The organism is Clostridium sp. AM46-21 (assembly GCF_003480025.1).
In the GTDB taxonomy this organism is placed as follows: Bacteria; Bacillota; Clostridia; order Lachnospirales; family Lachnospiraceae; genus Coprococcus; species Coprococcus ammoniilyticus.
In genome coordinates this window covers 1-57,671 of sequence record NZ_QUIB01000003.1, presented here as the reverse complement: position 1 = coordinate 57,671, position 57,671 = coordinate 1, and the positions used below count along the sequence as shown (strand labels likewise).

The 57,671-nt window shown below is 39.2% G+C and carries 65 protein-coding genes; 59 read left to right on the top strand and 6 right to left on the bottom strand.

All coding sequences use genetic code 11. The features are described 5' to 3' along the window. The first annotated feature begins 254 nt into the window (after positions 1 to 254). From DW959_RS02445 to DW959_RS02405, 9 genes are all read left to right on the top strand, one after another. Positions 255 to 917: a response regulator transcription factor gene (locus tag DW959_RS02445; RefSeq protein ID WP_117808253.1), complete on the top strand. Its 663-nt coding sequence runs from the start codon at positions 255 to 257 to the stop codon at positions 915 to 917. Then, the gene (locus tag DW959_RS02440) at positions 914 to 1,933 is read left to right on the top strand and encodes a sensor histidine kinase (protein WP_118615286.1); all 1,020 of its coding nucleotides are present in this window, start codon (positions 914 to 916) and stop codon (positions 1,931 to 1,933) included. Before DW959_RS02445 ends, DW959_RS02440 begins: the two co-directional genes overlap by 4 nt. A gap of 398 nt (positions 1,934 to 2,331) precedes the next feature. Then, positions 2,332 to 3,099 (top strand): ABC transporter ATP-binding protein, encoded by a 768-nt coding sequence (locus DW959_RS02435; RefSeq protein WP_021943424.1) that lies wholly within the window; start codon positions 2,332 to 2,334, stop codon positions 3,097 to 3,099. After that, on the top strand, positions 3,086 to 5,152 hold the full coding sequence (locus DW959_RS02430) for an ABC transporter permease (protein WP_118615284.1): 2,067 nt from the start codon (positions 3,086 to 3,088) through the stop codon (positions 5,150 to 5,152). Before DW959_RS02435 ends, DW959_RS02430 begins: the two co-directional genes overlap by 14 nt. 81 nt (positions 5,153 to 5,233) lie before the next feature. Beyond that, the gene (gene trpS, locus DW959_RS02425) at positions 5,234 to 6,304 is read left to right on the top strand and encodes a tryptophan--tRNA ligase (RefSeq protein ID WP_118615282.1); all 1,071 of its coding nucleotides are present in this window, start codon (positions 5,234 to 5,236) and stop codon (positions 6,302 to 6,304) included. Between the two features lie 131 nt (positions 6,305 to 6,435). Then, the gene (locus DW959_RS02420) at positions 6,436 to 7,176 is read left to right on the top strand and encodes a hypothetical protein (protein WP_118615280.1); all 741 of its coding nucleotides are present in this window, start codon (positions 6,436 to 6,438) and stop codon (positions 7,174 to 7,176) included. A 147-nt stretch (positions 7,177 to 7,323) separates the two neighbouring features. Further along, a complete protein-coding gene (locus DW959_RS02415) occupies positions 7,324 to 7,647 on the top strand; it encodes a cupin domain-containing protein (RefSeq protein ID WP_117808258.1) in 324 nt (107 codons plus the stop codon). A gap of 29 nt (positions 7,648 to 7,676) precedes the next feature. Then, positions 7,677 to 7,826, top strand: coding sequence for a hypothetical protein (locus DW959_RS02410; protein WP_347475304.1), 150 nt, complete (start codon positions 7,677 to 7,679; stop codon positions 7,824 to 7,826). 39 nt (positions 7,827 to 7,865) lie between these two features. Next, a complete protein-coding gene (locus tag DW959_RS02405) occupies positions 7,866 to 8,450 on the top strand; it encodes a restriction endonuclease subunit S (protein WP_118615276.1) in 585 nt (194 codons plus the stop codon). Positions 8,451 to 8,541: 91 nt separating this feature from the next. On the opposite strand, the gene DW959_RS02400 is transcribed toward DW959_RS02405, so the two are convergent. Continuing rightward, entirely contained in the window at positions 8,542 to 8,949 is a 408-nt protein-coding gene (locus tag DW959_RS02400) for a cupin domain-containing protein (protein WP_118615274.1), read from the bottom strand. 322 nt (positions 8,950 to 9,271) lie between these two features. Here DW959_RS02400 and DW959_RS02395 point away from each other — a divergent pair, with 322 nt between their 5' ends. Further along, positions 9,272 to 9,862: a zinc dependent phospholipase C family protein gene (locus DW959_RS02395; RefSeq protein ID WP_118615272.1), complete on the top strand. Its 591-nt coding sequence runs from the start codon at positions 9,272 to 9,274 to the stop codon at positions 9,860 to 9,862. 90 nt (positions 9,863 to 9,952) lie between these two features. Here DW959_RS02395 and DW959_RS02390 read toward each other — a convergent pair whose 3' ends face one another. Continuing rightward, the gene (locus tag DW959_RS02390; RefSeq protein ID WP_118615270.1) at positions 9,953 to 10,534 is read right to left on the bottom strand and encodes a chromate transporter; all 582 of its coding nucleotides are present in this window, start codon (positions 10,532 to 10,534) and stop codon (positions 9,953 to 9,955) included. Then, the gene (locus tag DW959_RS02385) at positions 10,531 to 11,097 is read right to left on the bottom strand and encodes a chromate transporter (RefSeq protein ID WP_118615268.1); all 567 of its coding nucleotides are present in this window, start codon (positions 11,095 to 11,097) and stop codon (positions 10,531 to 10,533) included. The genes DW959_RS02390 and DW959_RS02385 overlap by 4 nt, the downstream gene beginning before the upstream one ends. Before the next feature lie 178 nt (positions 11,098 to 11,275). Between DW959_RS02385 and trkA the strand changes: the two genes are divergently transcribed. Both trkA and DW959_RS02375 read left to right on the top strand, forming a co-directional pair. Continuing rightward, a complete protein-coding gene (trkA, locus tag DW959_RS02380; RefSeq protein ID WP_117808263.1) occupies positions 11,276 to 12,685 on the top strand; it encodes a Trk system potassium transporter TrkA in 1,410 nt (469 codons plus the stop codon). A 37-nt stretch (positions 12,686 to 12,722) separates the two neighbouring features. Beyond that, positions 12,723 to 14,183, top strand: a complete 1,461-nt coding sequence (locus tag DW959_RS02375; RefSeq protein ID WP_117808264.1) for a TrkH family potassium uptake protein — start codon at positions 12,723 to 12,725, stop codon at positions 14,181 to 14,183. Between the two features lie 59 nt (positions 14,184 to 14,242). On the opposite strand, the gene DW959_RS02370 is transcribed toward DW959_RS02375, so the two are convergent. Then, entirely contained in the window at positions 14,243 to 15,499 is a 1,257-nt protein-coding gene (locus DW959_RS02370) for a PucR family transcriptional regulator (protein ID WP_118615266.1), read from the bottom strand. A gap of 418 nt (positions 15,500 to 15,917) precedes the next feature. On the opposite strand from DW959_RS02370, the gene gabT reads away from it, so the two are divergent. The 33 genes from gabT (at position 15,918) to DW959_RS02205 (ending at position 44,201) form a co-directional block, all read left to right on the top strand. Then, complete coding sequence (gene gabT, locus DW959_RS02365) at positions 15,918 to 17,276, top strand: 4-aminobutyrate--2-oxoglutarate transaminase (protein WP_118615264.1); 1,359 nt, start codon at positions 15,918 to 15,920, stop codon at positions 17,274 to 17,276. Positions 17,277 to 17,565: 289 nt separating this feature from the next. Further along, the gene (locus DW959_RS02360; RefSeq protein ID WP_117808266.1) at positions 17,566 to 18,345 is read left to right on the top strand and encodes a YdcF family protein; all 780 of its coding nucleotides are present in this window, start codon (positions 17,566 to 17,568) and stop codon (positions 18,343 to 18,345) included. A 192-nt stretch (positions 18,346 to 18,537) separates the two neighbouring features. Continuing rightward, positions 18,538 to 19,293, top strand: coding sequence for a response regulator transcription factor (locus DW959_RS02355; protein ID WP_242996095.1), 756 nt, complete (start codon positions 18,538 to 18,540; stop codon positions 19,291 to 19,293). A gap of 21 nt (positions 19,294 to 19,314) precedes the next feature. Then, positions 19,315 to 20,898 (top strand): HAMP domain-containing sensor histidine kinase, encoded by a 1,584-nt coding sequence (locus DW959_RS02350; protein ID WP_117822237.1) that lies wholly within the window; start codon positions 19,315 to 19,317, stop codon positions 20,896 to 20,898. Positions 20,899 to 20,931: 33 nt separating this feature from the next. Further along, positions 20,932 to 22,491, top strand: a complete 1,560-nt coding sequence (locus DW959_RS02345) for an AMP-binding protein (protein WP_117822236.1) — start codon at positions 20,932 to 20,934, stop codon at positions 22,489 to 22,491. Between the two features lie 17 nt (positions 22,492 to 22,508). Continuing rightward, positions 22,509 to 22,736, top strand: coding sequence for an acyl carrier protein (locus DW959_RS02340; protein ID WP_021943190.1), 228 nt, complete (start codon positions 22,509 to 22,511; stop codon positions 22,734 to 22,736). A gap of 116 nt (positions 22,737 to 22,852) precedes the next feature. Next, complete coding sequence (locus tag DW959_RS02335; RefSeq protein WP_117822235.1) at positions 22,853 to 24,442, top strand: MBOAT family O-acyltransferase; 1,590 nt, start codon at positions 22,853 to 22,855, stop codon at positions 24,440 to 24,442. A gap of 17 nt (positions 24,443 to 24,459) precedes the next feature. Then, positions 24,460 to 25,596, top strand: a complete 1,137-nt coding sequence (locus tag DW959_RS02330) for an SGNH/GDSL hydrolase family protein (protein WP_242996097.1) — start codon at positions 24,460 to 24,462, stop codon at positions 25,594 to 25,596. 324 nt (positions 25,597 to 25,920) lie between these two features. Then, positions 25,921 to 26,907: a 2-hydroxyacid dehydrogenase gene (locus tag DW959_RS02325; protein WP_117822234.1), complete on the top strand. Its 987-nt coding sequence runs from the start codon at positions 25,921 to 25,923 to the stop codon at positions 26,905 to 26,907. A gap of 14 nt (positions 26,908 to 26,921) precedes the next feature. After that, positions 26,922 to 27,671, top strand: coding sequence for a tRNA pseudouridine(38-40) synthase TruA (truA, locus tag DW959_RS02320; RefSeq protein ID WP_118615262.1), 750 nt, complete (start codon positions 26,922 to 26,924; stop codon positions 27,669 to 27,671). A gap of 19 nt (positions 27,672 to 27,690) precedes the next feature. Next, positions 27,691 to 28,392 carry an AzlC family ABC transporter permease gene (locus DW959_RS02315; protein WP_118615261.1) on the top strand — a complete coding sequence of 234 codons (702 nt, stop codon included), beginning with the start codon at positions 27,691 to 27,693 and terminating at the stop codon, positions 28,390 to 28,392. Positions 28,393 to 28,394: 2 nt separating this feature from the next. Then, positions 28,395 to 28,703: an AzlD domain-containing protein gene (locus tag DW959_RS02310; protein ID WP_021943195.1), complete on the top strand. Its 309-nt coding sequence runs from the start codon at positions 28,395 to 28,397 to the stop codon at positions 28,701 to 28,703. 132 nt (positions 28,704 to 28,835) lie between these two features. Next, positions 28,836 to 28,997 carry a helix-turn-helix transcriptional regulator gene (locus DW959_RS15005; RefSeq protein WP_347475303.1) on the top strand — a complete coding sequence of 54 codons (162 nt, stop codon included), beginning with the start codon at positions 28,836 to 28,838 and terminating at the stop codon, positions 28,995 to 28,997. Then, the gene (locus DW959_RS02305; RefSeq protein ID WP_347465154.1) at positions 28,936 to 29,316 is read left to right on the top strand and encodes a hypothetical protein; all 381 of its coding nucleotides are present in this window, start codon (positions 28,936 to 28,938) and stop codon (positions 29,314 to 29,316) included. The genes DW959_RS15005 and DW959_RS02305 overlap by 62 nt, the downstream gene beginning before the upstream one ends. 647 nt (positions 29,317 to 29,963) lie before the next feature. Further along, a complete protein-coding gene (locus DW959_RS02295) occupies positions 29,964 to 30,269 on the top strand; it encodes a DUF6442 family protein (protein ID WP_147340238.1) in 306 nt (101 codons plus the stop codon). A gap of 2 nt (positions 30,270 to 30,271) precedes the next feature. Continuing rightward, the gene (locus DW959_RS02290; RefSeq protein WP_117808274.1) at positions 30,272 to 30,478 is read left to right on the top strand and encodes a helix-turn-helix transcriptional regulator; all 207 of its coding nucleotides are present in this window, start codon (positions 30,272 to 30,274) and stop codon (positions 30,476 to 30,478) included. An 81-nt stretch (positions 30,479 to 30,559) separates the two neighbouring features. Next, positions 30,560 to 30,964 carry a GNAT family N-acetyltransferase gene (locus DW959_RS02285; protein WP_118483279.1) on the top strand — a complete coding sequence of 135 codons (405 nt, stop codon included), beginning with the start codon at positions 30,560 to 30,562 and terminating at the stop codon, positions 30,962 to 30,964. After that, positions 30,942 to 31,631, top strand: a complete 690-nt coding sequence (locus DW959_RS02280; RefSeq protein WP_117914274.1) for a response regulator transcription factor — start codon at positions 30,942 to 30,944, stop codon at positions 31,629 to 31,631. Before DW959_RS02285 ends, DW959_RS02280 begins: the two co-directional genes overlap by 23 nt. After that, positions 31,607 to 32,872, top strand: a complete 1,266-nt coding sequence (locus tag DW959_RS02275; RefSeq protein ID WP_118483281.1) for a HAMP domain-containing sensor histidine kinase — start codon at positions 31,607 to 31,609, stop codon at positions 32,870 to 32,872. Before DW959_RS02280 ends, DW959_RS02275 begins: the two co-directional genes overlap by 25 nt. Positions 32,873 to 33,049: 177 nt before the next feature. Then, positions 33,050 to 33,724, top strand: a complete 675-nt coding sequence (locus DW959_RS02270; protein WP_006426335.1) for an ABC transporter ATP-binding protein — start codon at positions 33,050 to 33,052, stop codon at positions 33,722 to 33,724. Further along, a complete protein-coding gene (locus DW959_RS02265; protein WP_118615259.1) occupies positions 33,721 to 36,165 on the top strand; it encodes an FtsX-like permease family protein in 2,445 nt (814 codons plus the stop codon). The genes DW959_RS02270 and DW959_RS02265 overlap by 4 nt, the downstream gene beginning before the upstream one ends. A gap of 43 nt (positions 36,166 to 36,208) precedes the next feature. Continuing rightward, on the top strand, positions 36,209 to 36,364 hold the full coding sequence (locus DW959_RS15000) for a DUF296 domain-containing protein (protein ID WP_347475302.1): 156 nt from the start codon (positions 36,209 to 36,211) through the stop codon (positions 36,362 to 36,364). Between the two features lie 229 nt (positions 36,365 to 36,593). Next, positions 36,594 to 37,922, top strand: a complete 1,329-nt coding sequence (locus DW959_RS02260; RefSeq protein ID WP_118483287.1) for an AAA family ATPase — start codon at positions 36,594 to 36,596, stop codon at positions 37,920 to 37,922. A 99-nt stretch (positions 37,923 to 38,021) separates the two neighbouring features. Next, positions 38,022 to 38,495, top strand: coding sequence for a GNAT family N-acetyltransferase (locus DW959_RS02255; RefSeq protein ID WP_117785783.1), 474 nt, complete (start codon positions 38,022 to 38,024; stop codon positions 38,493 to 38,495). A 144-nt stretch (positions 38,496 to 38,639) separates the two neighbouring features. Then, a complete protein-coding gene (locus tag DW959_RS02245; protein WP_117785784.1) occupies positions 38,640 to 39,233 on the top strand; it encodes a DUF3267 domain-containing protein in 594 nt (197 codons plus the stop codon). Between the two features lie 141 nt (positions 39,234 to 39,374). Next, the gene (locus DW959_RS02240; RefSeq protein WP_118615257.1) at positions 39,375 to 39,800 is read left to right on the top strand and encodes an N-acetyltransferase; all 426 of its coding nucleotides are present in this window, start codon (positions 39,375 to 39,377) and stop codon (positions 39,798 to 39,800) included. A 37-nt stretch (positions 39,801 to 39,837) separates the two neighbouring features. Further along, positions 39,838 to 40,116, top strand: coding sequence for a PPC domain-containing DNA-binding protein (locus tag DW959_RS02235; RefSeq protein WP_330584435.1), 279 nt, complete (start codon positions 39,838 to 39,840; stop codon positions 40,114 to 40,116). A gap of 62 nt (positions 40,117 to 40,178) precedes the next feature. Then, the gene (locus DW959_RS02230) at positions 40,179 to 40,559 is read left to right on the top strand and encodes a VOC family protein (RefSeq protein ID WP_008402179.1); all 381 of its coding nucleotides are present in this window, start codon (positions 40,179 to 40,181) and stop codon (positions 40,557 to 40,559) included. A gap of 166 nt (positions 40,560 to 40,725) precedes the next feature. Continuing rightward, on the top strand, positions 40,726 to 41,328 hold the full coding sequence (locus DW959_RS02225) for a Type 1 glutamine amidotransferase-like domain-containing protein (protein ID WP_015534087.1): 603 nt from the start codon (positions 40,726 to 40,728) through the stop codon (positions 41,326 to 41,328). A 60-nt stretch (positions 41,329 to 41,388) separates the two neighbouring features. Beyond that, entirely contained in the window at positions 41,389 to 41,952 is a 564-nt protein-coding gene (locus tag DW959_RS02220; protein ID WP_015534086.1) for a GNAT family N-acetyltransferase, read from the top strand. A gap of 130 nt (positions 41,953 to 42,082) precedes the next feature. After that, the gene (locus DW959_RS02215) at positions 42,083 to 43,018 is read left to right on the top strand and encodes a hypothetical protein (RefSeq protein ID WP_055145659.1); all 936 of its coding nucleotides are present in this window, start codon (positions 42,083 to 42,085) and stop codon (positions 43,016 to 43,018) included. A gap of 203 nt (positions 43,019 to 43,221) precedes the next feature. Further along, on the top strand, positions 43,222 to 43,626 hold the full coding sequence (locus tag DW959_RS02210) for a hypothetical protein (protein WP_015534085.1): 405 nt from the start codon (positions 43,222 to 43,224) through the stop codon (positions 43,624 to 43,626). A gap of 257 nt (positions 43,627 to 43,883) precedes the next feature. Next, entirely contained in the window at positions 43,884 to 44,201 is a 318-nt protein-coding gene (locus DW959_RS02205; RefSeq protein WP_243013861.1) for a hypothetical protein, read from the top strand. A 285-nt stretch (positions 44,202 to 44,486) separates the two neighbouring features. Here DW959_RS02205 and DW959_RS02200 read toward each other — a convergent pair whose 3' ends face one another. Continuing rightward, a complete protein-coding gene (locus DW959_RS02200; RefSeq protein ID WP_117347818.1) occupies positions 44,487 to 45,782 on the bottom strand; it encodes a tyrosine-type recombinase/integrase in 1,296 nt (431 codons plus the stop codon). Between the two features lie 86 nt (positions 45,783 to 45,868). Next, positions 45,869 to 46,498, bottom strand: a complete 630-nt coding sequence (locus tag DW959_RS02195) for a helix-turn-helix transcriptional regulator (protein ID WP_117347817.1) — start codon at positions 46,496 to 46,498, stop codon at positions 45,869 to 45,871. Between the two features lie 174 nt (positions 46,499 to 46,672). Here DW959_RS02195 and DW959_RS02190 point away from each other — a divergent pair, with 174 nt between their 5' ends. From DW959_RS02190 to DW959_RS02125, 14 genes are all read left to right on the top strand, one after another. After that, positions 46,673 to 46,903 (top strand): helix-turn-helix domain-containing protein, encoded by a 231-nt coding sequence (locus DW959_RS02190; protein ID WP_002578307.1) that lies wholly within the window; start codon positions 46,673 to 46,675, stop codon positions 46,901 to 46,903. Positions 46,904 to 47,048: 145 nt separating this feature from the next. After that, positions 47,049 to 47,363, top strand: a complete 315-nt coding sequence (locus tag DW959_RS02185; protein WP_002578306.1) for a DUF3847 domain-containing protein — start codon at positions 47,049 to 47,051, stop codon at positions 47,361 to 47,363. Beyond that, a complete protein-coding gene (locus DW959_RS14995) occupies positions 47,363 to 47,716 on the top strand; it encodes a hypothetical protein (protein WP_009243740.1) in 354 nt (117 codons plus the stop codon). The genes DW959_RS02185 and DW959_RS14995 overlap by 1 nt, the downstream gene beginning before the upstream one ends. After that, the gene (locus tag DW959_RS02175; protein ID WP_009243741.1) at positions 47,692 to 49,413 is read left to right on the top strand and encodes a MobA/MobL family protein; all 1,722 of its coding nucleotides are present in this window, start codon (positions 47,692 to 47,694) and stop codon (positions 49,411 to 49,413) included. Before DW959_RS14995 ends, DW959_RS02175 begins: the two co-directional genes overlap by 25 nt. Further along, positions 49,397 to 50,101 carry a DUF6040 family protein gene (locus DW959_RS02170; RefSeq protein WP_021369328.1) on the top strand — a complete coding sequence of 235 codons (705 nt, stop codon included), beginning with the start codon at positions 49,397 to 49,399 and terminating at the stop codon, positions 50,099 to 50,101. Before DW959_RS02175 ends, DW959_RS02170 begins: the two co-directional genes overlap by 17 nt. A 155-nt stretch (positions 50,102 to 50,256) precedes the next feature. Continuing rightward, positions 50,257 to 50,715: a MarR family transcriptional regulator gene (locus DW959_RS02165; RefSeq protein ID WP_108817235.1), complete on the top strand. Its 459-nt coding sequence runs from the start codon at positions 50,257 to 50,259 to the stop codon at positions 50,713 to 50,715. Further along, complete coding sequence (locus tag DW959_RS02160) at positions 50,705 to 52,024, top strand: MATE family efflux transporter (protein WP_109214827.1); 1,320 nt, start codon at positions 50,705 to 50,707, stop codon at positions 52,022 to 52,024. Before DW959_RS02165 ends, DW959_RS02160 begins: the two co-directional genes overlap by 11 nt. Positions 52,025 to 52,578: 554 nt before the next feature. Then, the gene (locus DW959_RS14380) at positions 52,579 to 52,926 is read left to right on the top strand and encodes a transposase (protein ID WP_004615306.1); all 348 of its coding nucleotides are present in this window, start codon (positions 52,579 to 52,581) and stop codon (positions 52,924 to 52,926) included. Continuing rightward, on the top strand, positions 52,877 to 53,737 hold the full coding sequence (locus tag DW959_RS02155; RefSeq protein ID WP_070116894.1) for an IS3 family transposase: 861 nt from the start codon (positions 52,877 to 52,879) through the stop codon (positions 53,735 to 53,737). The genes DW959_RS14380 and DW959_RS02155 overlap by 50 nt, the downstream gene beginning before the upstream one ends. Positions 53,738 to 53,888: 151 nt before the next feature. After that, complete coding sequence (locus DW959_RS02150; RefSeq protein ID WP_001814874.1) at positions 53,889 to 53,972, top strand: 23S rRNA methyltransferase attenuation leader peptide; 84 nt, start codon at positions 53,889 to 53,891, stop codon at positions 53,970 to 53,972. A 124-nt stretch (positions 53,973 to 54,096) separates the two neighbouring features. Continuing rightward, positions 54,097 to 54,834: a 23S rRNA (adenine(2058)-N(6))-methyltransferase Erm(B) gene (erm(B), locus tag DW959_RS02145; protein WP_001038790.1), complete on the top strand. Its 738-nt coding sequence runs from the start codon at positions 54,097 to 54,099 to the stop codon at positions 54,832 to 54,834. A 361-nt stretch (positions 54,835 to 55,195) separates the two neighbouring features. After that, on the top strand, positions 55,196 to 55,435 hold the full coding sequence (locus DW959_RS02135) for a helix-turn-helix domain-containing protein (protein ID WP_002380754.1): 240 nt from the start codon (positions 55,196 to 55,198) through the stop codon (positions 55,433 to 55,435). A 391-nt stretch (positions 55,436 to 55,826) separates the two neighbouring features. Beyond that, positions 55,827 to 57,317, top strand: a complete 1,491-nt coding sequence (locus tag DW959_RS02130) for a primase C-terminal domain-containing protein (RefSeq protein ID WP_002380753.1) — start codon at positions 55,827 to 55,829, stop codon at positions 57,315 to 57,317. Between the two features lie 4 nt (positions 57,318 to 57,321). Then, positions 57,322 to 57,671, top strand: a 350-nt coding sequence (locus tag DW959_RS02125) for a GNAT family N-acetyltransferase (RefSeq protein WP_095319715.1), incomplete at its 3' end; no start/stop codon positions are given.

The following is a 57,671-nucleotide window of genomic DNA, read 5'->3' as shown; positions in this document are numbered from 1 at the left end:
AGAAGAAAAATGTTCATAGTATTTTGTAATGAATTTTTCTCTTATTGCTCTAATGGCTTTTTATAGTTTGGATTGTTAATAGTAATTATTCCTCGCAAAAAAGACCAACGGGCTAGCATCTTGTAATAAAATACCCTGAAACAAATATGGTGAAAAATTTTGGGGGTATGCTATAATGATGCCGACAGGCAGCTGGGTAGTGTGGCTGCCTGTTGGGTAAATATAGGCGATAAAAGGAGCCGGTAGAGAGCGTTATGAAAAAGATTTTTATTGTGGAAGATGATAAGAGCATATGCATGGAGCTTGTTGAGATTTTGGAGAACGAAGGCTATGCAGCATCCTATCTGACTGATTTTGAACATTCAAAAGAGAAGATTCTGGCAGCGAGGGCAGATCTGATTTTGATGGATATTAATATTCCGGGCATAAATGGCAGAAATCTGTTAAAGGAGATTCGGAAGGAATCGGATATCCCGGTTATCATGGTGACTAGTCGTACATCAGAGATGGACGAGGTTCTGTCGATGAGCTATGGGGCAGATGATTTTATCACGAAGCCGTATAATCCGACGATCCTGTTGCTGCGGATCGCAGCAGTGCTGAAACGGATGGAGGGAAGCCAGAATGCAGCATCCTATCGTGGAGCAGAGGTGAATTTCAGCAAAGGGACAATCCGGCTTGGTGAGAAAGAACAGGTTCTGACGAAGAATGAGATGATCATTTTCCAACGGCTGTTAAGCAGTAAGGACAAGATCGTATCCAGAGATGAGATCATGACAGATCTCTGGGATAATGAAGAATATGTAAATGATAATGCACTTACGGTTAATATCAGCAGGCTTCGGACAAAGCTTGCGGAGCTTGGACTGCCGGATGCGATCGAGACAAGAAAGAAACAGGGGTATCGTCTGATATGAGAATTTGGGAATATATAAAAGATAAAGCGGGTATTCTGATCGGTTATCTGTTATTTATAGCGATCATGTTAATTGCTTTTCGTGCGATGCGGACACCAGGGGAGCTGACGGTGATCTTTCTTGTGCTGACAGTTTTGCTTCTGGTAACTGTCATATTAACAGACTATATAAAACGCAGACATTTCTATAATTCCCTTTATGCACATATGGAGCAGTTGGATCAGAAATATCTGGTCATGGATACGTTAGAGGAGCCGGGTTTCTATGAGGGAAAGCTGGTCTATGAGGCGTTATATGAGATCAACAAATCCATGACAGAGCATGTGAAGGAGTACCGGCAGAGTGTAGATGATTTCAAGGATTTTATCGAAATATGGGTGCATGAGATCAAACTGCCGATTGCAAGTCTGGTATTGATGTGCCACAATAATCAGGATAAGATACCGAAGAAATACGAAGATCAGGTGAACCGTCTGGATGCATATGCCGATCAGGTGCTGTATTATGTCCGGGCAGAGCATGCGAGCAAAGATTATCGGTTTGATTCAGTACGAATCAAGTCGGTTGTGAATAAAGTGGCGTTGAAGAATAAAGATATGTTGCTGGAGAGTGACATTTGTCTGGATGTGCATGACGTTGGTGTCAGCGTTACGACAGATGCCAAATGGCTGGAATTCATGATAAACCAGATCATGAGCAACAGCATCAAATATATGAAGCCGGGTGAGGATCGGCAGATCCGGATCTGGACGACAAAAGCAGGTGATGATATCACACTCCATATCAGAGATAATGGAATCGGAATTTCCGAAGCAGACCTTCCTCGCGTTTGCGAAAAATCGTTCACCGGTGAGAACGGACGTCGTTTTGCCAAGTCAACAGGTATGGGCTTATATATCGTAAAAGGTCTGTGCGACCAGCTAGGACATCATCTTACGATCACTTCCAAAGAAAATATCGGAACAGACGTCGCTGTAACCTTTGGCGGAAACGACTATTATCTGGTGGATGAATAAAACTATACTTTACCATGTGCCCCTTATCTGACAGACAGATAAAAAATGCCCAATGTCTTAACCTTACAAAACTGTAACCTTCTGTAACATAAGAAAAACGACACTCTCCCTTGAAAACGATATACTCACACTTGTAAACAGGAGATGAGGTGTTGACAGGATCAACAGCTCTTAACTCAGTTATTAATAGAAAATGGTGTGTGGGTAAATCGTTTTAGTATTTCGTGGATGTTTTTATGGGGCTGTTGTTCTGACAGTGAGCAATACCTAAAATCCATAGAGCAGCCGACTGAGTGTTCTGCTATCCTGTGCCATGTCGTCGGAGCAATGGTCACAAAAAACATGTAAGTGTTACCTGAACGATTTAGTCACACACCGAATAGCAAGGAGAGATAAAAGTGGAAACAATTTTAAAGATTGAGAATATCGAAAAGTATTACGGCAACAAATCCAATATTACAAAAGCCATTGATAACATTTCATTTAGTGTAGAAAAAGGTGAGTACGTTGCGATCATGGGAGCATCCGGAAGTGGAAAGACGACACTGCTTAACTGCATTTCCACCATAGACCGTGTCAGCAGCGGTCATATCTATGTAGGAAGAGATGATATCACAAAGCTTCGCGGCAACCAGTTGAACCGCTTCCGCCGGGAAGAACTGGGATTTATCTTTCAGGATTTCAACCTGTTAGATACACTGACAGCATATGAGAACATTGCACTGGCGTTATCGATACAGAACACGCCTGCGAAGAAGATTGACGAAAAGATAAAGAAGATCGCAAAGGAGCTTGCAATCGAAGAAGTTCTGAATAAATATCCATATCAGATGTCCGGGGGACAGAAACAGAGAGTGGCATCTGCGAGAGCAATCATTACGAACCCGAAGCTGATCCTTGCCGATGAACCGACCGGAGCACTGGATTCCAAATCCGCAAAGCTGTTGCTTGAAAGTCTGAAACATCTGAATGAAGAACTGTCAGCTACGATCCTGATGGTAACACATGATTCCTTTACCGCAAGTTATGCCGGTCGCATCCTGTTCATCAAGGACGGTAAAATATTCCATGAGCTTCGCCGTGGAGCAGACAGCCGAAAAGAATTCTTCAACAAGATCATAGATGTCGTAACTTTGCTTGGAGGTGACTTAAATGACGCTCTTTAAGTTATCCCTTAGTAATATGAAGAAAAGCCTGAAGGACTATGCAATCTATTTCTTCACTTTAGTTCTTGGCGTAGCGATCTTCTATATTTTTAATGCGATCGAGACACAGACGGCGATGATGAGGATCTCCAAAGATACCAGAGAAATTGTAGAGCTGATGGCAAATATCATTTCCGGTGTCAGCGTATTCATTGCATTTGTGCTTGGTTTCCTGATCATATATGCCAGCCGATTCCTGATGAAACGGCGTAACAAAGAATTTGGATTGTATCTGCTGCTTGGAATGGGCAAATGGAAGGTGTCAAAGATGCTGTTTATCGAGACACTGATCATCGGTCTGGTTTCACTTGGCGTTGGGCTTCTTTCCGGTATCGGAATTTCCCAGCTTACCAGTCTGTTAGTTGCAAATATGTTTGAAGCGGATATGTCTTCTTATAATTTTGTATTTTCAAGTTCTGCATTTGTAAAGACCTGTTTCTATTTTGCTATCATCTATGTGGTTGTGATCCTGTTTAATACAATCGCGATCGGACGCTGCAAATTGATCGACCTGTTCCAGAGAGGCAGAAGATCAGAGACTGTTAAGATGAAAAATCCGTGGATATCGGTATTCGTATTTCTCCTTTCCGTAGCAGGACTTGGATATGCATATTACCAGATCAATTCAAATACAACAGAGCTCTATATGAAAGATATCTATTTCTGTATCGGGCTTGGATGTGTCTGCACATTTTTGTTTTTCTGGTCGGTTTCCGGTATGTTGTTCCGGTTAGTTTCTTCTATGAAACGTGTTTATTATAAAGGGCTGAATTCATTTGTCATCCGTCAGATGAGCAGTCGTGTAAATACAAATGTACTGTCAATCTCGATCATTTGTATTATGCTATTTGTTACGATCTGTGTGCTGACTTCGGCGCTTACGATCCGAAATGGTTTAAATGAGGGCTTAAGGAAGTATGCTACCGTTGATGTAAATATTACCAGACAGGTAAGAAGCTCCGATTATGATGTCGCAGCCGGTAAGGGCGCAGATGAGGATGCTTATTATGATCCGACATGGGATAAGCGCGACATTTGCGATATATATAAGGAAAAAGAAATTGACTTGCCATCTATGTTTTCAGCCTATGAAGATGTGTATATATACTCATTGCCGGATTTCACATACGGGGATACGTTCAGTGAGCAGGCAAAGGGTGAGTTCCTTGGTGACCAGCCGGTGTATGGTATGATGGATGTTATGGAAAATGTCATGACAGTGTCCGATTATAATCGTGTGGCAAAGCTGTGTGGTTTTGAAACTGTGTCGATCAAAGATGATGAATACGGAGTTGTGGCAAATTACAAGCAGATGGTGAAATACAGAGATATGTCATTGCAGGCTGGTACGACGATTCAGGTAAATGGTTATGAACTGAAGCCGGGAATGAGCAAATGTCAGGCCGGTGATGTCCAGATCTCTACGCAGGCGATTAATACTGGTATCATTATTGTGCCGGATGGGGTGCTTACAGGAGTAACTCCGATCTCTGAAAGCTTGCTTGCAATCTATAATACGACCGATACGGATAAGATCATGGCGAGAAATGAATATATCAATCTGGATGACGACACGGATGTCAGGTTGAGTCTAAATACAAAAGAAAATGTAAAAGCTGCCAGTATCGGACTTGGCGCGATCGCTTCCTTTATCGGCTTATATATCGGAATGATCTTCCTGATCTCCGGTGCAGCGATCCTCGCATTAAAGGAATTGTCAGAAAGCACCGATAATGTGGAACGATATAAGATGCTTCGAAAACTGGGTGTGGATCAGAAGATGATCAACCATGCGTTATTTGCACAGATGGGTCTGTTCTTCCTGTTCCCGCTTGCACTGGCAGTCATTCATTCAATATTTGGTTTAAAATTCAGCAGACAGATTCTTTCACTGATGGGAACCGATGACATGGGAGCAGCCATGCTTATGACCGTTGTTGTTATGGTTGTGATCTATGGCGGATATTTTCTGATCACCTATTTCAGTGGCAGAAAGATCATCAGTGAACAGTAGGGTTTCCTTGACGATGACAATATCTCGCGGTATAATTGGGGGCAGGATTATCGAACGAAGAAATGAAGGAGACTTTTTAAGATGAGTAGAATTATTTTAACCGGTGACCGTCCTACAGGACGACTTCACGTTGGACATTATGTGGGTTCCCTTTCTGAGCGTGTAAAGCTTCAGAATTCAGGAAACTATGACGAGATATATATAATGATCGCAGATGCACAGGCACTTACAGATAATGCCGAGCATCCGGAGAAGGTAAGACAGAACATTATCCAGGTTGCACTTGATTATCTGGCATGTGGGATCAATCCTGAGAAATCAACGATCTTCATTCAGTCCATGGTTCCGGAACTGACAGAATTATCTTTCTATTATATGAATCTCGTTACAGTATCTCGTGTACAGAGAAATCCTACTGTAAAATCCGAGATCAAGATGCGTAATTTTGAAGCAAGTATTCCGGTTGGATTCTTCTGCTATCCGATCAGTCAGGCAGCAGATATCACGGCTTTCCGTGCAACAGAAGTGCCGGTTGGTGAAGATCAGCTTCCTATGCTGGAACAGTGCAAGGAGATCGTTCACAAATTCAATTCCGTATATGGCGAAACCCTGACAGATCCTGAGATCGTACTACCGTCTAACAAAGCATGTCTCAGACTTCCGGGTATTGATGGAAAAGCAAAGATGAGCAAATCTCTTGGCAACTGCATCTATCTTTCCGATGAAGCAGATGAAGTAAAGAAGAAGGTTATGTCCATGTATACAGATCCAAATCATATCCGTGTGGAGGATCCGGGACAGATCGAGGGAAATTCCGTATTTACATATCTGGATGCGTTCTGTCGCCCGGAGCATTTTGAACAGTTCCTGCCGGATTATAAGAATCTGGATGAACTGAAGGAGCATTACAGTCGTGGTGGTCTTGGTGATGTTAAGGTGAAGAAGTTTCTGAACAATGTATTACAGTCAGAGCTTACACCGATCCGTGAACGTCGTAAGATGTGGGAGAGCCGTATTCCGGATGTTCTTGACATTTTAAAGGCAGGAAGCGAGGCTGCACAGAAGAAAGCAGCAGCAACTCTTCATGATGTACGTTCTGCTATGAAGATCAATTACTTTGATGCAGACGGGCTGGAGAATGATTATAAATAAAATTGACAGACATAAGAGGACGGTCGTGAAAACGGCCGTCCTTTTGTTGTACAGCAAAAAGTTGGAAAAGTTGCAAAAAACATGTACAATAAGGATGGAAAAGTTACAGAATATATGGGGAGACACCGGATATGAAAAAGACGATTTTATTATTAGGGGCAGTTGGAGTGCTTATGATGACAGGGTGTGCCGATGAAGGTATCACGACAGATTATGGAGAATGGGTAGCTACATCCGAATACAGTATGGATGGAACAACTGAGAATTACCGGACAATAGAAGTAGATGCGACAGCGGAGAAGACAGAAGCAGCATCAGAAAAAGAAATGGAGGGAAGTTCAGATCATATGAATACACAGAAAAAAGACAGCACAACAGAAAAGACAGATGGGACAGAGGAAGCGAGATATTTGTGCGAGAATTATACATTTTATAGAGTAAATGATGATGTGGACCTGGCAGGCAGTTATTTGTTGTTAAATGTATATGAGGACGAAGCACTTGCAGAATATCATGGTCTGTTTATTGGTCAGATCGTTACATTATTTGGCGATAAGGAGACAACCGAGAATAATGAGGAGTTACTGGACTATACGATCGCGGCAGAAGATAAGAATGGTAAGGTGATCTATCTGACTTTATATTATGGTGCGTCAGGACCGGCGATCGGCGGCTTTGACGGTGACGAATATATGGCGGCTGCAGAAGAGCTGGAGAAGCTTGTCAGAACGACAGAGCCGATTGACTATGAGTGTGCCAGTGTCTATGAGGATCTCGGCATGACGATCCGAATGGGAACCAGAAATGGACGGGGCTTTTATGAGACCGAGATGCCGGAAGGTATGGAAGACTTTTATAATGATATGTATTAATGAAAGACAACCGGATAAAAAGAAAACTGTATGAAACACATACAATAAGGTATAATGAATACAGACAGATTAATGCATATATAAGACAATGGATTGATAATGGAAAAGAAATAAAAAATAATTTTGAAAGCGAAAGGACAAAGAAATATGTACAAGAATATTGAAAAAAAGACAAAATTATTATTAAAGGATCAGGTAGAATATCAGGAGGGACAGGTAGTTAGCAAGACACTCGTTCAGAATGACTATGTAAGCGTGACTGTTTTCTCATTTGACAAAGGCGAGGAAATCTCTACACATGCATCCGGCGGAGATGCAATGGTAACTGTCCTTGATGGTACAGGACGTTTTACCGTAGGCGGTGAGATATTCATCTTAACAGAGGGTGAGACACTCATTATGCCAAAGGATGTTCCACATGCTGTATATGGCGAAGAACAGTTCAAGATGTTATTGACTGTATCTTTCTAAGCCTGAATTATTTGGGAGATTTTGTTGTTATGGATATTGAAATCTACAATCGTTGGGAAAAGATGTTGAAATTAAGAGAGGAACTGCTTGCTGTTGATGAAGACAGAATGGCTGGAAGAAAAGGCTATATGCTTGATGAACTGAATGTATACCTTGATAATGTGATTGGAGAAGTATAGTATATGTGGACTATATGACTAAACTATAAATTTGCCGAAATGTTCGGGGATGAGAAAAGATATCCTTCAAAATCTATAGCTGAGGTAGCTAATATTTGTAGAGGGGCTTCTCCAAGACCAATATCAGATTATTTGACTGAAGATGTAAATGGAGTAAATTGGATAAAAATTGGTGATATATCAATTGATGATATATATGTCACACATACGGCTGAAAAAATCACTAAGGAAGGAGCCAAAAAATCAAGGTATGTTACACCAGGGGATTTTATTCTTTCAAATTCCATGTCATTTGGTAGACCATATATTCTAGGTATTGAAGGATGCGTTCATGATGGTTGGTTGATAATATCTGATTATCAAGAATCATTAAACACATTATTCTTTTATTATGAGTTGAGAGCAAATCAAGTGCAGTCTCAGTTTAATGCTTTAGCAAATGGTACAACTGTGGAAAATCTTAATACAGATCTTGTTAAGGGTGTTAATATAATTGTTCCATCTATTGAATTACAAAATGAGTTTGCTGATTATGCCCAGTTTTGCGACAAATTGAAATTTGAAGTACAAAAATTAGTAAAAAATCACTTGAAATATATATATATAAAATTTCCACTAGAGTAAATCGATACTCTAGTGGAACCGTTATACTTTTGAGTTTTGCTTGAAGACATTCAAAAGCGGGTTTTCTTATAATCTCTAAGTGAGGGCTTCCTTAAGCATCCTCTTTTGTGTATTCCACAGTTCCAAACGGATGATGTGGTGGGGCGTAAATGGTAGACAGCCTGAGCGGACATTTGCCTGTGTTCTTGATGTTGTGCCATGTTCTGGCAGGAACGAATACGGCATCACCTTTACACATACGCTGCTCACAGTTCAGATTGTGTGGGCAGTTTCCTGTCATGACCATAGCATTTCCTTTTTCAACACGGATGAGCTGATCCATGTCCGGATGAAGTTTTGCACCGATATCGCGGCAAGGCGGAATGCTCATTAAGGTCATTTGCAAATGACAGCCGGTCCAGAGTGCCGTACGATAGCACTTATTCTGCTCTGCCATTTCCTGAATATTTGTTACCTGTCTCCCCTGCTGCCTCCCACGCCCCCCCTGCTGTAAGTACATTGCGAGTATTTCGTCGTGAGCTGCACATTGCCAGTAAATACGGGTGCATGTCTGAGCCGAAGGCGAGTTCGCACAGGAGTATTTACGAATAAGGCATGTGAAGCGAACAGAAAACGCAGCAAGTACTTACAGCAGGGGGACGTGGGAGGCGGCAGGGGAGACAGGCAGGAGGGCAGAATTGCCCCGTGTAAAAATTGTTAGAAAATTTTTCTAATTTCAAGAAAATTCTGTGAAATGGCTTGTATTTCATACTTCCTGCGGTAAAATATAGATAGGAACAACGGAAAAGTTGTGCCGAGTTAAAAGTGGGAAGGAGACTGATATGAAAAAAAGAAGTCATTTATTTGTAACCAGAGAAATCATAGAACAGGTTCCACAGAACAAAAGGAAGTGGTTATTGTTAGGCAGTATTCTGCCGGATATATTGGTTCATACCTATATTAAGAAGCATACCTGGAAAAGTTCATTTGATAATACAGTCAACCGGATACAGAAGCTGGAAGAAAAGGGGAAGAACAGCAGATATTCTTTCCTGAAACTCGGATATGTACTTCATTATGTGGAGGATTTCTTCACATATGCGCACAACTCCATTTTTGAAGGCGGTTTTTCTGAACATGTTGCATATGAAAGTGGATTTCAGAAGTTTTTATTTGGACATGGACATGTAGAACAGGAAGAAACGAGTCGGATCGGTGAAATGGTTCATTCTGTGGAGGAAGCGGTCGAGTATCTGAAGAAAAGCCATGCACTGTATATGACGGAGGCCGGAGATAATGAAACGGATGCACGCTATATTCGGAATGCATCAAAAACCATCGGTACATTTCTGGTACGGGCATTTGCCATGAACAGTGTGGCAGCAGAGGAGTATGTTCCGGCATACGCACTTGCTCCATCCTATCGAAAATAAAAGGCAGAGCAATCTGATATAAAAGATAATTATGACTGCCAATGAAAAATATGAAGTCACCTGATACTTTGCATTGTATCAGGTGACTTTTTATCTGATGTGTTCGGCAATCACGGATACCACGATTCCCAGAACCGCGGAAAGCAGGATCAGGGAGATCGCTGACAGCTTCTGCTTCCATTTGCGCCGGATGAAGAAATAGATTCCTGCAAGCAGGCACAGAATGATGATAGCAGGGATATTCACATCATATTCGGATAAGCTGACATACCCAGTAGACTTTAACAGCATGTTAATTCCGGTTGCAAGGATCAGGGCCAGGATAACCGGTTTGATGCCATACAGGAAGCCCTGCACGTAGGTATTTTTCGTCAGATTTTTTAAAACTGCGGCAATTAATAATATAATGAAAAAGGACGGCGTGATGACACCGAGAGTAGCGACGATACCGCCCGAAAGTCCTGCCTGCGTCGATCCGACATAGGTCGCCATGTTGACTGCAATCGGACCCGGTGTAGATTCGCAGACACCGATGAAATTGTAAAAGGCATCTTCACTCATCCAGTTATGGCGGATGACAGCATCCTGGATCAGCGGTATCATGCCGAAGCCGCCTCCGAAGCTGAACAGTCCTACTTTAAAGAATTCAATAAACAATGTTAGATATATCATTTGTCTGCATCCTCCTTTCGGATCCTTTTAAAAGAGGTACAAAAAATTCCGATGATGCCGCCTGCGAGGATCAGAAGAATTGCATTAACGGATTTGGAAAGCAGTTCTCCGATCACCATGATTATAAAAGTAACTACAAATACAAGAATTGGTATTTTTTTTCGGTCGAGTGTTTTCATCATGCTGATTCCGGTTGTAAGGATCAGAAAAGCAACAGCACATTTAATGCCAACGAAGGCATATGCTACATATTTATTTGCAATGAAAGCATCAAAAAACAGAGAAATGACAAATATAATAATAACGGATGGGATACAGACACCGAGGGTGGCTGCCAGACTTCCGCGGAAGCCTCTTTGTTTATAACCGACAAAAGTAGCGAGGTTGATCGCCAGTGGCCCGGGCGTTGATTCAGCGATCGCAATCACTTCGATCAGTTCGTCTTCCGTGAGCCAGTTCCGTTTTGCAACCACTTCTTCCCGGATCTGTGCGATCATCGCATAACCGCCGCCAAATGTAAATAATCCGATTTTGAAAAAATTAATAAATAAAGAAAATAACATATCAAATCCTCCAGACAGGAGTATAGCACAGAATCAAACTAAACTTTAGATAAAATTTTCAAATATCACTGTACATATAGAAAAAAGATGTTACAATCAAGATTGACGCTATAATAAAGTGAGTATTTTATGCACAAAAGTATGTATAATATATAGCTGAAGTCGGTGGAGGTAAGTGATGTTTAAGCAACGAGGCGCGAAGAAAACGGGTCTTAATATATTGATCATAGGATGCGGTAAGGTCGGAACGGCACTGACCAGACAGTTATGCAAGGAAGGGCATGATATAACAGTCATTGATAAAAATGCGGATAAGGTTGAGATGAACGTCAATCAGTATGACGTTATGGGAATCTGCGGAAATGGTGCAAGCTACAGCGTGCTGATGGAAGCCGGTGTGGAGAATGCCGATCTTGTGATCGCAGTAACAAATTCTGACGAGCTGAACCTGCTTTGTTGTACGATCGCAAAACAGGGACGTGACTGCGCAACGGTAGCGCGTGTCAGAAATCCGGACTACAGCAAGGAGATAAAATATCTGAAAAAGAGTCTGGGACTTACCATGGTCATCAATCCGGAGCTTGAAACAGCAACGGAGGTTGCGCGTGTACTTTATATGCCGACGGCTTTGGAGATCAATTCCTTTGCACATGGTCAGGCAGAGATGACGAAGATCAAGATTCCGGAGCATAATATGTTAGACGGACTGTCTGTGGCACATCTTGGTCAGCAGCTTATGGATCGAGCGAAGAATATCAATATTTTGATTTGTGCGGTTGAAAGAGATGGAGAAGTCTATATTCCATCCGGTCATTTTAAACTGCATGCAGGAGATGTTCTTTCGTTTGTAGGATCCCGTCCGATGAGCCGTGCATTTCTTGATTTTATCGGATTCAAGACAAATCGTGTCAGTGATGCGATGATCGTCGGCGGTGGTGACGTTGCATATTATCTTGCAAGTCAGTTGATCAATATGGGAATCAATGTAAAGATCATTGAGAAAGAGAAGGATCGTTGTGAGCGACTCAGTATTCTGCTTCCGAAAGCAGTTATTATCAATGCAGACGGAACCGATCAGGACGTATTAAAGGAAGAAGGCTTAAGCAATGCAGAATCCTTTGTTGCTTTAACCGGGATTGACGAGGAAAATATCCTCCTGACACTGCACGCCAGACATGTTTCAGATGCAAAGACCATCACGAAGATCAACCGTAGTAATTTCAAGGAAATAATTAATAATTTGAACCTTGGAAGTGTATTTTATCCGAGTTTTATTACAGCGGAGACTATTACTGCTTATGTTCGTGCGAAATCAAATACACGTTCCATGAACAGCAGTGTGCAGACGTTATATCATATGTTTGATTTCCGGGTAGAGGCGATCGAGTTCCGTGTGGATGAAGCATCCGAGGTAACGGGTAAGCCACTGATGGATCTGAAGTTAAAGAAGGATGTGCTGATCGCATTTATCAATCGAAACGGTACGATCATTACACCATCCGGTCATGATACGATCGAAGTCGGGGATACCGCTATGGTAGTAACGACCCATACAGGATTTAATGATATCAGGGATATTCTGGTATAAGTAATGAGTATTTTTGTAAAAGGGAAAACAGGAAGCTATGAATCGGTCAATGATTTTATACGTAGTCGGACATGTGATCATGCTGGAGGGGGTTATGCTTCTTCTGCCATGTCTGGTTTCGTTGATTTATCAGGAAAGTGAAGGAATTGATTATCTGGTGATGGCAGTCATCTGTATGCTGCTTGGAGCCATCATTGTAAAACATAAACCTAAAGTAAATGTATTCTATCTGAAAGAGGGTTGTATCGCTACAGCATTGAGTTGGATAGCACTGAGTATATTTGGTGCACTTCCAATGTGCATATCAGGAGATATCCCATCTTTCACAGATGCGTTATTTGAGACGATCTCCGGTTTTACAACCACAGGAGCCAGTATCTTAAACGATGTGGAAGCATTATCCCGGACGACGTTGTTCTGGCGAAGCTTTACACACTGGATCGGTGGCATGGGTGTGCTGGTGTTTCTGCTTGCGGTATTGCCGCTTAGTGGCGGATCAAATATCAATCTGATGAAAGCAGAGAGCCCGGGACCTTCTGTTGGTAAGCTTGTACCGAAGATCAAGTATACGGCGCGAATATTATATGTTATCTATATTGTATTAACGGCTATAGAGATCATCTTGTTAATAGCCGGGAAAATGCCGGTATTCCATGCATTCTGTACCGGATTCGGAACAGCGGGTACAGGTGGATTCGGAACAAAGAATGATAGCTTTGCCAGCTTTTCGCCATATCTGCAGTGGGTGGTAACGATCTTTATGATCTTATTCGGTGTGAATTTTAATGCATACTATCTGATTTTATTTGGCAATATCAAAAAGGCATTGAAGATGGATGAGGTGCGAACCTATTTCCTCATTATTGTGGCGGCGATCGCAGTTCTTGTATTGAATCTGATTCATACAATGGATGGATTCTGGACAGTACTCCGTCATGCATCGTTCCAGGTCGCTTCGATCATAACAACAACCGGATTCTCCAGTGTGGATTTTGACCTGTGGAACCAGACATGTAGGACGATACTGGTTATTCTGATGTTCATTGGTGCATGTGCAGGCAGTACCGGTGGTGGTATCAAGGTATCCCGATTTATCATCGTGGTAAAAAGTGTGATAAAAGAGTTGAATTCCTATCTGCATCCAAAAAGTATCAAGAAGATCAAAATGGACGGCAAGCCGGTAGAGCATGAAGTGGTACGTGCGGTAAATGTATATTTTATAACATTTATCATCCTGTTTACAACATCCGTACTGCTGATCTCCTTTGAGGGAAAAGATATGACATCAAACTTTACTGCGGTTGCGGCAACGATCAATAACATCGGACCGGGACTGGAGCTGGTAGGACCAACGAAGAATTTTAATGTATATGGTACATTTTCCAAATATGTGTTGATGTTCGATATGCTTGCCGGAAGACTGGAGCTGTTCCCATTGCTCTTGTTGTTCTATCCGCCGGCATGGAAAGAATTACTGGCGGTCAGACGCAGAAAATAACAGGCCAATTAATGACCGGATATATGATGTACATGATATTAAAATGTGTTGCAGCAGATTCAGGGAAACAAATCCAGATAACTATGAACTTGAAATGCGGTCATCAGTTCAAAACGAGTGGACGGATCATCTAAAGCAAGATGTAAGTCCTCCCTTAATATACGGACACGATAATTGACGGTGTTCCTGTGACAGAACAGGGCACCGGCAATTTTTTGTATACTGCCATCACAGAGCAGATACTGATAGAGTGTTTCCAGATAATTCGTATGGTGCTGCTCATCGTATGTAATGATGGATCCCAGGGTATCGTTTACATATTCTCTAAGAACATCCATATCACTTACAGATAAAAGAAGCTTATAGAATCCCATATCATCGAAGAAGAACAGGCTACTGTTCTTTTTTTGTGCCATCAGGGCGGCGCACCGTCCCTGTAAAAATGCCTGACTTAATCCAATCAGATCTTTGGTTGGCGCACTGATTCCGATATACATGGAAGTTGTTCCGGCAGATTCTCCCATATAATACAGAAGCCGTGTAAGCTCCTGTTCAAGCCGTTCATTTGACCGTGCGGGGCTGATCAGCAGAGTATAGTTGGTGCCGTTGACAAATGTATATGGCAGATTATAGATTCTGACCAGACGTGTCAACAGATTCTGAAGAAAACTTCCGGCGGTATTTGCATAACCGGATGAGATGGTGGAATGCTCAGACTGCTGGATAGAGGTATTTGTCTGTGCAGCGGTTGGTTTCATGGATGCTGTATCACGCAGATCTGATATATATACGAGATGGTATTGTGCATCCGCCTGAAAACCATGTTCATATAAGACAGGCAGGCTGATTTCCATCAGAGCTTTGTCATTTGGGTGAAGGATCACGCGCGAAAGGGCTGTTGAGATTGCCTGACTGGTCTGGGTATCATCAAATATCCGATTGTAATAATCGTGTGTGATATCGAAGATCCGCGTTTCCCATGGCATAAGAAAGAGCGGGTAATGCTTCCGATCGCACAGCATACGGATACGGTCGGAGATATCGGAACGGTTCAGATGTCCGCCGATATTGATAATAAGGCCGCAGGTTTTATGCTCGATCAGCCCTTTGATGAAGTTATATAACCAGTATTCATTTCCGCATAGAACGCCGGTCGTAATGATCAGTTCACCGCCGTGCAGAAATTCCAGCGTGCCGGGATCTTCTGATATATAGACCCAGTTCATCAGATGATCCAGTCCTTCTTCCCCTGCGATCAGATCCAGACCATAGGTGCTTTTTGTTTCTTTATATAAATCTCTTAATAGTATTGCCATGTTCAGGATTCCTTTCTTAGTAGCACATGATAATTATCACTCGTCTATGTATAAGAAGTCCGTTCAATCAAAATATGATCTGCGCGTATCGGCTTGGCGGTGGTTTATTGATTTGAAGCAGTTTGAACATGATTGCCTAATATTTACTTAATTATATAAGGTTTATATTAGCTGCTGCTTAATATATTAAACCATTGATTTGTGCTGCTTATTACAATAATCCAACAATATCATAGAAAATATGTGCCTGTCAAACATATGCTTGTGCTGTCAGCACAAAACAGGGCGGGAGTTTTGTGCTGATGGGATATGGTGATCGGCTTTTATGAATGGCATACTGTAGAAAATTTACAAGAGCAAATAAATGAGCGGCACAGATATAAAGGCCGTCCGTATAAGAAGATGGAGGATGATACATATGTTAAGAACAGATTTACCGGAAATAATAACAGAGACTTTACCCGGCCCTAAGGCACAGGCAATCATAGACAGGAGAGCGCAAGCCGTTCCAAATGCGATCCGTTGCGGATATCCGGTTGTTATAGAACGTGGTGAAGGAGCCATGATCGAGGATGTCGATGGCAATAAGTTCTTGGATTGGATCGGCGGTGTCGGTGTATTGAATATCGGATTTTCCCAGCCGGAAGTCGTTGAAGCAGTAAAAGCACAGGCAGATAAATATTTCCATGGCATGTTCAATGTCGTAACACATGAAGGCTATGTAGCGCTCGCAGAGAAGTTATCCGGCATTGCACCTGTAAAGGGCGACAGCAAGAAAACCTTCTTTGCAAATAGTGGAGCAGAAGCAGATGAGAATGCCGTTAAGGTAGCAAAGGCATATACAAAGCGTCCGAATATCATCGTATTCTCCGGGGCATTCCATGGAAGAACGCATTTTACAATGGCGATGACATCCAAGAAAGCATATGCAAAAGATATGGGACCGTTAGCAGCCGGTGTGTTCCGTGCACAGTTCCCATATTATTATAGAAATCCGGAAGGAATGCCTGAGGATAAGGCAGTTGATTATTATATCAAATCTATCTACGATGTATTTGAACAGTGTGCAGCAGCAGACACGATCGCAGCAATCGTTGTTGAGCCTCTTCAGGGTGAGGGTGGTTTCATTCCTGCTCCGATCGAATGGGTAAAAGCAGTTCGCAGGATCTGTGATGAAAATGGTATCCTGTTGATCGCAGATGAGGTACAGAGCGGTTTCTGCAGAACCGGTCGTATGTTTGCTTCTGTTTACTGGCAGGAGGCCGGTGTAGAGCCGGATATCATCGCAACAGCAAAATCCATCGCAGCCGGCGTGCCATTATCAGCCATTATTGCAAGAACTGAGGTTATGGATGCAGTCCCGGCAGGAACGATCGGTGGAACCTATTGTGGAAATCCACTGGCATGTGCCGCATCCTTAAAGACAATCGAGATCATGGAGAGAGATCATCTGGCAGAGCGTTCCTGTGAGATCGGTAAGAAAGTGACAGAGCGTTATCTGGAAATGAAGAAGAAATATCCGGTTATCGGTGATGTCAGAGGTCTTGGCGGTATGATCGGTATCGAATTTGTAAAAGATCAGGAAACAAAGGAACCGGATGCAGCATTTACATCTGACCTGATCCAGACCTGTGCGAAGAAAGGTCTGTTAGTAGAAGGTGCAGGAACCTACAACAATGTAATCCGTTTCCTTGCACCACTTGTAATGACAGATGAGCAGCTTGCAGCCGGTCTTGATATTTTTGAAGCATCTATTAAGGAATGCCTGAAACATTAATAATCATTAGAAATTATAAGAAATAATATTTAATGGTTTAAAATCATTTTAAATTAGCGTAAATACAGTCATTTTGGATAATGAATTGTTCCAAATGGAGCAATCCGTTGCCTGAAATGGCTGTTTTTTGTTAAAAACAGTATATAATTATGTTTAAATATAATGTAACCGGATCATTTATAAATCTTAACCGCTCCGCAATAGAGATGATGGCATTTTGATGCATTTGGATGCTATAAACATGGAGTGAACTCCAGAAAAGGGAGAATTATATAAAAAGACGGGAGGTATGCAGGGAAAATTGAAGAAATTATGGCTTAGAATAGTATTATTCATAGCAGGATTTGCAGGAGTATTCATATTTCTGTATCCATTTGTTACGAAGGGGATTAAAAACATAGGAAATCTTACGGGAGTTGTTCTTGGCATCTGCCTGATCTTATATGCGGCATGGTTCCACAGAGTGAATCGCTGGGTGAAAAAATGGATGACCCGGACTGCCGGAAAAGTAATATGCGGGATCGTTTTGCTGATTGTATTAGTTGCAGTTGGATTTGCGGCAGCAGGTACGATATGCATGATACGGGCATCGAAGAGCACTCCGAAGGATGAAACGGTTATGATCGTGCTTGGCTGTGGTGTAAATGGCGACCGCCCAAGCCTAATGCTGACGGAACGCTTAGATGCGGCATATGATTATCTGAACACACATGAAGAGGTTGTGTGTATTCTGTCCGGTGGACAGGGAAAAGGTGAGAATATCAGCGAAGCGGAATGCATGTACCGGTATCTGACAGAAAAAGGCATTGCGCAGGACCGTTTATATAAGGAAGACCGGTCAACCTCGACCAGAGAGAATCTTCTATATTCAAAGAAGATCATAGAGGAGAAGAATCTGGATCCGCAGGTTATTATCGTAACAAATGAATTTCATGAATACCGTGCATCTGTTATTGCAGAACATACAGGTATAAAACCATCGGCGGTGTGCGGGAAAACAGCGTGGTGGTTATTGCCAACTTATTATCTGAGGGAGCTTTACGGAATCGTCTTTGAATGGATTTTTTAGATAGCTTAAACAAAAAACTTAAGAATCTTAAAAATTTAGATACAAAAAGGATGTAATTTTCTGGTATAACCTGACTTAACAAATCTTAACAACACCTGACGCATACTTGAATTATAGATGCAAATGCTATAATGTTGGGGTGGTTATTGAAAGTTAAAATCAAGGCATATTAGAAAAAGAGAGGATATGGTTATGATTTTAGAAAATAACAAAACAATAGATGGAGAGAAGCAAAAGGGATTGCTGTCCGAACAGGAAGCGAAAATTCTGATCGTAGATGATGAAAAGGATATTCGGAAGCTTGTAGGTATTTACCTGAAAAAGCAGGGATATAAAACACTGGAAGCAGAGAATGGACAGATGGCGATCAATGTTATGAAAGAACATTCGGATATTGATCTGGTTATTATGGATATTATGATGCCTGGAATGTCGGGAACCGAAAGCTGTGCGGCTATCCGGGAATTCTCATCGGTTCCGGTGCTGTTCTTAACAGCCAAGACACAGGAGCCGGACAAAAATGAGGCATATGATATTGGTGGAGATGATTTCTTAAGCAAGCCTTTTGAACAGGGTGAGCTGATCCGGAAGGTGAAAGCACTGATCCGACGTTATAATGTTTATAAAGGAAGAGAAGATAATGCGGATGGAATACTTCGTGTCGGAACAATATCGATCGATCCATACAAGCGTGTGGTAACGAAAGAAGACGAAGTCATCCATCTGACGGATAAAGAATTTGCACTGCTGTTTTTTCTTGTGAAGAATCGTGGTAGATCCTGGAATCTGGATGAACTATATGAGAATATCTGGCAGGAAAAATATCTTCCTTCATCGTCCAATACGGTCATGGTGCATGTGCTCAGGCTTCGACAGAAGATCGAGGAGAATCCGGCACAGCCTGAGATCATAAGAACGATTTATGGAAAAGGATATCAGGTGGATTAAAGCCTGAAAAGGTCAGACGGAATGAAAGACAGAGAAACGAGACAAAAGAATAGACGGGAAAAAAGAACAGACGAGAAGCTTACTTTAAATACGAAGCTGGTTCTGGTTATTGCAGGAAGTCTGTTACTTGCAGTCGGTTTGTTCTTCGTCTGGCTGAAAACTACAGTATATATAATTGACAAAAAGTATCTGGACGAGACAGCCACAGCCCGGCGAACAGACGAGAAGATCGACCGCTTTTCCGATTATGTCAGGGATAATAAGGTAAAATCAACAGATATGAATGCTATTCTCAGATGGCAGCAGGAAGAGGGAAGTGTATATCTTCTTGTATATCAGAATGAGAATGTAATATATGATTCAACAAAACAGAAAAGACGTACCGCGATGGAGCGTTTTTTTAATAAGATAACAAATGGAAACAAGAAGGGCAGAAAGCTTGCAGAGTCTGAAGAAGACAAGAAGCAGATGCTGAATAATATTAAAAACAAACGGCTGGTTGAGATTTACAGGAAGAAAAAAGAATATAAGAGACAGACAGAAAAGACAAATGAAAATGTTGGCAATGATATAGCATCTTCTGAGTCAGAATATAAAGAAACAAATCCGGTCGATACTTCAGATGTAGAAGAATTAGCATCTCAATATGGAAATTATGCATTTTATTCTGTGCGGTTCGAGGATGGTCTGTATGATGTCTGTATCGTGGATTACTCAGAGAAAAGAGTTTACTATTTCTGGATGACAATTGGTTTTCTGGTGTGCTCGTTTATCTTTATGATGTTTGTTATGATCTATAACGGTCGTGTGGTAAAGCGTGTAAGACGTTTGACACGGGAGGTATCCAGAATCAAAAAGAACGATATCAATGCAGCTATCACAAAATCCGGAAATGATGAGATCTATGTGCTGGCGGATAATATTGACAGTATGAGAAATTCGATCATTCAGCAGATGAGCAAAGAAAAAGAAGCCTGGCAGGCGAACCGGGATCTTGTCACAGCAATGGCACATGATATCCGGACACCGCTTACGGTATTGAATGGGTATCTGGATCTTCTGGAAACAAGTGAATTTGATTCGGAAGAAGAGTATAAGCAGTACGTTGATATCTGCGTGGATAAGGCAGGGCAGTTAAAAGATCTGTCAGATAAGCTGTTCCGTTACTTCTTCGTATATTCCGGACATACGGATGAACTGAAGATGGAAAAGTTTCCGGCAAAAGAATTTTTCCAACAGATGATCGGTGAATATATGTGTCTGTTAGAAGAAAAAGGAATTACATTCCAGATTAAGACGGAGGATAATTCACCGAAGATACAGATTGATGCCCCATATCTGAAACGGTTGTTTGATAATATATTTACGAATATAAGAAAATATTCGGATTACAGCAAACCGGTAGATATTAAGTACAGTACATCGGATACGAAGGTAACATTGGTGATCAGTAATCATATAAGCAAAAACAGAAATGAAGCAGAAAGCACAAGGATAGGAATTAAGACCTGTGAGAAAATTGCACAGGAAATGAACATAGACTTTTCAGTAAAAGAGAAGAAAGGGCAATATACAGTAACACTTGTATTTGCAATCGTGGAATAAAGGAGGTCCGGACAGGTTCCGGTAAAGAAAGATATGAAGAATGTACTTGAATTTATTGAAGGCTCAGTAGCTAAATATCCAGACAAATTAGCAGTTGCCGATGTTAACGGAGGACTCACTTATAAAGAACTGGAGAAAGCTGCAAAACAGGTTGGAGCATGGTTATATCAGGGACTTGGCGGATGCAAGAATCGTCCGGTTGTTGTACTTCTTGATAAGGAGCCGAAGAGTGTGGCAGCATTCATGGGTGCTGTATATAGCGGAAACTTTTATGTGGTCATAGATGCGGAGATGCCGGTTGACAGAGTGAATAAGATCTTAAAGGCATTGAAACCGGAGGCTGCCATAACCGATAATAAGCATCTCGATAAAGCAAAAGAACTGCATGTTGAAACAGAGGACGGCAAGGGCTATGCACCAAAGATTTTCAATCTGGATGAGATGGATCAGGAAGCAGACCAGAGTTGTCTGTCAAAGGTAAGAGCCAATATGATCGATACGGATCCGGTGTATGCATTATTTACTTCCGGTTCGACAGGTGTTCCAAAGGGTGCGGTTATATCACATGCAAATATTCTTTCTTATATTACATGGTATACAGAAGCCTTTGATATCAACGAGACAACAATATTTGGAAATCAGACCCCATTTTATTTTAGTATGTCTGTTTCAGATTTATATAGCACATTGAAAAATGGCGCAACATTGTATATAATACCAAAAGCATATTTTTCATTCCCAATTAAGCTCATGGAATTCCTGAATGAGAAAAAGGTTAATACGATCTACTGGGTTCCATCGGCGCTTTCAATCATTGCAAATTATAAGATGTTCCAGTATGCTAAGCTTCCGGATCTGAAAAAAGTGTTATTTGCAGGCGAGGTTATGCCGACAAGACCATTGAATTACTGGATCGAGAATCTGCCGGATGCCATGTATGCAAACCTGTTTGGCCCGACAGAGACAACCGATATTTGTACCTACTATGTGGTAAACAGAAAGTTTCGTGACGATGAGCCACTTCCAATGGGAAATGCATGTAACAACTGTGATGTATTTGTACTTGGAGAAGATGGCAAGGTGGTTTCGCCGGAGATCAATCCGGAGACAGGCTTCAGTGCAGAAGGTGAATTATATGCCAGAGGTTCCTTTGTCGCTCTTGGATATTATGGAAATGAAGAAAAGACAAAAGAAGCCTTTGTCCAGAATCCGTTAAACCCGAATTATCCGGAACTGATCTACAAGACAGGTGATCTTGTAAAATATAATAAATATGGCGAACTGGTCTATATATCAAGAAAAGATTATCAGATCAAACATATGGGTTACCGTATCGAGCTCGGCGAGATCGAAGCGGCTGCCGGTGCAATCGAAGGTATCCGAAGCTATGCATGTATCTACGATGATGCAGAGGATAAGATCGTATTTATATATGAAGGTAAGAAACTGGATGATGCATTCCTGCTTGGGGAATTCAAGAAAAAAGTTCCACATTATATGGAACCGAACCAGTTTGTAAGAGTGAAGAGTATGCCACACAATCAAAATGGAAAAATTGATCGTAAGTGGTTGAAAAATAACTATAAATTATAAGAAATGAGGAAAAAGAAATGGATGAATTATTAGAGATTTTAAACGAAGTAAAACCAGGTGTTGATTTTGAAAATGATACAGACCTGATCGGCCATGGCGTCTTAGATTCCATCACAATGGTAACACTTGTTATGGAATTAAATGATGCATTTGATATCGAGATCACACCTGTAGATATCGTTCCAGAGAACTTCAAAACAGTTCAGACGATCTATGATATGATCCAGAGACTCAGTGATGATTAATTAGTTTACAGACTGAGGAAAAAAGAAATACTGGGAATAAACCGGACGGTCTTTTGTAATACATACAGAAAATGGCTGCCCGGTAGATTTTCGGTATCAGTGATAGGGAGAAAAAAATGTCTTATACATCTATAGCTTATTTGGGATTTATATTGATGGGATCCTTCTTTTTCTACTCGATCGTGCCATTAAAGCACAAATGGAAGGTTCTGCTGATATTCAGTTATCTGTTCTATTTTATTAATTCCGGAAAATATATTGTATTTATATTGTTTAGTACCTTGTCGATTTATTTTGGCGGTCTGCTGCTGAATAAGATTGATGATGGCTTCAGTATGGCAAAGAAAGCCTTGCCAAAGGAAAATAAAAAGGAATTCAAGTCGATCATCGGATGGCAGAAAAAATGTGTCTGTGTATCTATTGTATTATTAAATCTTGGTATTCTTGTATATCTGAAATATTCCGTATTCTTCGGACAGGTGTTCTGTGATATATTAAGTATTTTCCATATTAAGATATCCAATCCAATGCAGAATATGATGCTGCCGCTTGGTATCTCGTTCTACACCTTATCGGCGATCAGCTACATTGTAGATGTATACCGTGGTAAATACAAAGCCTCCGATAATCTTGGAAAGGTTGCTTTGTTCCTGGTATTCTTCCCACATATCGTGGAAGGCCCGATCGGACGTTTTGATCTGCTGGGAGATCAGGTATATGAAGGACATCCGTTTGATTATAAAAATGCAACGATGGGACTTCAGCTTGTGTTCTGGGGCCTGTTTAAGAAGATTGTAATTGCTGACCGTGCAAATATGTATGTAAATCAGATTTTTAATTTCCATGATCAGTATGATGGACTGTATGTCATCATAGGAATGCTGTTGTACACCTTACAGTTGTATGCAGAGTTCTCCGGTTGTATGGATATCGTCCGCGGTAGTGCGCAGATGTTTGGCATCGAGATGTCAGAAAACTTTGCAAGACCGTTTATATCAAAGACAGTCAGCGAGTTCTGGAGAAGATGGCACATGACACTTGGTGCATGGTTTAAGGATTATGTATTCTATACCATCTCTCTATCCAAGGCATTTATGAAGCTGAGCAAGAAGACAAGAGAGAAGTTCAATGCGTTCTTTGCAACCCTGATCCCGACCTCTATTGCCATGCTTGCAGTATGGTTTGGAACCGGTATCTGGCATGGAGCAAGCTGGAAGTATGTCATGTACGGTATTTATTACTGTCTGATCATGATCCTCGGACTTTTGACAGAACCATTATTCAGAAAATTATTTGAAAAAATGCATGTGAACCGCGAAGGTAAGATCTATAAGGCTCTTCAGGTTGTGAGAACCTTTATCTTTGTTAATATCGGTATGCTGATGTTCCGTGCAGATGATCTGAAGATCTTCGGACAGATGTTTATATCGATGTTCCGGAATCTGTCATGGGATCCGATCCGTTATGGTGAATTGTTTGATGTCCGGATTGGTATGAGTGATTTCCTGTTACTGCTTTTTGGAGCAATTGTGTTGCTGTTGGTTGGCTTGTATCAGGAACAGGGACGTCATATCAGAGAAGATATTGCAACAAAGAATATTGTATTCCGTTGGGTATTATATTATGGACTGATCTTTTCCGTGATCATCCTTGGAGCATATGGAAGCGGATATGAAGTCGCAGGCTTTATATACGCACAATTTTAGGATAGATGGTGAACGATATGAAAAAAGACAAAACAAAAAATATAATAAAATGTATCCTGTTTTTCATCATTTTCTGTGTACTGATGGGAGTTCTGTCGGTTGTGTTCTATCCGAAGACCAGTGACCCGGAAGGTGGTTTGTCAAATCCGAATGCCAGAGGCTTCTATGGAGAACCGAGAAATTCGCTGGATGTTGTTGTCATGGGAAACAGTAACGCATACAGTGCCTACTCTCCAATGATGATGTGGAAGAACTATGGAATTCCAACCTATGTTGCGGCGGAGGGAGCGCAGAATATTGCAGAGACAGTCAATGTCCTTCAGGAAGTACTGACCTGCCAGAAACCGAAGCTGGTTGTTTTGGATGTGGATCTGTTGTGGCAAGGTAAGACACAGGTATCCAGAGTAGAGGGAAATGTCAAATCCCTGATCTATAAATATATTCCGATCATGAAGTATCATGACAGGTGGAAAACACTGGCACTTAAGGACAGCTTTAAGAAAAAATCATATACTTATCGTTCCAGTACAAGAGGTCAGTATCTGAGCAGAACGGTTATGGCTTATACAGGTGAAGATAAGATGGTAGAGACAAAGGATATTGAACCGGTACCGAAGTCTTCCAGAATTTTTCTTAAGATGTTCCTGGATATCTGCAAAGAAAACAATGTTGAAGTTATGTTTGTTGAGATGCCGACAGCAAGCTCATGGAATTATAAAAAACATAATGGTATGACACAGTATGCGAAGAAATTAGGAATCCCATTCCTTGATCTGAATACGGTAAAGGGCAAAAATAAGATCAACTGGGGAACAGATACCAGAGATGGCGGAAAACATCTGAACTGTTACGGTGCAAGAAAAGTAACAAGAGAGATAGGAAAATATATTTCAAAACATTATTCATTTGAAAATAAGAAAAAAGACTCCCGGTATACTGACTGGAATAAACAGTATAAGGTATACAAAAAGTATATGAAGAATCCTGCAACTGTTATTACGGTAGATGAGAATGGCGAACAGACTCAGACAACCGTTGAGGCTGAAAAAATAAATAAACAATCGGCCGGAAAAAAGGATAAAAAGAAGGACAAAAAGAAAACGAAAAAAAGCAGTGACAAGAAAATTACGACAACTACAAAAAACAATAAGTAATAAATAATATGAACAGGAATGATCAGAAGGATTGAAAGAATCAGAAGACAATTCCTGTGAGAAAAGAGATTGTTTTGTATCGGTAAAAGATACAGGATGATCTCTTTTTATCTGTAAAGAGTGTTGGGTGATGAGAAACGATTTGTAATAGATAATTTTATTTGTGTAAATACATGGATGTTGTGATAAAATGGCAATGAAATGTAAATAATAGTTGCAGAAATATAGAATTATACAGGCATACCGAAAAATAAGCGAAAATATGGCAGTATACGATGCTTTTACAGATGTCTGGCAGCAGGATATGATAGGAGGATATGGAATATGAAGATTTTATTTTATGATACGAAGAAATATGACAGAGATTCATTTGAAAAGATATTACCGGAATATTCAGATCTGGAGGTAGAGTTTTTAGAAGCAGACCTTTCGCCGAGAACAGCAGCTCTTGCAAAAGGATATGATGCGATCTGTGCATTTGTAAGTTCCGATGTCAGTGAAAAAGTAGTTGAGTGTCTGGCTGAAAATGGTGTAAAATTAGTGTTAATGCGCTGTGCCGGATTCAATAATGTAGATCTGGATGCAGCAAACCGTTGTGGTATCACGGTGCTCCGTGTTCCGGGTTATTCACCGGAGGCGGTTGCAGAGCATGCGATGGCACTGGCACTTGCGGTTACCAGAAGAATTCATAAGAGCTATATCAAGGTTCGTGAGAATAATTTCAGTCTGGTAGGTCTTACAGGTATGAACTTCTATGGCAAGACCGCGGGTATCATCGGAACCGGTAAGATCGGAGCAGCTATGTGCCGGATCTGTCATGGATTTGGCATGAAGGTTCAGGCATATGATATGTACCGGAATCCATCCCTGGATTTTGTAGAGTATGTGGATCTGGATACGCTGTTATCGACCAGTGATCTGATCTCTCTTCACTGTCCGCTGACAGATGATTCGTACCATATGATCTGCACAGAGACGATCAATAAGATGAAGGATAATGTGATCCTTGTAAATACATCGAGAGGCGCCCTGATCAAGACGGAGGATCTGATCACGGGAAATCGGAATAAGAAATTCTTCGGTATCGGTCTGGATGTGTATGAGGAAGAAACAAATAATGTATTTGAGAATCGTGAGGATGATATTCTGGAATCCTCGATCACGGCAAGACTGCTGTCATTCCCGAATGTCATTGTAACCTCCCATCAGGGCTTCCTGACAGAAGAAGCACTGGAAGCAATCAGCCGTACCACACTGGACAATGCGAGAGATTATGAGAATGGCACGATCAAGGATATAAACGCCGTGTAGAAAAGGAAACGATTATGCAGAATTACAGATTTCTGATCGCCTATGATGGAACAAGATATCATGGGTGGGAACATAAAAAAGACGTTGTGACCATACAGGGAAAGATCGAATCAGTGCTTTCCCTGATGGCAGGCGAAGAAGTACGGATCAACGGAGCGGGAAGAACCGATGCAGGTGTGCATGCAAGGGCAATGGTCGCAAGCGGCCCGGTTCCGACAGATAAGACACCGGAGGAGATCCGAGATTATATGAATCATTATCTGCCGGATGATATCTGCATTTTGGAGGTTACTCCGGCAGCAGAACGGTTTCATGCAAGATTTAATGCAAAGGGCAAGCATTACCGTTACACGATCTATCGTGGCAGGCTGAAGCCGGTATTTGACCGGAAATACGTCTGGACTCTGGATGAGGGTGAGACGATCGACTGTGAACGGATGCGTAAGGCAGCAGCTTATCTGGTCGGTGAACATGATTTCAAGAGCTTCTGTGGCAATAAGCAGATGAAGAAATCGACGGTTCGGAAGTTATCTGCGATCGATATTAAGGAAGATGGCGATTATGTGATTCTTGATTTCCACGGAGCCGGATTCTTACAGAATATGGTTCGTATCCTGACCGGTACTCTGGTAGAGGTCGGGGCAGGCAGAATGGAACCGGCATACATGGAAGAGGTGCTTACAGGCCGGTGCAGACAGCTCGCAGGGCCGACCGCACCACCACAGGGCTTGTGCCTGATGCAGGTTGATTATGAAAAAAAGTAATATGGAGTAAGTAGTACAAATGAATGAATTTAAAAATGGGCTGAAGGATGGAATCCCGATCGCCCTGGGGTATTTTGCAGTTAGTTTTAGTTTTGGTATTCTTGCGATCAAAGGCGGACTCAGTGTCTTTCAGGCAGTTCTTACCAGCGTTACAAATGTTACAAGTGCCGGTCAGTTTGCCGGACTTCAGATCATCATTGCCGGGGGAACGATCCTTGAGGTGATCCTTACCCAGCTTATCATCAATCTGAGATATGGTCTGATGAGTCTTTCACTTACGCAGAAGTTAGCTGACGATGTAGGCATCTGGAAGCGTCTGATCATCGCATTTGCAAATACAGATGAGATCTTTGCAGTTGCAATGGGATATTTCAAAGAAGTGACCTTTCCGTATATGTTAGGACTTCAGATCCTTCCGATCCTTGGCTGGGGCGGTGGTACATTTGCCGGAGCAGTAGCCAGCGGGCTGCTTCCAAAGTCTGTGTGCAGCGCACTCAGTCTTGCACTTTATGGCATGTTCGTGGCGATCGTTGTTCCGGTTGCCAAGAAGTCAAAATCTGTGTTATTTGTGGTATGCGTGGCAGCTTTGTTCAGTATCCTTTTATATTATGTTCCGATATTCCACTTTATCTCGACCGGAATATCGATCGTTATATGTACAGTAGCGGCAGCAGCAATCGGTGCGATCGTTGCACCGGTTAAGAAAAAAGGAGTAGAATAGAGATGAGTGTATATACATATATTATCGCAATGGCGGTTGTCACATATCTGATCCGTGCGGTGCCATTGGTGTTATTCAGGAAAAAGATAGAGAATCAGTTTTTAAGTTCGTTTTTATACTATGTGCCATATGCCTGCCTGACGGCACTTACCCTTCCGGCGATTTTCTACAGTACGGAAAGTGTTATCAGTGCGATCGCAGGATTTGTCGTAGCGGTTATCCTTGGTATTCGTGAAAAAGGGCTGGTAGTCGTAGCTGCCGCCGCCTGTGTGACGGTGTTTGTAGTGGAGAGAATATTGGCATTTTTATAGAGGGTTGTGAATCCGAAAAGTGAGGACAAAGAACTTGCTATATCGCCGACCTGGAATGTAAAAGACTTTTGACACGCTAAAAACCTTGATGTCAATGTCCTTTGATAGCGAAAATATGACTTTTTGATTAGTATGAGTATACTAGGAGGTGAAGAGATGGAACTCGGAAAACAAATAAAAAAACATCGTCAGGAAGTACAATTATCCCAAGAGAAGTTAGCCGATCGAGTTTATGTTTCAAGACAAACAATCTCAAATTGGGAAAATGAACCGCTATGGAAAAATCTACACTAAAATGCTGATTGTCACTGCAGTTTCGGCAGTTCCGCTATTTATGTGGCTTGGCGTTTGGGCATTCATCCCTTGGGGAATCATTTGGGCACTCTCTATGTACTTTGCCTTTCAGGTTGAAAAGGTAAAAAAAGATAATGATGTTCAAACCTATAAAGAAATTGTTGCATTTTCTGAGGGGAAACTATTGGATGATATACAAAAGCAGAGAGAAATAGGTAAACGCCCATATCAGAAGATTTTTTTAGTTATAGGTAGTGCACTGATAACATTTGTTGTTTGCGTATTAATCGGATTTCTGATGCATATTTTTATGAACTAATAGTGGTAGACCGTAAACTTCCGGTTTAGAGAGAACGTAGAAATGATTCGATTTTGTCCAAAGGATGAGATACAAAATACAATATACGAATAAATAAAGATGATTGGTTTTATGATAAGACTGGTCGTCTTTATTTTTTCGGAGTTTGATATGCAACTATAAGGAATTAAAACTTAGTGAAAAAGTGCAGTAAGTTTTAAGTTGTAGGAGTATGCTCCATGTATGACTGTTGAAGATGCGATTAATTATTTGATGTTAAGCGTGCTACAGTGAGTGAGCATATTTCCAATATTCTTTCTTCAGGAGAATTAGATGAGACTTCTGTCGGTTTTTCCAATAAAAGTTCTGGAGGAAGAAAACCCAAGATATATAATCTTAACATGATACTTTCAGTAGGATATCGTGTTAATTCAAATTTTTAGCTGGAAATAATGCACTTTATAAAAAGGGACAGAAAAGGATAAGTGATGGTGCATTGGTAGCGATAACATTGATGATTGCTGAGTCTAATCCAGAGGAAAAAATATCATGGTAGACTTGATAAAGTCTACCTTTTATTGCAAATAAAACTTGACAAAAACTTGACAAGTGTACTTGGCAATGTTATGCTTTTGTTGCAAATAAAACTTGGCAAAGGAGATTGGATTATGGAAAGAAAAGAAATTTTAAAAAGAGCACAGGATGAAAAATTGGATGAAAGAGAACTTCAAGTAAAAGATAAGTCTATGATGTGGTCATATATTGTTATGGTGATTATGGCATCTGTATTTTCATTTATTCGATCAGAACAAGGTTTACCTATGATGGACTTATGTGCAACTGTTAGTGGTTCGGTGTGTGCAGCAATGACATATCGATTTATTAAAACACGGAATAAAGAACATTTGGTTATATCAGTTATTATGTTTGCAACAGCGATTATGGCAATTGTTAGATTTTGCATGGGGCATTAATTATGAATGATTCACTTGAATTGAAAAATAATATTAAAGAAGCTCGAACTGAAAAAAAATTATCACAGGCTGCATTGGCTGATTTGGTAGGTGTATCTCGTAATACAATTAGTTCGATTGAGACGGGACAATTTAACCCTACTGCAAAGCTAGCATTATTATTGTGTTTTGCTTTGGAAAAGAAATTTGAAGATTTGTTTTATTTTTAGAAAAATTTTGTCAGATTATGAAATGGTTGTTTTTTTACAATAAAGAGAGCAACAACTTCAAGTTTATGGAGAGTCACTGTTATGATTAGAGAATTTCAAAGGGATGATATAAATAAAGTTGCAGATATATGGTTGGATACAAATATAAAGGCACATAATTTTATCTCCGCCGAATACTGGAAAAGCAATTTCAAATCAGTAAAAGAAGCACTGTCACAAGCAGAGGTTTATGTGTATGAGTATGATACAGAAATACAGGGTTTTATAGGGTTAAATGATGAATATGTTGAGGGCATTTTTGTTTCTGGTGAAATGCAATCGCAAGGCATAGGTAAAATTCTGCTGAATTATGCAAAAGATAAAAGGAATAAGTTGTTCTTGAACGTATACCAAAAGAACGCACGGGCAATATCCTTTTATAAGAGAGAAGGAAATATAGTTAATAAAGAGAGGTGCATATGCTATGCCAGGTATACTCGTAGTTGAAGATGATGAAAATTTAAATCGTGGAATTGCATTCTCATTGAAAAAATCCGGATATGAGGTTTTTTCAGCAGAATCAGTGAAAAAAGCGAAAAGAATTGCAAGTGATAATAATGTGGATGTTACCATTTGTGATGTGAATCTTCCGGATGGGAATGGACTGGAATTTGTAAGGTGGATGAGGTGCAATTATAATACATACATTATTTGCCTTACAGCACTAGATCAGGAGATGGATCAGGTTATGGGATATGAAGCAGGGGCAGATGATTATATTACAAAGCCGTTTAGTCTTTCGGTACTTCTTTTGAAAATAGAAGCACATTTCCGCCGCAGACAGGAGAAAACGGAAGCCGGAAAGATGATTTCGGGAGATATCGTATTTATCGCAGGAGAAATGAAAGTCCTGATAAAGAGTCGTGAAATCAGTCTGACAAAAACGGAGTTGAAAATGCTGACTTTTTTTCTTCAGAATCCGAAACAGATTCTTTCAAAAACACAAATATTGGAAAATGTGTTTGATCTGGAAGGGGATTTTGTGGATGAAAATACAATCGCTGTCAATATCAGAAGACTCCGTGAGAAAATCGAAGACAATCCGGCTGCACCGGTCTATATAAAGAATATCAGAGGTCTTGGGTATATATGGAATCAGGAGGTAAGGCAGTGACAAAGAGATATCGCAAGAAGATCACAGTAGTGCTTTCCTTGGTATTGCCTGTCATAATATTGTTTGCAATATTAAATTGTTTTACCACGTATGTGTTTTATGAAGATTATAAATATAAAATGAATCTTATGACAGAGATTGCTGCAAAGGAAGAATTTTCCGGGCTGGATGCTGTTTCGGAATTGCTTAAAGATAAGGATATTGAAACTAACGAACAGGGAAGGCGATTATTGGAGCAATATGGATACTGGGGGAATAAAGGGAATGCATTTTATTCGCAATTCCGGCATCAGGTTATGGTGACCGGTGCTGTAAGCACTGTGATATGCGTGCTTCTTTTGACTTTTTTACTTTATTGGAAGAAAAAAGAAGATGCGTGTCATCAGAAAATTTTAGACCAGTTGGAAGAAATTCTGATCAGATTCCGTGAAAATAAATTTGATGATTTACTGAAAACGGAAAATCATGCAGAACTGGAAAAATTGAATGACCAGCTTGAAGCAATCGGACATCATATTCAGTTGATAAAGGAAGAAGCAAGGGCAGAAAAGGAGAACACGAAAGAAATGGTTTCTGATATTTCTCACCAGTTAAAGACACCGGTTGCAGCGTTGGATACATGTTTTAGTGTGCTGATGCAGAATGACTTAAGTGCCACAGAACAGGAGGAGTTTCGTATCCGTTGTCGGAGTGCTCTGGATGGACTGGAGACATTATTGCAGTCGCTTCTTGAAATATCCAAGATGGAAACTGGACTGATTCAGATTAATAAGAAAAAACTTCCGCTTATGGATACTGTCATATCTGCTGTGAACCGCACTTATCCTAAAGCGGATGAGAAAGAAATTGAATTCGTTTTTGACTATGAAAAAGAGCTGGAAACATGCACGATTATGCAGGATAAAAGGTGGCTTGGTGAAGCTGTGATCAACGTTCTGGATAATGCGGTCAAGTACAGTCCGTGTGGTTCAAAAATATTTATCCGGTTACAAAAAAGAAACTATCTTGTAAGAATGGAAATTGAGGATCAGGGAATTGGTATTCCGCAGAATGAGTATCACAAAATTTTTCAACGATTTTACAGAGGAAGTTCCAAGGAGGTCATGGAAAAGAGTGGTACAGGAATCGGACTTTTTCTATCGAGAGAAATTATCGAAAAACACGCAGGTACGATTACGGTAACCTCCGGCAAAAAGAAAAAAGGAAGCACGTTTGTGATTCAATTACCATATATTGGTTAAATTTTAAGTGAGCAGAACCCTTACAATTCTGTAAGAGTTCTGCTCGTTTTTTGAAAGTGAAATGAAAGATTGTCCTGATACAATTTGGATGTAGGTTGAAAAATGACCAAATATATAAACAGGCAAAGAAAGCGTGCTGAAAAGGTACGCTTTACAGAATTGAAAAGGAGGCAACACATGAGTGTGATATTAGAAACCAAGCAGCTTTGTAAATTTTATGGCGCGGGTGAGAATCAGGTCAAAGCGGTCAATCAGGTGGACATTCAGATTGAGCAGGGAGAATTTGTCGCAATTGTCGGAAAGTCAGGTTCCGGTAAAAGTACATTACTTCATATGCTTGGAGGGCTTGATACCCCGACAAAAGGCAGTGTTACTTTAGCAGGGAAAGATTTATACAGGATGAAGGAAGATGCCCTTGCTGTTTTCCGCAGAAGAAAAATCGGATTTGTTTTTCAGGCATTTAATCTGGTTTCATCTGTTAATGTCTGGGAAAATATTGTACTGCCACTGGGGCTGGATGGAAGAAAAGTGGATGAAGCGTATGTAAATGATATTATTGCAACTCTGGGAATTGAAAACCGGATTTATAATCTGCCAAATCAGTTATCCGGAGGACAGCAGCAGAGAGTAGCAATTGCAAGAGCACTGGTGAATCGGCCGGAAATTATATTTGCGGATGAGCCGACAGGAAATCTTGATTCTAAGACCAGTGATGAGGTGATCGCTCTGCTTAAGATGACAGCAAAAAAATATGGACAGACAATTGTAATGATTACCCATGATGACGAAATCGCACAGGTCGCTGACCGCATTCTGGTGATTGAGGATGGACAGGTGGTGGATTTCAGATGAAGACAATAAGCAGGATTGCATATAGCAATGACAAAAGGAACAGGACAAGAAGCATACTGATTATGATGTCCGTGTGTCTGACTACGATGCTGCTTGTGATTATCAGTACTGTGGGAAATGGAATGATCCGTTTACAGAAAAGTCAGGCGGCAGGCTCATATGGAAGCAATTATGGTTTGTTTGTCGCAGCAGATGCCTCGCAGTTAAAGGACGTACGCCGCCGTGCAGAAATAGATGCAATAGGAATTATGTGTACAGAAGGCATAATTAAAGGCAACGAAAACGGCGGGTTTGTCTGCATGGATGAGACCGCAGGAAAAATGCTTCCCTATAATAAGGAATATGAGTTAAAGGAAGGAAAGTATCCGGGGGGAACGCAGGAAATTGCCGCAGGAAGGGCATTTTTTAGTGCAATGGGATATGATGATGTAAAGGTCGGAGATACGGTTACACTGGATTACCGTGCAGGGATGCGGTCAGAATATAAGCCGGAAGAATTTGTTGTCAGCGGAATCCTATATGACCGGGATGAGTATACCATCGAGGCATCTTATGTTGCTTTCGGGTCACAGGAGTTTTATGATGAGCACATCGCAGAGAATGACAGACAGTATAATATTTATTTTACTTTAAATGATTCTGCAAATGTATCTATGAATAATATTGATTCGGTTATAAAGCAGATTGCAGCAGCTTGTGGGATCGAAGAAAAAAACGTTATAGTCAATGATCTCTATTTGCAATGGGTCTTGCAGCCGAGTTATGAAACGATTGCGGTATGCGGGGTTTTGATTCTTGCAATTGTACTTTTCTCTGTTGTAGTCATTTATAATATTTTTCAGGTCGGTATTGCCAACAAGATACAGGAGTATGGAAAAATCAAGGCTCTGGGAGCGACAAAAAAGCAGATGAAACAACTGATCTTCAGAGAGGGCATTTTTTTGACAATTTTTTCAATACCGGTTGGATTTCTTTTTGGATTTCTGATTGCAAAATACGGTTTTAACTGGCTGGTAGAACAGGGGAACCTTGTATCAACCGGAACTGGTTCTATGGGTGTTCAAAACCAGCAGGTGCCACTGTTTTCCCTGCCTGTTATGCTTCTATGTATTTTCGTATCATTTCTTACCGTTGCTTTGGCACTGCGTAAACCAATGAAAATTGTTTCACGGATGTCACCTATCGAAGCAACACGGTATTTAGAAAATGCAGAAACACACAAAAAAGGAAAACGAAATGGCAGAAAAAATGTTACCGTGTTTTCTATGGCAATGGCAAATGTAACGGGTAATCCCAAAAGAACTATTGGTACTATCCTCACAATGGGTTTTTCTTGCGTATTGTTTGTGATTATCTCTAATTATGTGGGAAATATTGACACGGAGCATGAAGCACGTCTTTCCGTTAATCATGGACAATTTGAACTGCAGCTTGACTATTCTGCTGAGTATGATGAAAGATATCCGGAGAATAATCTGGATACGATTCTGACGGATGATCCATTGAATGATTCGCTGATTGAAGAAATCAAAAGCATTCCGGGAGTAACAGATGTCATGACGAGAGAGATTGTCTCTGTAAATCTGAACGGAACAAGATTTCCGGCTACTATTGTGAGTAAAAAGGATTTTGATTTTATGCGCCAAGAAGGGGATATTGGCTCTATGGACTATGATCAGGCGGTAAAGAATGGTGATATTTTCTTTGGTTGGTTGGCGTGGATGGAACAAGATGGATATGCTCCGGGTGAATCCATTGCATTTGACTTTGAGAATGGAAGTGGAACCTATACCTATCAGGGAAAGATTGCAGGATCTTTTGTAAGTGCGGACACTTATCTTGTCATTCCGGAAGGTGTATATCGTTCCATGAATCCGAGAGGAACAGCCTATGGCTATCTGTGGGTGGACTGTGATAAAAAAGATGTGGCATCTGTAGAACAAAGTCTGAATACTTTGATTTCTAATACTTCGCATATAAAAATGGATACTTATCATGCGCAGTTACAATCTGCCGAATTTGCAAGCAGCATGATGAAGCTTGGCTGTTATCTGTTTATGGCTATTGTAGGACTCATCGGGTTTATGAATATGGCGAATACCATGATCATGAATATTACGACAAAAAAGCAGGAATATGGTATATTACAGGCTGTGGGCATGACAAATAAACAATTAAATTTATGCCTGCAGTTACAGGGACTGATTTTTACAGTTGGCACTATATGCGTAGCTTTGATCATTGGTCTGCCGCTCGGCTATGCACTTTTTTCCTATGCAAAACATATGGGAATATTTGGAATAAATATCTATCATGTTCCAATCGTACCAATTTTTATTATGATTTTTTTGGTCGGTCTGTTGCAGCTTGTACTTTCCTGCGTTTTAAGCAGTAATCTGAAAAAGGAAACGCTGGTAGAAAGAATAAGGTATCAGGGATAGCAAGTAACTAAGCTGTCACTCGGGCAATGAGTGACAGCTTGGCTTGCGAGTATACGTCAAAAGATTCTATGGAGAATATTCTGCACATTTTCATATGAGTGTCGGAAATGAGAAAGGTGAAGTGTTTGGAGAGCATCTGAACAGAGCTGTCGTGAGCGCAACCTGTGGGATGGTAGTTCTGAAAAAAGCGATTCAATAATGTTCTACAAGAACGATATGTATAAGATTTCTTAAATTTTTGGTTGATTGTACAGTTGATCAGATAGGAAAATATAAATCTACAACTCAAAATGTTTTGAAGAAAAGCACATGATTTTGAGTATAAATTTTGAAGAAAAACACATAATACTGGATGCAAATATTGAAGAAAAGTACATTTGTGATATAATGGGTGGAAGAGATTCAGTGGAGCATATTTGGAGGTAGATATGTATTTTAAAAGAAAAGCATATGACAAACTATTAGAATGGAAAAATTTATATTCAGATAAATACGCTGTGCTGTTAGAGGGGGCTAGACGAGTTGGAAAATCAACGATAGCGGAGAATTTTGCAAAGAATGAGTATAAATCTTATATATTGATTGATTTTTCAAAAACAACAGGTAATATATTGGAATGTTTTGATGATATAGGAAATTTAAATATCTTTTTTCTTAGGTTACAGGCAGAAACAGGAATAACATTATATGAGCATGAGTCTCTTATTATTTTTGATGAAGTTCAACTATTTCCTAAAGCAAGACAGGCAATCAAGCATCTTGTGTTTGATGGCAGATACAGTTATTTGGAAACAGGATCTTTGGTCTCGATAAAGAAAAATGTAAAGGACATCCTGATTCCTTCCGAGGAAATGAAGCTGGAAGTATATCCCATGGATTACGAAGAATTCTGTGATGCCACGGGCAATAATTATGGGTTATTGCAGCAGATTTATGATAGCGGGACAGCTATCGGACAGGCAACCAATCGTAAATTAATGCGGGATCTGAGAATATATATGGCAGTGGGAGGAATGCCACAGGCAGTAGAAGCCTATGTTAATGGAAAAAACTTTTCAGAAATAGATATGGTAAAAAGGCAGATCATATCTTTGTATGAGGAAGATTTTAAGAAAATCGATGCCTCCGGAAGAATATCGGCATTATATCATGCGATTCCGGCACAGTTGTCAAAGGATGTAAGAAAATATCGTATTACTACAGCAATCGGAAAAAGAAATAATACCAAGGCGGAAGAATTATTATATGATTTGATAGATTCGAAAACGGTTCTGCCATGCTATAATTCTACCAATCCAAGGGTCAGCCTGACGGACACGAAAGATTTTGACAGTTACAAGTTATATCTTTCAGATACGGGGTTATTTGTTACGTTGTTGTTTATTGACCGTCCGGTAACGGAAAATGATGTATACGCCAAGCTGCTTTCTGATAAATTACCTGCCAATCTGGGTTATTTATATGAGAATCTTGTAGCACAGATGATTGCTGCATCTGGAAGAGAATTGTTTTATCATACATGGGAAAAGAATGGAAGTACGCATTATTATGAAGTGGATTTTTTAATTTCAGAAGGAAGCAAGGTAAATGCATTTGAGATTAAGTCTTCCGGAACAGGAAAACACGAATCAATAAAGGAATTTTCTAAAAAATATTCCCAAAATGTGAATAAGATATATTTAATATCACAAAAAGATGTAGGAAGAGAAGAAAATTTATTGTTGAAGCCATTTTATTTTATCCCGTTTCTAATATGATTTAATCATGTTAAACGTTGATAAATCAGGATTTGACGGAGGTATCATTATGTGTGGAATGACAACTGATTTATAAGGAAAAATAAATCGGAGGTTTATATGAATTATTTGATAAGAGAATTAAAACAAGATGAAAATAAGGTATTAGATACTTTTTTGTATGAGGCGATTTTTATTCCCGAAGGAGTTTCTGCACCGCTCCAAGATATTATTAACCAACCAGATTTGCAGGTATATGTAAAAGACTTTGGTAAGAATAAGGGAGACTTATGTTTGGTTGCTCAAGTTAGGGATAAAATTGTTGGCGCCGTGTGGGTTCGGATTATGAATGATTATGGTCATATAGATAATGAAACACCGTCTTTTGCAATTTCACTTCTTAAAGAGTATAGAAACTATGGTATCGGAACAGAATTAATGAAACAGATGCTAACAAAACTAAAACTAGAAGGATATAAACAAGCATCATTATCAGTTCAAAAGATGAATTATGCTGTCCGTATGTATAGGAAGATAGGATTTGAAATTGTTGATGAAAATGATGAAGAATATATTATGATTTGTAAATTATAGACACTTGCTAGTTCAAGTTTATGAGGATAAAACATGAAACTTATAGAATACAAAACGACTGACTGTGAGTAGTTGGCGCAATTGTTTTATAATACGGCACATAGTGTAAATGCAAAGGATTATACAGAAGAATAGGAAGTTGATATGATAAAAATTGTGTGGTCAATAAATGATATAAATAAATATCAAACAGGAAGCTTGCCGGAAGGCGCAGTAAAGATAGAAACACCGCAGAGTGTTGGTGAACTGATGAAAAAAGCGGTGCCGATTTCTGCAATTCTATGTGTTTTCCTTTTTATTGCTATGCTTGGTAAAACGATAATATGTAAGACCGTTGTAATCTCACCAATATTTATTCCGGTTGGATTTGCTTTCGGTTTTTTATTGTTAATAATGCATGAGTGGTTACATGGAATTGTTTATCCTAAGGAAGCAGATGTAACAATAGGAAGAATAAAGGGGAAGACAACATTTGTCGCATTAGCATCATATCCATTGAAGCGAAATCGGTTTATATTGATGTGCCTGTTGCCATTTGTTCTTGGATTAGTTCCATTTATATTATTTGTAATTAGTCCTGCTGAATTTAGAGTATTTAATGGATTGAATTTCGGCATGGCGTGTATGGGTATGGTTTCGCCGTTTCCGGATGTGTTTAATGTTCTTACCGTTCTAAGAAATTCTGAAAAAGGCGATTCAATAATGTTCTACAAGAACGATATGTATAAGATTTCTTAAATTTTTGGTTGGTTGTACAGTTGATTAAATAGGAAAATATAAATCTGCAACTCAAAATATTTTGGGAAAATAGCATGGAAAAATATTTATTAGGATGATGAAGATTAATTAGCAATTTCAAGTTTATGGAGAGTCACTGTTATGATTAGAGAATTTCAAAGGGATGATATAAATAAAGTTGCGGATATATGGTTGGATACAAATATAAAGGCACATAATTTTATCCCCGCCGAATACTGGAAAGGCAATTTCAAATCAGTAAAAGAAGCACTGTCACAAGCAGAGATTTATGTGTATGAGTATGATACAGAAATACAGGGCTTTATAGGGTTAAATGATGAATATGTTGAGGGCATTTTTGTTTCTGGTGAAATGCAATCGCAGGGTATAGGTAAAATTCTGCTGAATTATGCAAAGGATAAAAGGAATAAGTTGTTCTTGAACGTATACCAAAAGAACGCACGGGCAATATCCTTTTATAAGAGAGAAGGATTTGAGATTCAGCATAGTGGCTTAGATGAGGCTACCGGAGAAAAAGATTATGTAATGACATGGCAACACAAATAGAAATTCCAGAAGGGAGAAACAAAACAATGATTTTACAATCGGAGTATATAAGACAGATGAGAAGAAATATTACTCAAACAGTTTTAAAGGGTATTATGAAATTACATCACTGACAGGTACGATCAATACAATGGATGGAGAATATTATGCGCATCTTCATATGAGTGTCGGAAATGAGAAAGGTGAAGTGTTTGGAGGGCATCTGAACAGAGCTGTCGTGAGTGCAACCTGTGAGATGGTAATTACGGTCATTGATGGAAAAGTTGACAGAGTTTATGATGAAGAAACAGGGCTTAATGTATTTAAGTTTGATTAGATGCGTTCTTATGATATTATATTTCATGTATTCAAACAAAGTAGGAAAGAGGTAAATACACCATGAATTTGAAAAAAGTTCATCATATTGCCATTATTGGGAGCAACTATGAGCAATCAAAGCATTTTTATGTGGATCTATTAGGTTTTTCTATTATTCGAGAAAATTACAGACCAGAACGTGATGATTACAAAATTGATCTTCAACTCGATGAGATGGAATTAGAACTTTTTATTATTAAAAATTGTCCGAAGCGCCCCAGTTATCCAGAAGCTTACGGTCTCCGGCATCTTGCCTTTGCTGTAGACTCGGTCGATAATACCGTAAGAGAATTGAATAAAAGGGGCATCATAACTGAGCCGATTAGACTTGATATTTACACAGGTAAAAGAATGACATTCTTTTATGACCCTGACAATCTACCATTGGAAATTCACGAATAAAGTATTGCAGTTAAAAGATGTGCCCTGTTTTGGACTGTGATTTTATAACTTCAAGTTTGCAGAACTGACCCAAAAGAGCTCGAAGGAGCTCTTTTTGCTTTTTTATAATAGTATCATTATGGTATAATAGAGACATTAAAATCGGGATTTATAAAGGAGAATATTGATGAAACTATTTTTATGTTCGCACTTTTCAAGTGTAGGAAGTCTGATAAAGGAAGAAATTGAAAATAAGAAAGTCGCATTTATTCCAACAGCTTCGTTGCGTGAAGGCTACACCGGTTATGTCGGCTCGGCTCGAAAATTATTCAAAAAGTTGGGAGCAATCGTAACTGAAATTGATATTTCAACGGAGGCTTATTCAACGATACAGTCTGTTTTTGAAGATGCAGATGTGATATATTTTACCGGCGGAAATTCTTTCTTTCTTATGGACCAACTCCGTAAAACAAGAACTGATGGGTTGCTAAAAAAGGAATTGGCAAATGGAAAATTGATGATCGGCGAGTCGGCAGGCGCAATTATATGCGCTCCAAGCATCCAATATATCGAGCAAATGGATGAAAAGCCGGAGGACTACTCACAAGAAGATGATGCAGGGCTTGATTTGATTGATTTCTATGTTCTTCCGCATTATCTTACAGCACCATTTAAGAAAGTTACCGAGAAAATAATGACTGAGTTTTCGGATTTGAATCTATGCCCTATTAACAACCATCAGGGAATTGTAATTGATGGTGAAGGTTCAAAGGTTATTTGCAAAGACTAATTTGAAAAATCCTTTTTGGAAACTGGAAAATCGGAATTTTCTTGATGGTGGAGGATGCGTATGGAACATAAGGGCACAATTAGAATAGAAACAGATAGATTAGTTCTTAAACGACATGTATTAGATGATGCAGAAATCATGTTTAAAAACTGGGTAACAGAAAAAGATGTAACAAAGTTTTTAAGTTGGCAACCGCATAAAAATGTCGACGAGACAAAGCAATTACTAATTGATTGGATAGAATCGTATGATAAGCAGGATTTCTATTTTTGGACAATTGAGTTAAAAGATTCGCATGAACTGGTTGGAGATATATCAGTAGTAAGTCTCGATGAGGCAACAGAAAGTGTGGAGCTCGGGTATGGTATTGGAAGCAGATGGTGGGGAAAAGGTATAACTGCAGAAGCAGGAAGGGCATTGGTAAAATTCTTTTTTGAAGAAGTAAAAGTCAAACGTGTATATGCAAAGCATGCTGCAGGTAATCCAAACTCAGGAAGTGTAATGCAGAAAATGGGAATGAAAAAAGAAGGAATAATTAGGCAGTCGGGAACCTGTAATCAAGGTATTGTGGATGAAGTTTATTATTCCATACTTAGAAATGAGTATTTTAGTAATGATAATTGATGAAAAAATCTAATTTAGCGACACACTCGAAAATTTCAGTTTGTAGGGAACAAATCAGACAATTTTATAATAAAACAGCGTTAGAGCATTTATGTGTGAGAGAAAAATCAAGTGTAGGAGAATACATGACATGAAATATACGAATAAGCATATAAAAGAAGAATACAAATTCAATCAAATGTGGCGGACGATCGGAATGATTCTCTTATTGATAGGAATATTTTTGGTGGCATTTGGATTGATTCAGACAAAGAGAAAGATGGATTGTGTTCGACCATTTGAACAGGTATTACAGGAAGAAGCCAATCCTGCGAATCAGACAGCATATATTGATATTATCCAGGTACCGGAGAAACTGGCAGAAAATAAATATGAAGGATATTACCTTGTAACAACGGCAGAGGAAAGCTATATTGTAGGGATGCAACCGGAACAGTTTGCAGATTTGAAGCAGAGAGTTGAAGAGAATGGTACGGCAAGAGTGGAAGGCATGACGAAAGTTGTGACTGACGAGAACGTAAAAAAAATAATAAGTGAGTATATCAATTACAAATTTATTTATATATGTATGACGAAGCTTACCTATGGAAAAATACTCAAGGAAGGATATTTTGTGAATCTGGATATCGGAGGCATCTTAATATTGATTGGAATTTCGATGGTATTAACCCAGGTGCGTGCGATTAAAAAATACAGACATCCATTGGCAGAGCAGATTGACGAAGAATGTAATCAGCCGGAAGCTCTCTGGTTTAATGATTTTAGGATATATTTGACAAAGAACTTTCTTGTATCTGTATATGGTGGAAAGCTGACTGCACTGGATCTGGCAAAGGTACGATTGACAAGACTGTTTGAAACAGTGAAGGGAAGCATGAACGTTATCACTTTGGAGGTAACGACAACAGAACAGGAGAAAATAACTGTCAGCGAGAATGAATGGTCATTTTTTACAATGAATGAAGAAGAGATTACTTATCTGACAGATGTATTCGGTAAAAGAAATATTGAATTTGTTTGTGAGATTCAACCAGATGAAGAAATCGATGAAGACGAAGAGTTTTGAAACGGAAATATTCAAAGGATGGAATTGGGATATTGCATACAATATAATAAAAAAGGTACAGATTTGAGTGAAGAAGATGTGGCTTTACATTTAAATGGGATGATTATAAAGAATTTAAGAAACTTTTAGATAAAGAATATAAAGATTATTTAAGTGTATAACCAGTATTATGAGCAAATTATATGAAGGGACAGATTTGATATATGGGTTTATTTAATAAAATGAAAAATTTTTTTTCGGGCTTTAAGTATAAGCTGGACAGAGAGATTTTAAGGGAATATCTCCAGCATACAATTGATTTTGCTGTCGAGAATAAGTTGCCATTTTGTGATGAATTTTATATTGCCGACAGTCTTGATGCAAAGGATAGATTACATGTCACTATCCTAAATTATGATGTACCGGGAGATGCTGTTTATGAGATTGAGAAGAGTTTTGAGGGAATAGTTATTTTTGCAAATCATGAGAAATGTTATGATCCGGAAAATGATCATAAGTATATTGATGCGGAAGATTTTATAAGCCAAGAGCTTTGCACGTTGCCAGAAGAGTTTTTTGTAGCCATGGATATCGCACCGACTATGCTTGAACAGTATATGATAAAATGAGCATTAGAAGACCGATGGTGTGGAGATTGTTTTGTTCACATAAAATGGAAAAGGTAGGATGGATTGTCGTGATTGTTATCGTGACTATCTTATATTAATTGGAGTAAAAAAGAAATTGAGGGGATATAAGTATCATACGGAAAAATAACTATATTATTTTGAAGAAAAGTACATAGTTTATCCCATTTCTAATATGATTTAATTATGTTACACGTTGATAAATCGGAATTTTAAGAATTGTCTAGGAGATATGATTTATGAAAAAAACACATTTAATAATTGTAAATATAATTCTTTTACTGTGGTATTTTCTTTCAATGATAGGATTGAAGATTGGAGACAAATACTTGGTAACAGGTGCATTTGAGGAAGAATGGCTATTTATGCTTATTCCGACAATTACATTCGTTTTAATGTTAGTTACAAAAAATGTTGGAAGGAATATACATTTGATATGGTTGGCAGGGTGGTTTGTCACTCAGTTCTTAAGTCATGAATGGTATACTTTATTTGGAAGAGGATTTATGGGAGAAATGGACAAGAAGATTGCCTATTTTCAGAATGCATTCAATTAATAAATGTGGATGGAAGATATGTTCCTGATGTATATCATATTGTATTACATATTTTGATAATTATTGCATTTGTTGTGACCTTGCTTTATAGAGAAGAAAAAACATTAGTTGACGAAGTGTGAAAATTCCAGTTTTTGAAACTGAGAAATCGGAATTTGTGGAGAGATTTCCTGAACTTTCCTTATTTTTCAAGGCTTACAGCCTCTTAGATAGTGAAATGATATGTATTTTCCCTTATCTTTGCCCTTATGCGGAATCCGCAAGGGAAATAAGGGAAATTTTTAGTTAAGCATTGCTCACTACTTTATCAAGAAGTCTTGCGGAATCCCGTTTTGCTTTTCTTGTTGAGTGAGCGTAAATATTCATTGTGGTACTGACATCAGAGTGTCCTAACAGTTCCTGTACATCTTTCGGTGCAGCCCCATTGGAAAGCAGATTGCTGGTGTAGGTGTGACGTAACTGGTGGAAATGGAAATCTTCAAATCCTTCCAGTTTCTTTGACACTGATCTGCATACAATGCTGAGTGTACTCGGCAGTTCCAAAGAGCCATCCGGTCTTAAGCAGACAAAGGAGATTTCTTTGTAATCTGCCGGGACTTCCTGCGTTCCGTCAAGGTGATAGTATTCATAATAGACTCTGTTTTTCACATGAACTTCTTTGTAGTAATTGCGGTGATATAATTCGCCATACTGCATCCGGTTTTTGAGTTGTTCCTTTCTGGCAGCTTTCAGTATTTCAGTCAGGGTATCGCCAAAATCAACAATCCTAACTTTTTTCCGCTTCGTTGGTCCAATAATGTTTTTGTGTTTCATGCCGTCGTAGCGGATACTGCGTTTTATGGTCAGGCATTGTTCCTCAAGGTTAATGTCCTGCCATGTAAGACCACAGGTTTCTCCGATACGGAGCCCGGCATAATACGCAATCTGAATCGGTAGAATGGCAGGTGGGTTTTTCTTTTCCAGATACTTGATAAGTTGCTCGTAATCATCATGCGAAATCGGTTGTGTGCCTTCTTCCACTTCATCATCGGAAAAGAGGTCAACTTCCTCTGCCTGTCGTTTCAGTTTGATATATTGCATCGGATTGAAACTGATTAGTTGTTTTGGAAATACTGCAAAACGGAATGACTGCTGTAACACTGCGGAAAAAGAATGGATATAATCTTTGCTGTATCCCTTTCTTACTTTCCCGTCTGGAAACTCACCACCGAATGTAAGCAGATCAAGAAATGCCTGTAAATGTTCGGCAGTAACTGTTTTCAGTTTGCGGTCTGCAATCGGGTGTTTTTTGATACAGCGGATTGCACCAAGATAATTTTCCACTGTGCCGTTGCTGAGTGTCCCGGTTTTCAGTTCTTCTTCCGCCCACATATCCAGAAGCTCTCCTACCGTAAGGCTGTCTGCCTTTGCGACAAACTTCTTATTTTCGTAATCTTCCAGTGCTTTGCGGAGAAGTTTTTCCGTCTCACTTTTACTTTCGGTTCCAGCATATTCTTTCTGAACCATTTTACCGCTTGCATCTTCTACATAGAAGCGATAGTACCATTTTTTTCCTTTTTTTCTAACAGATCCTTTTGCCATAATTGTATTTCTCCTTTCGATATCAGACAATCGGAACTGTTGAAATGCTTCTTGCGTGTAAGTATATCACAACTCCGGTTGTCTTACTATACCGATTCAGAATCCTCATACATAACTTCGGATAAAAGATTGGCAAGTCTTTGTTCGGCTGCTTCCGGTTTCTTTGAATAGAGCCTTATCACATCTGCCATATCGTTAAATGCGTTGACAGTATGTGTGATCTCTCTGAGAAACATAATCTCATTATATTCATCTTTCGATTCGAATCCCATTACTTTGGCAATGTCCGCATCTTTGGTACTGCCTTTGTAATTTTTACAGGCGAACTGAAACGAATCCAGAAACAGTTCATATTGCTTTAACATTAACAGCAGTAAGTCTTTAGAAAAAGCGTCTTCTGTTTTATTAAGATCAAGAGGTAACTGTTTGAGAATATCGCCCATCACATCACGAATCTGCAATTCCTTCTTATCCGTAATATCAGTTTCATATTCATCGGTTTCCCCTTTGAGCCATTCAATCGATACATGAAGTGCTTCCGAAAGGCCTTCCAGTACCATCTTTTTGGTATTGTCAATCGAACCATTCTCATAACGCAGGATTGTGGAAGCGGTAACTCCCATCTTCTCTGCGACATAAGGCTGTGTCAGATTTAATTCGAGACGGCGCTGTTTTGCCCTGCTGCCGATCAGCTTGCGTAGTTCTTTATCTTTCATGCTGATGTGCTCCTTTTTCGGTATGTCATTACTATACCACGCAACAAAATATATTGCAATATGCAATTTATAGAAAACGAATGAAATTTCATAATGCTTGACAAAGCAATATAAACACGCTATACTGACAGCACAAATGAAATTGCATAATGCAATTTAAAAGAAGGTGGTCATATGACACAAAGAAAGATTGCCTTATCTATTGAAGAAGCTGCTGATTATACGGGAATCGGCAGGAACACCCTGAGAAAACTGGTGGAATGGAAGAAACTTCCGGTATTAAAGGTTGGGAGAAAAGTCCTGATCAAAACGGATATGCTGGAACTTTTTATGGAAGCCAACGAGGGCAGAGACTTGAGGGATAAGGGAAATGTGAAAGCAGTCACAAGAAACGGTTCAACTTAAAAAAGCGGTTCCCGAAGAAACCGCCAAAGGTTCTATCAGACCGGAGTCATGATATACCTACACGCAAACAGATTATACCATGTACTTCGTCTGACAGACAACAGGAAACTTATGTTTGGAAGAAAAAGAAAGGACGATGATATTTATGGCAAGATCAACAAAGAGTTATGAGGAGCGTATGCTCCAGTTGGAAAAGAAAGAACAGGAAAGCCTTGAGAAAGCAAAACAGTATGCAGCACAGAAACGGGAACTGAAGAAACGTCAGAAAGATGTGGAAACTAAAAAGCGGACACACAGGCTCTGCCAGATTGGTGGTGCGGTGGAATCGGTGCTGGGTTCTGCGATTGAGGAAGATGATATCCCAAAGCTGATCGGCTTCTTAAAAAGGCAGGAAGCAAATGGGAAATTCTTCTCAAAGGCAATGCAGAAAGAGCCAGTTGCGAATACGGAGGAAGTGTAATGCCGGAGGGAGTGGATTTTCCATTCCCTTCATTGCTTTTTCATGAAGGGCGCACTTATGGACAACCAGAGGTCGTCCGTATAAGTTTGCCACAGGTGGCAACCGGTCTGCGCTTATGCTTGCCGGGCTCGTTCCGTCGGCGGGGCTTTCAGCCAGACCTGCTCATGCCGCAGGAGGCACTCTTCGCCAGAGGGGCGCATTCCATGCAGGCTGTTATGCACAGGGCACTCTTACGCAGAGGGCGTTCCGGCAGATACCATTTTCTTTTTGGGAAAACGTTACCTGCCGGAAATCAAAGCCGGATACGGCAGAAAGGGGGAAACGGAGCATGGCGATTTTTCATTATACAGTAAAGATTGTTGGACGCAGCAAAGGGAAATCCATCATATCAGCATCTGCGTATCTCAATGGTGATGTGATGAAAAATGAAGAAACAGGCAGGATCAGCTACTACACTGCCAAAAAAGAAGTCGTTTATACCAGCCTGTTGATGTGTGAAAATGCACCACAGGAATGGCTGAACGTACCTGCTGAAAATATCAGACGGTTTCAGAAATCTGCCCGATATAAAAGAGCAGATAACAAAGATGCTGCACTGGGAAAATTTAAACTTACTTTTCAGAAACAGCGTTTATGGAATGAAGTTTTGAAGATTGAGAAGACCTCGGATGCACAACTCGGCAGGTCATTTGAATTTTCGCTTCCGAAAGAATGGAGCCGACAGGAACAGATTGATTATACAACTGAATATATTCAAAAGACCTTTGTAGATAAGGGAATGTGTGCGGACTGGAGTATCCACGATAAAGGAGATGGAAATCCCCATGTGCATTTACTTGTGACGATGCGACCATTCAATCCAGACCACTCATGGGGGAACAAAGAAATCAAGGATTGGGAGTTTGTCAGAGATGAAAATGGAAATATTGTGGTGGATGAATCCCATCCGGACTGGTGGCAGGATAAAAAGAACCCTGACCGTCATGGAATCCGAATCCCCGTACTTGATGAAAATGGAGTCCAGAAAGTCGGGACAAGGAACCGCAAACAGTGGAAACGTGTATTAACCGATGCTACCGGGTGGAACAATCCGAAAAATTGTGAGCTATGGCGGAGCGAATGGGCAAACGTCTGTAATGCACATTTGAAAACGGAAAATCACATTGACCACCGTTCTTATGCAAGGCAGGGAAAATTAGAGATACCGACGATCCATGAGGGCGCAGATGCCAGAAAAATTGACGAGAAATTTCAAAACGGACAGACATCCTCTACTTCATGGAAAGTAGAGGAAAACCAGATCATAAAAAGACAAAATGCACTGCTGGATAAAATACAGATTTCTTTTGGAAAAGTATCCAGTGCATTAACACAATGGAAGGAGCGATTGCGTGACATTAGAAGAAAGCCGGGAAGTCATTCCCATGATGGAGACAATGATAAACCAGATCGAGGAACAGCAGAATCTTATGGCAGAGATGGTACAGGAATTGCAGGAACGGGACAGGCAGCTCCTGTCTTTTCAGGAGCAGAACCAGAGTTTAAAAAGCTTAAACAGCGAATTATCCAGGCTGCTAAATCTTTTGCCAGATACAGAAGAACTGCTCTCACAGATCGAGCAACAGAAAACCAGAATCGAACAGTTGGAAAACGAGAATCAGCAATGGCAGGAATTAACGCAGAAGCTGAACAACGAGAACAGCTTATTGCAGAAACAGAACAGCGAATTGCTGACCTTAAACAGCAGATAGAGAAAGCGAGGGAGATCGATGAGCGAATGCAGAAACTTAGAGAACGTCGGGCAGGTGGAAGAACTTCTGCTGATGACCGAACAGATGCAGGACGAACTGGATCAGAAAGACCAGACAATCCAGGAACTAAACAGGCAGCTAAGCGAATCGCTGACCTTGAACGAGAAATTGAACAGCGAAAACAGAGCCGAGAATATCGAAGCATTGCGGACAAGATTAAGGCAAACAGAGGAACGATTGACCAGCGAGACAGACAGCAGGAAAAGAGCCGACGCAGAAGCCGTGGCATGGAAATTTAAGTATGAAAAAGCAGAGCAGGAAAAACTTTATGCACAGACACACCAAAAGACGGTAGAGGTAGCTGTTGAGAAAAAAGTGCCTTATGAGAAATGTGAAAAATGTGACCGTACTGCTTACCGGAAAGCAAAAGAAAAATGCGATAGCCGTAAAAGCCAGTTAGAAAAGAAATATAAAAATATGACGATTGGTTATGAAAGTATCTTGTTTCTACTGGCATGGTACAGCATAACAACAACACTGTTTACTGCGATTCTTTCGCCGGTTTTCCTTAACGACTGTATCGTCTTTTTCGGTGCGTTAGGAAAAGGAATGGGAAGTTTATTTCGGGAGTTTGTGACAGGTGCAGACTCTTTCGGACAGTTAAGCAGTGGAATACCTAACAGTATTCTTTCCGGGATTGTGTACTGGCTGATTGCCGGTACTGTCATGGCAATTTTATTCGTAATAACCGGGTGGCTGATAATCGGGATTGGTTATCAGGTAGGAAAAATCTACCGGAAATATTGTTGGGATATCATCAGTATCGTGGTAGCGATAACGAGTACAGCTGTTGTAATTTACTTTGGAGAATGGATTAAAAACGCTAATCCGATAAATCTTATTGTATTGCTATTACTGTCGCATATTATTTATATTGGAATCAGATGTTATGTGAAAGACTGGATGGAAGAACGAGGATATTATTAAAAGAGGATAGGGAAATTTCATAATCTTCCTGTCCTTAGTAAGGGACTATTGATTGTTTATATAAAGAAAAAGTATATAAATAAATCTTGACAATTAGTACGAACTCGGACTATACTATAAAAGTCCGGATTCGTACTAATTTAAGGAGAAAAAAGATGAGAAAAGATAATAATATGATAATACAGTTGCAACGATATTATGCTTTATGGAAAGAATGTACAGCAATGTATGAGGAATGGTCAAAGGATCAGGGACTGTCTTCAAATGGAGTTTTTGCTTTGTATTCATTTTATGAAAGTAATGGAAGATGCACGCAGAAAATGATAAGTGAAAAATGGAATATACCTAAGCAAACGGTAAATACGATACTAAAAGATTTTCAGAAAAAAGGATACATCAATATGGTATCTGATGATTCAGACAAGAGAAATAAGCTGATATGCCTCACAGAATCAGGAATGGAATATACGAAAGATATCATAGAAAAACTGCACTCAAAAGAAATATATGTAATCGAAAAAATGGGATTAGAGAATATAGAAAGTCTTAATGATAATACAGAGCTGTTTATCAGACTTTTCAAGGAAGGAGATTGTAAGAAAAATGAATCATAAATCATTATTTTTTAAATATGTTATTCCATCTATTATAGCATTTGCATTATCAGGAATATATGCGATAGTGGATGGATATTTTGTAGGCAATACCATAGGAGATGCTGGACTTTCGGCTATTAATATTGCATATCCGATTGTGGCTTTGATTCAGGCTCTTGGAACAGGAATTGGTATGGGAGGAGCTGTTTATTACTCAATTAATGCAGCAGAAAAGAAAGGAAAACGGGCAGAAGAATTTATTGCTACAAGCTGGTGGCTTCTTGTAATAGTAAGTGTTATCAGTACCATAATTATTTACTCCTTTTCGTCTAAAATTTTAGGATTGCTTGGAGCAGATGGAATTATATTAACAAATGCGACAGATTATATCAAAATTATAGCACTTGGAGCAATATTGCAGATTCTTGGAACTGGAATGATGCCATTCATTAGAAATTATGGAAACTCTTTCTGGTCAATGTTTGCGATGGTTGGTGGATTCATAACCAATATTGTTCTGGATTTTATCTTTGTATGGATATATGAAATGGGCATGAAAGGTGCAGCCACAGCTACAATAGCCGGACAGGGTGTGACTGCAGCAATTGCAATCATATACGCATTATATAATAAAAAGTTTTATGTGTATGTATCCTTAAAAAATGTAAAAGAAATGTGTGGCGCTATATTCAGAGTAGGTCTTGCACCATTTGGGCTAGCATTGACTCCTAATATTTCATTGGTGTTTATAAACCGATTCTCCGCTTCTTATGGGGGAGAAAAAGCTATTGCAACTTATGCATGTGTATCCTATATTATCTGTATCATATATCTCATATTGCAGGGCGTAGGTGATGGAAGTCAACCTTTAATGAGCCGTTTTTATGGTGAGAAGGATCAAGAAAGCCTGAGAGGAGTTCAGAGAATGGCATACATTTTTGCAATAATTCTTGCTGTTTGTGGTGGAATTATCATGTATGTAAACAGAGCAAATATTGGAGGGGTTTTCGGAGCTTCTTATGAAGTAAGTATTGAGATTTCTAAAATTGTACCTATATTTTTAGTGTCATTACCATTTGTTGCGATTACCAGAATAGCGACAGCTGGATTTTATGCTACTGAAAAAAGTGGATTGTCATACATTCTTACATTCATTGAACCAGTATTGATGCTGATATTTATGCTTGTTTTACCACCTTTATTTGGTGGACAGATTATGATATGGTGGAGTACGGTATTGGCACGTGTTTTTTCAGCGATTCTGGCATTCATACTAATAAAATATTGCGAAAAGGGAGATTTGCAATATGGAATACAGAAAATTTAACAATCAGATAGTAGCAAGAATAATCTAGGTTTATCTATTGTATTTTTAAGGACAGCCTCATAGCAATAGGGCTGTCCTTTTAAAATTATGAAGCTAATTTTTAATAAATTTTATATCTGATTTTTGATTATCCGCATAAACACTATACTTTCAAGCATTTTGAAATATAGGAAAGCACTCATTTTACCACGAATTTACCACGATTGAATGAGCCTTGATATGACGTAAGAATTTGAAAAGGACACCGTATAGTTTGGTGTCCTTTTACATGAAAATCATTAGTCGCTATTGATTGTTATTATACATTTTGTTAATTGTTCTTATTTCTTTTACGTTTTTTACCGAAAATCATGAGTATTGTCCGAGAGTGATTGGTCTTGCGTATGGTTAACCCTAAAGTTATGGAAATAAGACTTAGAAGCAAACTTAAGAGTGTGTTGATAGTGCATTATCTTAAAATTTTGTATAATGGTATCGTAATTTAAGACACTTCAAGAGACATTTCTTAATGAATCTGATATACTGTAAACACTACAGAAAGAAGGATTATTATTATGTCTCGAACAAGAAGAAATTTCTCTGCCAAATTCAAATCAGAATTAGTGATTGAACTGCTCAAAGGAGAAAAAGACTTAAATACAATCGCAACCGAAAACAATATTCAGCCGAATCTTCTCCGCAACTGGAAGAAGGAGTTCCTCGATAAAGCATCCGTGGTTTTTAATGACACACGAGAGGATAATCTGAAAGAAAAACTCGCTTTAGAACGCAAGGAAAAAGCTGAATATGCGAAAAAAGTTGGCCAGCTCACCATGCAGGTGGATTGGTTGAAAAAAAAATCTGAAGAAACACTTGGACCTGACTACGAGAGTAAATTTAGTCCAAAACCTTTTGAAGACTAAAGAACTTCCAGTTAAAACAGGAGCTACACTTCTTGATATCAATCGTACCAGTGTTTATTACAAGGGCATGCCCATATCTCAGGAGGAGTTGGATTGCAAATCGATCATAGATCGATTACACACGGATAATCCGGCCTGGGGAGCACGACAACTGTCTGCTCAACTGAAGAAGCGTGGGCATCAGGTTGGTCGCCGGAAAACGCGCCGTTATATGAATGAAATGGGGATTGATCCAATTTATCCAAAAATGAACCTTTCTAAACGTATGCGACAGGCTAAAGTCTGCCCGTATCTGCTACGTAACGCCGTTATCGACCGTCCAAATCAGGCATGGTCAATCGACATTACATACATCCCCATTAAGCGTGGATTTCTGTATCTGACCGCTGTGATTGACTGGTACAGCCGCTGTATCGTTGGCTGGGAAGTCGATGATACTCTGGATACCAGAATGGTCATAACTGCGTTAAAAAAGGCGTTTATAGTGGCAAAACCTGTTATCCTGAATTCAGATCAGGGCTGTCAGTTTACAAGCAATGAGTACATGAATTTCCTCAAAGAGAACCAGATCCGTCAAAGCATGGATGGTAAAAGCCGGTGGGCTGACAATATCATGATTGAACGATGGTTCCGAAGCTTCAAGTACGAGGAAGCATATCTGACCCAATATAACAATATCAGAGAAGCACGGAAGGCAATCGGTAAATATGTGCACACTTACAACTTTGAACGTTGTCATTCTGCACTCAATAAGCAAACACCGGCATCCTGCTATTATCCGATTCTGTTACTGGATGATCATGCAGCCTAAGGGGGGATTTTCTCCCCTACCCAGTTACATATATCAGTTCATTATAAAAAGCTTAGATTTTTGTCTTGACAACTGAACCACTATATTGTATAATAGGAATTGAAGTTAAATTAGATGCTAAAAATTTGTAATTAAGAAGGAGGGATTCGTCATGTTGGTATTCCAAATGCGTAATGTAGATAAAACATCTACTGTTTTGAAACAGACTAAAAACAGTGATTACGCAGATAAATAAATACGTTAGATTAATTCCTACCAGTGACTAATCTTATGACTTTTTAAACAGATAACTAAAATTACAAACAAATCGTTTAACTTCTGTATTTATTTATAGATGTAATCACTTCAGGAGTGATTACATGAACAAAAATATAAAATATTCTCAAAACTTTTTAACGAGTGAAAAAGTACTCAACCAAATAATAAAACAATTGAATTTAAAAGAAACCGATACCGTTTACGAAATTGGAACAGGTAAAGGGCATTTAACGACGAAACTGGCTAAAATAAGTAAACAGGTAACGTCTATTGAATTAGACAGTCATCTATTCAACTTATCGTCAGAAAAATTAAAACTGAACATTCGTGTCACTTTAATTCACCAAGATATTCTACAGTTTCAATTCCCTAACAAACAGAGGTATAAAATTGTTGGGAATATTCCTTACCATTTAAGCACACAAATTATTAAAAAAGTGGTTTTTGAAAGCCATGCGTCTGACATCTATCTGATTGTTGAAGAAGGATTCTACAAGCGTACCTTGGATATTCACCGAACACTAGGGTTGCTCTTGCACACTCAAGTCTCGATTCAGCAATTGCTTAAGCTGCCAGCGGAATGCTTTCATCCTAAACCAAAAGTAAACAGTGTCTTAATAAAACTTACCCGCCATACCACAGATGTTCCAGATAAATATTGGAAGCTATATACGTACTTTGTTTCAAAATGGGTCAATCGAGAATATCGTCAACTGTTTACTAAAAATCAGTTTCATCAAGCAATGAAACACGCCAAAGTAAACAATTTAAGTACCGTTACTTATGAGCAAGTATTGTCTATTTTTAATAGTTATCTATTATTTAACGGGAGGAAATAATTCTATGAGTCGCTTTTGTAAATTTGGAAAGTTACACGTTACTAAAGGGAATGTAGATAAATTATTAGGTATACTACTGACAGCTTCCAAGGAGCTAAAGCGCTCGGGACCCCATTAAGTATTTTTAAAAGCATGGTCGCAAGTTTCACTAGCAGCCATGCTTTTATTGAATCATTGTAGGACATTTTAAAGATAATTGCCCACTTTAAAATTAAACATGTGCTTAGAATCGTTCTAGGCAACACCAATAACAATCACTAATCACAAGTGATTTGTGATTAATCACTTGTGATTTACAAGGTGTAACGATATAATTAAATGGAAAACGTGCAAAATATTTACATAAACAGGAGGGAGAAACTTGGAACTAGCATTTAGAGAAAGCTTAAAAAAGATGAGAGGTACCAAATCAAAAGAAAAATTCTCCCAAGAATTAGAAATGAGTAGATCAAATTATTCATTGATTGAATCAGGAAAATCAGATCCGACATTAAAAACATTGGAACGAATTGCAGAATTGACAAACTCAACCTTAGTTATTGACTTAATTCCTAATGAATTAGAACAAGTAGAGTTGCAAATAGAAGAAGAGAAGCAATGATTGTCGTTAATATATTTAACGAAATTGTTGCTTATTTTTTTTAAAAGCGGTATACTAGATATAACGAAACAACGAACTGAATAAAGAATACAAAAAAAGAGCCACGACCAACTTATTTTCCGCCAAGAAAATAAGTTGCGAGCCTTAATTGATTACCACCAATCAATTAAAGAAGTCGAGACCCGAAATTTGGTAAAGTATTTAATTACTTTATTAATCAGATACTTAAATATCTGTAAACCCATTATATCGGGTTTTTGAGGGAATTTCAAGTCTTTAAGAAGATACCAGGCAATCAATTAAGAAAAACTTAGTTGATTGCTCTTTGTTGTGATTCAACTTTGATCGTAGCTTCTAACTAATTAATTTTCGTAAGAAGGAGAACAGCTGAATGAATATCCCTTTTGTTGTAGAAACTGTGCTTCATGACGGCTTGTTAAAGTACAAATTTAAAAATAGTAAAATTCGCTCAATCACTACCAAGCCAGGTAAAAGCAAAGGGGCTATTTTTGCGTATCGCTCAAAAAAAAGCATGATTGGCGGACGTGGCGTTGTTCTGACTTCCGAAGAAGCGATTCACGAAAATCAAGATACATTTACGCATTGGACACCAAACGTTTATCGTTATGGTACGTATGCAGACGAAAACCGTTCATACACGAAAGGACATTCTGAAAACAATTTAAGACAAATCAATACCTTCTTTATTGATTTTGATATTCACACGGCAAAAGAAACTATTTCAGCAAGCGATATTTTAACAACAGCTATTGATTTAGGTTTTATGCCTACGTTAATTATCAAATCTGATAAAGGTTATCAAGCATATTTTGTTTTAGAAACGCCAGTTTATGTGACTTCAAAATCAGAATTTAAATCTGTCAAAGCAGCCAAAATAATCTCGCAAAATATCCGAGAATATTTTGGAAAGTCTTTGCCAGTTGATCTAACGTGCAATCATTTTGGGATTGCTCGTATACCAAGAACGGACAATGTAGAATTTTTTGATCCCAATTACCGTTATTCTTTCAAAGAATGGCAAGATTGGTCTTTCAAACAAACAGATAATAAGGGCTTTACTCGTTCAAGTCTAACGGTTTTAAGCGGTACAGAAGGCAAAAAACAAGTAGATGAACCCTGGTTTAATCTCTTATTGCACGAAACGAAATTTTCAGGAGAAAAGGGTTTAATAGGGCGTAATAACGTCATGTTTACCCTCTCTTTAGCCTACTTTAGTTCAGGCTATTCAATCGAAACGTGCGAATATAATATGTTTGAGTTTAATAATCGATTAGATCAACCCTTAGAAGAAAAAGAAGTGATTAAACTTGTTAGAAGTGCCTATTCAGAAAACTATCAAGGGGCTAATAGGGAATACATTACCATTCTTTGCAAAGCTTGGGTATCAAGTGATTTAACCAGTAAAGATTTATTTGTCCGTCAAGGGTGGTTTAAATTCAAGAAAAAAAGAAGTGAACGTCAACGTGTTCATTTGTCAGAATGGAAAGAAGATTTAATGGCTTATATTAGCGAAAAAAGTGATGTATACAAGCCTTATTTGGTGACGACTAAAAAAGAGATTAGAGAAGCGCTAGGCATTCCTGAGCGGACATTAGATAAATTGCTGAAGGTACTGAAGGCGAATCAGGAAATTTTCTTTAAGATTAAACCAGGAAGAAATGGTGGCATTCAACTTGCTAGTGTTAAATCATTGTTGCTATCGATCATTAAAGTAAAAAAAGAAGAAAAAGAAAGCTATATAAAGGCGCTGTCAGAGTTTTTTGACTTAGAACATACATTCATTCAAGAGACTTTAAACAAGCTAGCAGAACGCCCAAAAACGGACACACAACTCGATTTGTTTAGCTATGATACAGGCTGAGTTTATGGAAGAAGTTTTAATTGATGATAATATGGTTTTTGATATTGATAATTTAAAAGGATTTCTTAATGATACCAGTTCATTTGGGTTTATAGCTAAAGAAAATAATAAAATTATAGGATTTGCATATTGCTATACACTTTTAAGACCTGATGGAAAAACAATGTTTTATTTACACTCAATAGGAATGTTACCTAACTATCAAGACAAAGGTTATGGTTCAAAATTATTATCTTTTATTAAGGAATATTCTAAAGAGATTGGTTGTTCTGAAATGTTTTTAATAACTGATAAAGGTAATCCTAGAGCTTGCCATGTATATGAAAAATTAGGTGGTAAAAATGATTATAAAGA

Coding starts and splice junctions, on each gene's coding strand:
- DW959_RS14995 (WP_009243740.1), top strand. CDS start 47,363: ATGCCGGAGGGAGTGGATTTTCCATTCCCTTCATTGCTTTTTCATGAA.
- trkA (WP_117808263.1), top strand. CDS start 11,276: ATGTTTAAGCAACGAGGCGCGAAGAAAACGGGTCTTAATATATTGATC.
- DW959_RS02175 (WP_009243741.1), top strand. CDS start 47,692: ATGGCGATTTTTCATTATACAGTAAAGATTGTTGGACGCAGCAAAGGG.
- DW959_RS02325 (WP_117822234.1), top strand. CDS start 25,921: ATGAAGATTTTATTTTATGATACGAAGAAATATGACAGAGATTCATTT.
- DW959_RS02395 (WP_118615272.1), top strand. CDS start 9,272: ATGAAAAAAAGAAGTCATTTATTTGTAACCAGAGAAATCATAGAACAG.
- DW959_RS02160 (WP_109214827.1), top strand. CDS start 50,705: ATGAATCATAAATCATTATTTTTTAAATATGTTATTCCATCTATTATA.
- DW959_RS02340 (WP_021943190.1), top strand. CDS start 22,509: ATGGATGAATTATTAGAGATTTTAAACGAAGTAAAACCAGGTGTTGAT.
- gabT (WP_118615264.1), top strand. CDS start 15,918: ATGTTAAGAACAGATTTACCGGAAATAATAACAGAGACTTTACCCGGC.
- DW959_RS02370 (WP_118615266.1), bottom strand. CDS start 15,499: ATGGCAATACTATTAAGAGATTTATATAAAGAAACAAAAAGCACCTAT.
- DW959_RS15005 (WP_347475303.1), top strand. CDS start 28,836: ATGAGTATACTAGGAGGTGAAGAGATGGAACTCGGAAAACAAATAAAA.
- DW959_RS02385 (WP_118615268.1), bottom strand. CDS start 11,097: ATGTTATTTTCTTTATTTATTAATTTTTTCAAAATCGGATTATTTACA.
- DW959_RS02430 (WP_118615284.1), top strand. CDS start 3,086: ATGACGCTCTTTAAGTTATCCCTTAGTAATATGAAGAAAAGCCTGAAG.
- DW959_RS02220 (WP_015534086.1), top strand. CDS start 41,389: ATGGAACATAAGGGCACAATTAGAATAGAAACAGATAGATTAGTTCTT.
- DW959_RS02265 (WP_118615259.1), top strand. CDS start 33,721: ATGAAGACAATAAGCAGGATTGCATATAGCAATGACAAAAGGAACAGG.
- DW959_RS02275 (WP_118483281.1), top strand. CDS start 31,607: ATGGAATCAGGAGGTAAGGCAGTGACAAAGAGATATCGCAAGAAGATC.
- DW959_RS02255 (WP_117785783.1), top strand. CDS start 38,022: ATGAATTATTTGATAAGAGAATTAAAACAAGATGAAAATAAGGTATTA.
- DW959_RS02310 (WP_021943195.1), top strand. CDS start 28,395: ATGAGTGTATATACATATATTATCGCAATGGCGGTTGTCACATATCTG.
- DW959_RS02195 (WP_117347817.1), bottom strand. CDS start 46,498: ATGAAAGATAAAGAACTACGCAAGCTGATCGGCAGCAGGGCAAAACAG.
- DW959_RS02335 (WP_117822235.1), top strand. CDS start 22,853: ATGTCTTATACATCTATAGCTTATTTGGGATTTATATTGATGGGATCC.
- DW959_RS02295 (WP_147340238.1), top strand. CDS start 29,964: ATGGAAAGAAAAGAAATTTTAAAAAGAGCACAGGATGAAAAATTGGAT.
- DW959_RS02345 (WP_117822236.1), top strand. CDS start 20,932: ATGAAGAATGTACTTGAATTTATTGAAGGCTCAGTAGCTAAATATCCA.
- truA (WP_118615262.1), top strand. CDS start 26,922: ATGCAGAATTACAGATTTCTGATCGCCTATGATGGAACAAGATATCAT.
- DW959_RS02270 (WP_006426335.1), top strand. CDS start 33,050: ATGAGTGTGATATTAGAAACCAAGCAGCTTTGTAAATTTTATGGCGCG.
- DW959_RS02355 (WP_242996095.1), top strand. CDS start 18,538: ATGATTTTAGAAAATAACAAAACAATAGATGGAGAGAAGCAAAAGGGA.
- DW959_RS02260 (WP_118483287.1), top strand. CDS start 36,594: ATGTATTTTAAAAGAAAAGCATATGACAAACTATTAGAATGGAAAAAT.
- DW959_RS02190 (WP_002578307.1), top strand. CDS start 46,673: ATGACACAAAGAAAGATTGCCTTATCTATTGAAGAAGCTGCTGATTAT.
- DW959_RS02405 (WP_118615276.1), top strand. CDS start 7,866: ATGTTCGGGGATGAGAAAAGATATCCTTCAAAATCTATAGCTGAGGTA.
- DW959_RS02415 (WP_117808258.1), top strand. CDS start 7,324: ATGTACAAGAATATTGAAAAAAAGACAAAATTATTATTAAAGGATCAG.
- DW959_RS02165 (WP_108817235.1), top strand. CDS start 50,257: ATGAGAAAAGATAATAATATGATAATACAGTTGCAACGATATTATGCT.
- DW959_RS02240 (WP_118615257.1), top strand. CDS start 39,375: ATGATTAGAGAATTTCAAAGGGATGATATAAATAAAGTTGCGGATATA.
- DW959_RS02245 (WP_117785784.1), top strand. CDS start 38,640: ATGATAAAAATTGTGTGGTCAATAAATGATATAAATAAATATCAAACA.
- DW959_RS02420 (WP_118615280.1), top strand. CDS start 6,436: ATGAAAAAGACGATTTTATTATTAGGGGCAGTTGGAGTGCTTATGATG.
- DW959_RS02360 (WP_117808266.1), top strand. CDS start 17,566: ATGCAGGGAAAATTGAAGAAATTATGGCTTAGAATAGTATTATTCATA.
- DW959_RS02315 (WP_118615261.1), top strand. CDS start 27,691: ATGAATGAATTTAAAAATGGGCTGAAGGATGGAATCCCGATCGCCCTG.
- DW959_RS02445 (WP_117808253.1), top strand. CDS start 255: ATGAAAAAGATTTTTATTGTGGAAGATGATAAGAGCATATGCATGGAG.
- DW959_RS02410 (WP_347475304.1), top strand. CDS start 7,677: ATGGATATTGAAATCTACAATCGTTGGGAAAAGATGTTGAAATTAAGA.
- DW959_RS02130 (WP_002380753.1), top strand. CDS start 55,827: ATGAATATCCCTTTTGTTGTAGAAACTGTGCTTCATGACGGCTTGTTA.
- DW959_RS02185 (WP_002578306.1), top strand. CDS start 47,049: ATGGCAAGATCAACAAAGAGTTATGAGGAGCGTATGCTCCAGTTGGAA.
- DW959_RS02400 (WP_118615274.1), bottom strand. CDS start 8,949: ATGTACTTACAGCAGGGGGGGCGTGGGAGGCAGCAGGGGAGACAGGTA.
- DW959_RS02200 (WP_117347818.1), bottom strand. CDS start 45,782: ATGGCAAAAGGATCTGTTAGAAAAAAAGGAAAAAAATGGTACTATCGC.
- DW959_RS02440 (WP_118615286.1), top strand. CDS start 914: ATGAGAATTTGGGAATATATAAAAGATAAAGCGGGTATTCTGATCGGT.
- DW959_RS02330 (WP_242996097.1), top strand. CDS start 24,460: ATGAAAAAAGACAAAACAAAAAATATAATAAAATGTATCCTGTTTTTC.
- DW959_RS02210 (WP_015534085.1), top strand. CDS start 43,222: ATGGGTTTATTTAATAAAATGAAAAATTTTTTTTCGGGCTTTAAGTAT.
- DW959_RS02280 (WP_117914274.1), top strand. CDS start 30,942: ATGCCAGGTATACTCGTAGTTGAAGATGATGAAAATTTAAATCGTGGA.
- DW959_RS02230 (WP_008402179.1), top strand. CDS start 40,179: ATGAATTTGAAAAAAGTTCATCATATTGCCATTATTGGGAGCAACTAT.
- DW959_RS02285 (WP_118483279.1), top strand. CDS start 30,560: ATGATTAGAGAATTTCAAAGGGATGATATAAATAAAGTTGCAGATATA.
- DW959_RS02205 (WP_243013861.1), top strand. CDS start 43,884: ATGAAAAAAACACATTTAATAATTGTAAATATAATTCTTTTACTGTGG.
- DW959_RS02375 (WP_117808264.1), top strand. CDS start 12,723: ATGAATCGGTCAATGATTTTATACGTAGTCGGACATGTGATCATGCTG.
- DW959_RS02150 (WP_001814874.1), top strand. CDS start 53,889: ATGTTGGTATTCCAAATGCGTAATGTAGATAAAACATCTACTGTTTTG.
- DW959_RS02290 (WP_117808274.1), top strand. CDS start 30,272: ATGAATGATTCACTTGAATTGAAAAATAATATTAAAGAAGCTCGAACT.
- DW959_RS02350 (WP_117822237.1), top strand. CDS start 19,315: ATGAAAGACAGAGAAACGAGACAAAAGAATAGACGGGAAAAAAGAACA.
- DW959_RS02390 (WP_118615270.1), bottom strand. CDS start 10,534: ATGATATATCTAACATTGTTTATTGAATTCTTTAAAGTAGGACTGTTC.
- trpS (WP_118615282.1), top strand. CDS start 5,234: ATGAGTAGAATTATTTTAACCGGTGACCGTCCTACAGGACGACTTCAC.
- DW959_RS02305 (WP_347465154.1), top strand. CDS start 28,936: ATGTTTCAAGACAAACAATCTCAAATTGGGAAAATGAACCGCTATGGA.
- DW959_RS02225 (WP_015534087.1), top strand. CDS start 40,726: ATGAAACTATTTTTATGTTCGCACTTTTCAAGTGTAGGAAGTCTGATA.
- DW959_RS02215 (WP_055145659.1), top strand. CDS start 42,083: ATGAAATATACGAATAAGCATATAAAAGAAGAATACAAATTCAATCAA.
- DW959_RS14380 (WP_004615306.1), top strand. CDS start 52,579: ATGTCTCGAACAAGAAGAAATTTCTCTGCCAAATTCAAATCAGAATTA.